The 57671-nt window shown below is 36.3% G+C and carries 39 protein-coding genes and 1 tRNA gene (2 of these 40 running past the window's edge); 14 read left to right on the top strand and 26 right to left on the bottom strand.

The genetic code is table 11. The annotated features are described in order from the left end of the window. On the bottom strand, positions 1-61 hold the 5' portion of the coding sequence (locus tag ACQ65V_RS06815) for an MFS transporter (RefSeq protein WP_155088694.1). 1298 nt of this gene lie to the left of the window's left edge; the window shows 61 of its 1359 coding nt (coding positions 1-61); the start codon lies at positions 59-61; its stop codon lies beyond the left edge, outside the window. A gap of 152 nt (positions 62-213) precedes the next feature. Further along, positions 214-2844: a TonB-dependent receptor domain-containing protein gene (locus ACQ65V_RS06810; protein WP_430467351.1), complete on the bottom strand. Its 2631-nt coding sequence runs from the start codon at positions 2842-2844 to the stop codon at positions 214-216. Between the two features lie 168 nt (positions 2845-3012). On the opposite strand from ACQ65V_RS06810, the gene ACQ65V_RS06805 reads away from it, so the two are divergent. Beyond that, the gene (locus ACQ65V_RS06805; protein ID WP_155088696.1) at positions 3013-4053 is read left to right on the top strand and encodes a LacI family DNA-binding transcriptional regulator; all 1041 of its coding nucleotides are present in this window, start codon (positions 3013-3015) and stop codon (positions 4051-4053) included. Here the strand turns inward: ACQ65V_RS06805 and queG are convergent. From queG to ACQ65V_RS06750, 11 genes are all read right to left on the bottom strand, one after another. Continuing rightward, positions 4034-4954, bottom strand: a complete 921-nt coding sequence (gene queG, locus ACQ65V_RS06800; protein WP_155088698.1) for a tRNA epoxyqueuosine(34) reductase QueG — start codon at positions 4952-4954, stop codon at positions 4034-4036. The two genes, ACQ65V_RS06805 and queG, sit on opposite strands and share 20 nt — an antisense overlap. A 35-nt stretch (positions 4955-4989) precedes the next feature. Beyond that, complete coding sequence (locus ACQ65V_RS06795) at positions 4990-6330, bottom strand: cytochrome-c peroxidase (RefSeq protein ID WP_430467350.1); 1341 nt, start codon at positions 6328-6330, stop codon at positions 4990-4992. Positions 6331-6462: 132 nt separating this feature from the next. After that, positions 6463-7485: a Holliday junction branch migration DNA helicase RuvB gene (gene ruvB / locus ACQ65V_RS06790; RefSeq protein ID WP_155088701.1), complete on the bottom strand. Its 1023-nt coding sequence runs from the start codon at positions 7483-7485 to the stop codon at positions 6463-6465. Between the two features lie 135 nt (positions 7486-7620). After that, positions 7621-9414, bottom strand: coding sequence for a cytochrome c oxidase subunit I (locus ACQ65V_RS06785; RefSeq protein WP_430467349.1), 1794 nt, complete (start codon positions 9412-9414; stop codon positions 7621-7623). Positions 9415-9450: 36 nt separating this feature from the next. Further along, on the bottom strand, positions 9451-10515 hold the full coding sequence (locus ACQ65V_RS06780; RefSeq protein WP_430467348.1) for a cytochrome c oxidase subunit II: 1065 nt from the start codon (positions 10513-10515) through the stop codon (positions 9451-9453). Positions 10516-10541: 26 nt separating this feature from the next. After that, positions 10542-11927 (bottom strand): quinol:cytochrome C oxidoreductase, encoded by a 1386-nt coding sequence (locus tag ACQ65V_RS06775; protein WP_430467347.1) that lies wholly within the window; start codon positions 11925-11927, stop codon positions 10542-10544. A gap of 21 nt (positions 11928-11948) precedes the next feature. Next, entirely contained in the window at positions 11949-12557 is a 609-nt protein-coding gene (locus ACQ65V_RS06770; protein ID WP_155088707.1) for a c-type cytochrome, read from the bottom strand. Between the two features lies 1 nt (position 12558). Then, a complete protein-coding gene (locus ACQ65V_RS06765) occupies positions 12559-13095 on the bottom strand; it encodes a DUF3341 domain-containing protein (RefSeq protein WP_155088709.1) in 537 nt (178 codons plus the stop codon). Positions 13096-13103: 8 nt separating this feature from the next. Continuing rightward, positions 13104-14837 (bottom strand): NrfD/PsrC family molybdoenzyme membrane anchor subunit, encoded by a 1734-nt coding sequence (nrfD, locus tag ACQ65V_RS06760; protein ID WP_155088711.1) that lies wholly within the window; start codon positions 14835-14837, stop codon positions 13104-13106. Between the two features lie 27 nt (positions 14838-14864). Then, positions 14865-17990 (bottom strand): TAT-variant-translocated molybdopterin oxidoreductase, encoded by a 3126-nt coding sequence (locus tag ACQ65V_RS06755; protein WP_430467346.1) that lies wholly within the window; start codon positions 17988-17990, stop codon positions 14865-14867. An 86-nt stretch (positions 17991-18076) separates the two neighbouring features. After that, positions 18077-19363: a c-type cytochrome gene (locus tag ACQ65V_RS06750; RefSeq protein WP_430467345.1), complete on the bottom strand. Its 1287-nt coding sequence runs from the start codon at positions 19361-19363 to the stop codon at positions 18077-18079. 209 nt (positions 19364-19572) lie between these two features. On the opposite strand from ACQ65V_RS06750, the gene ACQ65V_RS06745 reads away from it, so the two are divergent. Continuing rightward, positions 19573-19956: an SPOR domain-containing protein gene (locus tag ACQ65V_RS06745; RefSeq protein WP_155088714.1), complete on the top strand. Its 384-nt coding sequence runs from the start codon at positions 19573-19575 to the stop codon at positions 19954-19956. A gap of 70 nt (positions 19957-20026) precedes the next feature. Here ACQ65V_RS06745 and infB read toward each other — a convergent pair whose 3' ends face one another. The 3 genes from infB to rimP all read right to left on the bottom strand — a co-directional run bounded on the left by infB (position 20027) and on the right by rimP (position 24487). Then, positions 20027-22708 (bottom strand): translation initiation factor IF-2, encoded by a 2682-nt coding sequence (infB, locus tag ACQ65V_RS06740; protein ID WP_430467344.1) that lies wholly within the window; start codon positions 22706-22708, stop codon positions 20027-20029. 69 nt (positions 22709-22777) lie between these two features. Next, positions 22778-24010: a transcription termination factor NusA gene (nusA, locus tag ACQ65V_RS06735; RefSeq protein WP_155088716.1), complete on the bottom strand. Its 1233-nt coding sequence runs from the start codon at positions 24008-24010 to the stop codon at positions 22778-22780. Positions 24011-24022: 12 nt separating this feature from the next. Beyond that, positions 24023-24487 carry a ribosome assembly cofactor RimP gene (rimP, locus tag ACQ65V_RS06730; protein WP_430467343.1) on the bottom strand — a complete coding sequence of 155 codons (465 nt, stop codon included), beginning with the start codon at positions 24485-24487 and terminating at the stop codon, positions 24023-24025. Positions 24488-24641: 154 nt separating this feature from the next. On the opposite strand from rimP, the gene ACQ65V_RS06725 reads away from it, so the two are divergent. Beyond that, positions 24642-25466 carry a universal stress protein gene (locus ACQ65V_RS06725; protein ID WP_155088720.1) on the top strand — a complete coding sequence of 275 codons (825 nt, stop codon included), beginning with the start codon at positions 24642-24644 and terminating at the stop codon, positions 25464-25466. Positions 25467-25638: 172 nt separating this feature from the next. Here the strand turns inward: ACQ65V_RS06725 and ACQ65V_RS06720 are convergent. Continuing rightward, a tRNA-Gln gene (locus ACQ65V_RS06720) sits at positions 25639-25711 on the bottom strand. A 153-nt stretch (positions 25712-25864) separates the two neighbouring features. Here ACQ65V_RS06720 and ACQ65V_RS06715 point away from each other — a divergent pair. Next, a complete protein-coding gene (locus ACQ65V_RS06715) occupies positions 25865-29257 on the top strand; it encodes a protein O-mannosyl-transferase family (protein ID WP_430467342.1) in 3393 nt (1130 codons plus the stop codon). 5 nt (positions 29258-29262) lie between these two features. Then, positions 29263-29928: a polysaccharide deacetylase family protein gene (locus tag ACQ65V_RS06710; protein WP_430467341.1), complete on the top strand. Its 666-nt coding sequence runs from the start codon at positions 29263-29265 to the stop codon at positions 29926-29928. Here ACQ65V_RS06710 and ACQ65V_RS06705 read toward each other — a convergent pair. The 6 genes from ACQ65V_RS06705 to ACQ65V_RS06680 all read right to left on the bottom strand — a co-directional run bounded on the left by ACQ65V_RS06705 (position 29909) and on the right by ACQ65V_RS06680 (position 37275). Further along, positions 29909-30205: a thioredoxin family protein gene (locus ACQ65V_RS06705; RefSeq protein WP_155088725.1), complete on the bottom strand. Its 297-nt coding sequence runs from the start codon at positions 30203-30205 to the stop codon at positions 29909-29911. The genes ACQ65V_RS06710 and ACQ65V_RS06705 overlap by 20 nt on opposite strands. Positions 30206-30311: 106 nt before the next feature. After that, positions 30312-31529: a metallophosphoesterase gene (locus ACQ65V_RS06700; RefSeq protein ID WP_430467340.1), complete on the bottom strand. Its 1218-nt coding sequence runs from the start codon at positions 31527-31529 to the stop codon at positions 30312-30314. A 107-nt stretch (positions 31530-31636) separates the two neighbouring features. Continuing rightward, positions 31637-34108: a beta-mannosidase gene (locus tag ACQ65V_RS06695; protein ID WP_430467339.1), complete on the bottom strand. Its 2472-nt coding sequence runs from the start codon at positions 34106-34108 to the stop codon at positions 31637-31639. Next, a complete protein-coding gene (locus ACQ65V_RS06690; protein WP_430467338.1) occupies positions 34098-34787 on the bottom strand; it encodes a copper homeostasis protein CutC in 690 nt (229 codons plus the stop codon). The genes ACQ65V_RS06695 and ACQ65V_RS06690 overlap by 11 nt, the downstream gene beginning before the upstream one ends. Positions 34788-34819: 32 nt before the next feature. Further along, on the bottom strand, positions 34820-34981 hold the full coding sequence (locus ACQ65V_RS06685) for a hypothetical protein (RefSeq protein ID WP_430467337.1): 162 nt from the start codon (positions 34979-34981) through the stop codon (positions 34820-34822). Continuing rightward, positions 34978-37275, bottom strand: coding sequence for a beta-N-acetylhexosaminidase (locus tag ACQ65V_RS06680; RefSeq protein WP_430467336.1), 2298 nt, complete (start codon positions 37273-37275; stop codon positions 34978-34980). Before ACQ65V_RS06680 ends, ACQ65V_RS06685 begins: the two co-directional genes overlap by 4 nt. 35 nt (positions 37276-37310) lie before the next feature. Here ACQ65V_RS06680 and ACQ65V_RS06675 point away from each other — a divergent pair, with 35 nt between their 5' ends. The 4 genes from ACQ65V_RS06675 to ACQ65V_RS06660 are packed head-to-tail and all read left to right on the top strand — an operon-like array spanning position 37311 to position 43360. Then, positions 37311-40244 (top strand): GH92 family glycosyl hydrolase, encoded by a 2934-nt coding sequence (locus ACQ65V_RS06675; RefSeq protein WP_430467335.1) that lies wholly within the window; start codon positions 37311-37313, stop codon positions 40242-40244. Positions 40245-40246: 2 nt separating this feature from the next. Then, positions 40247-40612 carry a VOC family protein gene (locus ACQ65V_RS06670; protein WP_155088733.1) on the top strand — a complete coding sequence of 122 codons (366 nt, stop codon included), beginning with the start codon at positions 40247-40249 and terminating at the stop codon, positions 40610-40612. Between the two features lie 13 nt (positions 40613-40625). Then, on the top strand, positions 40626-42299 hold the full coding sequence (locus ACQ65V_RS06665) for an MFS transporter (protein WP_430467334.1): 1674 nt from the start codon (positions 40626-40628) through the stop codon (positions 42297-42299). A 56-nt stretch (positions 42300-42355) separates the two neighbouring features. Further along, positions 42356-43360: a N(4)-(beta-N-acetylglucosaminyl)-L-asparaginase gene (locus tag ACQ65V_RS06660; protein ID WP_430467333.1), complete on the top strand. Its 1005-nt coding sequence runs from the start codon at positions 42356-42358 to the stop codon at positions 43358-43360. Here ACQ65V_RS06660 and ACQ65V_RS06655 read toward each other — a convergent pair. After that, positions 43357-44769, bottom strand: a complete 1413-nt coding sequence (locus ACQ65V_RS06655) for an aldehyde dehydrogenase family protein (RefSeq protein WP_430467332.1) — start codon at positions 44767-44769, stop codon at positions 43357-43359. The genes ACQ65V_RS06660 and ACQ65V_RS06655 overlap by 4 nt on opposite strands. A gap of 269 nt (positions 44770-45038) precedes the next feature. Between ACQ65V_RS06655 and ACQ65V_RS06650 the strand changes: the two genes are divergently transcribed. After that, a complete protein-coding gene (locus ACQ65V_RS06650; RefSeq protein WP_430467331.1) occupies positions 45039-45299 on the top strand; it encodes a hypothetical protein in 261 nt (86 codons plus the stop codon). Positions 45300-45358: 59 nt separating this feature from the next. Here the strand turns inward: ACQ65V_RS06650 and cphA are convergent, their stop codons facing one another. Next, positions 45359-48001, bottom strand: coding sequence for a cyanophycin synthetase (cphA, locus tag ACQ65V_RS06645; protein WP_430467330.1), 2643 nt, complete (start codon positions 47999-48001; stop codon positions 45359-45361). 103 nt (positions 48002-48104) lie between these two features. Between cphA and ACQ65V_RS06640 the strand changes: the two genes are divergently transcribed. Next, entirely contained in the window at positions 48105-48965 is an 861-nt protein-coding gene (locus tag ACQ65V_RS06640; protein ID WP_412561779.1) for a cyanophycinase, read from the top strand. Between the two features lie 36 nt (positions 48966-49001). Here the strand turns inward: ACQ65V_RS06640 and ACQ65V_RS06635 are convergent, their stop codons facing one another. After that, the gene (locus ACQ65V_RS06635; protein WP_430467329.1) at positions 49002-49937 is read right to left on the bottom strand and encodes an isoaspartyl peptidase/L-asparaginase family protein; all 936 of its coding nucleotides are present in this window, start codon (positions 49935-49937) and stop codon (positions 49002-49004) included. Between the two features lie 155 nt (positions 49938-50092). On the opposite strand from ACQ65V_RS06635, the gene ACQ65V_RS06630 reads away from it, so the two are divergent. From ACQ65V_RS06630 to ACQ65V_RS06620, 3 genes are all read left to right on the top strand, one after another. Further along, positions 50093-54079, top strand: coding sequence for an ATP-binding protein (locus ACQ65V_RS06630; RefSeq protein ID WP_430467328.1), 3987 nt, complete (start codon positions 50093-50095; stop codon positions 54077-54079). Between the two features lie 156 nt (positions 54080-54235). Beyond that, positions 54236-54433: a hypothetical protein gene (locus ACQ65V_RS06625; RefSeq protein ID WP_430467327.1), complete on the top strand. Its 198-nt coding sequence runs from the start codon at positions 54236-54238 to the stop codon at positions 54431-54433. 27 nt (positions 54434-54460) lie between these two features. After that, positions 54461-57671 carry the 5' portion of a hypothetical protein gene (locus ACQ65V_RS06620; protein WP_430467326.1) on the top strand. 260 nt of this gene lie beyond the right edge of the window, so the window shows 3211 of its 3471 coding nt (coding positions 1-3211); the start codon lies at positions 54461-54463; the stop codon falls past the right edge of the window.

The raw sequence follows: 57671 nt of genomic DNA, 5'->3' as shown, positions 1-57671 counted from the left end.
AGAATCCTACGTTCATATTAAATATCTGCCAGAAACTTAGTGTTGGTTTTAACCTTCCCATAATTTTAGATTTACTTAAAAATACTATTTAAAACCTCTGTTTATAATCAATAGTTAAAAAAAGAGCCAATGATAAAATAATATTAACACTGACTCTTTCACCAATCAATCAAACTTAGAAGTTAATTACTTAGACTACTCAAGTAATTTTTATTAAAAACTATAGCTCAATCCTAGTGAGATAGACCTTCCTGGTACTGGTCTAACTCTTAGGAAATTTGTCTGTCCTTCTACAATACTTCCTTCTTCGGATTCTGTTATACCTAACGTATCGAATATATTGTTTGCAGAAAGATTTGCTTTTAGGTTTTCCGTTATACCTACATTGATAAAACTGTTTATGATAACAAAACCTGGTAATACCAACTCATTATTGTCTTGTGCAAATGCTTTGCTCTGACCAATAAAGCTAAGGCCAACTGAGTTTTGTTTTTCATTTCCAAAGTTATAAGTTGGAATAAAGTTGTAGATAAAGTCTGGTTGTCTACGAGGAGTGTTGCCATCATTATCTCCTGAAGTAATTTCTGCATCAGTAAAGGTTAATCCACCTCTAAAACCAAAATCATTGACTCTATAAGTTCCCTCTATTTCTAGACCAAACGATTTATAATCATTTTCTATAACGCTGTTGGTAGTTGCTTCAAAACCGCCTTCTTCAGTCGTATTTGCGAAGAACAATGTTGCATATAATGATCCGTTCTCAAAGCCTCTTTTGTAACCAAATTCAGCTTGATTTATAAAATCCAACGCGTTAATGGCATCACTATCCGTGAAATCTAAACCAGTAAATAAAATACGGTCTGCTTTGGCTGAACCACCTCTACTGTATCTTGCAAAAACAGCTTGGTTATCTTGAAGTTTATAATTAAGACCTATTGAGTAAGACACGTAATCGTAATCATAATTTACCGTAGTTGGGTTTGCCAAATCAATAGACTGTACTGTTTCTTCTGGCTGGGAAATTTCACCATCGTTATTGATATCAAAAACAGAAGTTACTGGACCTGAAAATGTTCCGTCAACTCTACCCTTATCAAAACGGATACTCGCATCAATATTTAATTTTTCTGAAGCCTCAATACCAACCGCCAAATATGGTGCAGAAGTATTATAACGCGTGTCATAATTTCTTTGACAGCAGTTCCCGAAAAATGCTGCTCCGTAGCCCACAAGTCCATTTACCGATAGTGGTTCACCGTTAGTATCCAATGCATCAATAAGCCTTGCTTCATCTCCAACACCTTCAAGCAAATAAGAATTCCATAACCAAGACATAGATACATTTTGCATCGCTTTAAAAAATCCTGCGGTAATATTGAAATTATCAAACTTCTTTGTTAAACGAATATCATTCATAAAGTTATTGAAGTTGTTCAATTTTGTGTCAAACAGAACCACTGGTGTAATAATTGAACTACCATTAACAGCACCATCACCATTTGCAAAAGCAAGAGCATCGTAACCTCTATCGGTAGCAAAATCACTCGCCAAAAAGTCTGAGGCAGTCTGTACACTCGCTGGGAAAGGTGAATTAAAACCACCACTGTTAGACGAGAATCTACCGTTATTTGTAACCTTGTAATCATTACCTAAATCAAAAGATAACTCCATACCAATAGATGTTGAAATTGGATTCATCCCATCAGAAATATCAGAGCTTCTTAATTGTCCATCTTCTCCCAAACCAACACTTTGCTGTAAATATGGTGTGTGTAATGTTTGGTTGTTGGCATCAAAATTTGGAATGTTTTCAAAATTAGGATCATCATTAGTGCCTGTTACCTGAATTGGGTTTGGCAAATAAGCAATAGCTCTATCATTAAGATATTTTCCGTAAAGTCTTACATAACCGTTTTCAAATTCCTTTGTTAAATTCAGTTTGAATTGCCCACCATTATTAGCGGTATATCCAGCATCTCTTATGCCTTCACCAACCCTGTAAAATCCACCCATGTGGAAATAAAGTCCTTCACCTATTGGCGAACCATAATCAAAATCAGTTCTAAAAGAATTGTAATCCAAACCAAAAGATGTTGCTAAAGATCCACCTTCAACTTTTCCTGTTTTGCTAATTAAGTTAATTATAGCACCAGGAGAATTAGACGATAATGTTGAAGCAGAACCACCTCTTATGGCCTCAATTCTACCAATGTTATTATCAAATCTTGTAAAAATATCTGCTGTAGCAAACGCTATATCACCAAACAATAATACTGGCAATCCATCTTCTTGAAGCTGTACATACTTAGAACCTCCAGAAGATACAGGTACACCACGTACCGCTATATTTGAGTTACCTTCACCACCAGAAGACTCAGAACGAATACCTGGTATTGTTCTAAATATTTCTGCTGTTGTTCTTGGTGCAGATTGCTGTATGGTCTTTGGTCTCATTGTAGTTACAGATACACTAGACTCAATTCTAGATCTCGGGTTGGTCACACCAGTAACGATAACCTGATCTAAGGATTCTGCATCTTCAGCCATTGTCACATCTACTACAACATCGGCACCATCAATGGTAACCGATTTTTTGAATGTTGTAAAACCCAAATACGAAGCGGTTAAGGTATAAGTACCATTTTCTACATTTGTTATGGTATAGTTTCCATCTATATCAGAAACAGCACCATTTGTAGTTCCGTCTAAAATTATGTTTACACCTGGTAGTGGCATGCCTTCAGAATCTTGCACAGTACCCGAAATATTGGATTGCGCAGAAACTAAAAATGATACCATGGTAAAAACAAGCAGTAAACTCAATTTGTTTTTAATCGATTTCATCTCTTTTAGTTGTTTAATTATTAGTTAAGTGATTTAATTTTTATCAAATCTACATTTATACATAAAAAATATTGAGAATTTGCAATCGAAAACGATTTCGATTTTCCGAAAACGTTTTCGATTGTGTAACTTTGTGATAAATAGACTTTAAGTTAATATCATTGTTTTATGAAACCAGTAACCCTAAAACAAATAGCAGAAACCCTAGGTATAAGTATTACAACTGCATCCAAGGCATTGAAAGATTATCCAGACGTTAGTAAAAAGACAAAACGTTTGGTAAAAGAGCTGGCTGAAACCCTTAACTACAAACCCAACGCTTTTGCCGTGACTTTGAGAACTAAAGAATCTAAAACGATTGGTTTAATTGTTCCTGAAGTTGTGCATCATTTTTTTTCGAGCGTAATTAAAGGCATTATCGCTCAAGCTGAAAAAAAAGGATATCTAGTAATTATACTCCAATCAAATGAATCTTATGAACTTGAAAAGAAACAAATAGATTTATTATTGAGTAAAAGGGTTGATGGAGTCCTTATATCACTTGCCAACGGAACAGGAGACTTTAAGCATCTTAATGATTTAATGGTTCAAGATGTTCCATTAGTTATGTTTGATAAGATTGCAAAAATTGTTAATTGCTCTAAGGTTATTATTAACGATAGAAAAGCAGCTTATACAGCAACCCAACATTTAATTGATAATGGTTGCAAACGTATTGCACATTTTAGAGGCCCTTTGCTACCACAAAATTCTATAGACCGGTTTCTTGGATATAAGCAAGCTTTAGTAGATAATAATGTTCCATATGATCCTTCACTGGTATATATTTTAGATGATATGAGCTTTGACGAGGGAAAATATTTTGCAGAAAAATTATTAAAAGACCATAAGGATGTTGATGGTATTTTTATAAATACGGACTTAGTTGCAATAGGTGCCATTACCAAGTTTAATGAGATGGGTATTAAAATACCTGATGATATCTCTATAGTAGGCTTTAGTAATTGGTTTATGTCTTCCGTTATCAACCCAAGATTAACCACAATTGACCAGCCAGGTTATAAAATGGGTAAAACGGCATTTAAACTCTTATATAAAGAGATTAAAAAGAAAAAAGAAAACTTACCGCCAAACTTTAAAACCGTTGAGCTACAAACAGAATTAATAATTAGAGAGTCAACAAAACAAGCTAGTCTTTCAAAAACTTAATATTACGTTTTAGTCCCGAAAACTTAGTGCGTTTAACAGCAGATTTTTTAAATACCTTTCTAAACGCGTCTTCCGTAATCTCTTCCCAATCTTTTTTGGTCATGGATAGTAATTCTGGGTGAGGGTTAAATAACGGTTCGTTATGTGACTTACTAAATCGATTCCAAGGGCAAACATCTTGGCAGATATCGCAACCAAACATCCAATCGTTAAATTGCCCCTTAAATTCTGTTGGTATATTATCTTTTAACTCAATGGTGAAGTAAGAAATACATTTACTTCCATCTACAACATAAGGTTCTGTTATGGCTTCCGTTGGGCAAGCATCTATACAAGCCGTGCAAGTGCCGCAATGGTCTGTTACTGGTGTGTCGTAATCCAGTTCTAAATCAATAATCAATTCGGCAATAAAGTAAAACGAACCCACTTGTTGCGTCAATAAATTAGAATGTTTTCCAACCCAACCCAAACCCGATTTTGCTGCCCAAGCTTTATCCAATACTGGTGCTGAATCCACAAAAGCTCTTCCATGAACTTCTCCAATTTCCTCTTGAATAAACTGTAAAAGGGATTTTAATTTGTCTTTAATGACGAAGTGATAATCTGTACCGTAAGCGTATTTGGATAGCTTGTACGAATCTTCATTCTGAAATTCTGAAGGGTAATAATTCAACAATAAAGACACCACACTTTTTGAACCTTCCACAAGCAATGTTGGATCTAAACGCTTATCAAAATGGTTTTCCATATAGTGCATTTCGCCATGCATGTTCTTGTTGAGCCATGCTTCTAGCCTTGGTGCTTCTTCTTCCAGAAATTCAGCTTTGCTAATGCCACAAGACAAAAAGCCAAGGCGTTTCGCTTCGGCTTTTATGAGTTGTGTATGTTTTGTTGTATTCAATTGTAGTTTAAAAGAACTAAACTACAATAATGTTTTTAATTACACCCTAAATCTGAAGATGACATATAATCTGCGTTAGGAAAACAATTTCCTGATGGTAAGGATTCCGGAACGTAGCGCATTAGGTTATCATCATACAGCGAGTTTTCTATGAACAATGTTAACTGATCAATTTCGGTTTCAGTTAGGTTTAATGGTTCAAAAAACGGAGATAATTTATTTGCAGGCACCTCAGTATTCTCAGCAATGGCTTCATTCTTGTATTCGATTATTTCTTTAACTGAACTAAAACTTCCGCCATGCCCAAAAAATTGCAATCCTTTTAAGTTATATAATTGAGGTGTTTTAAACTTATAATCATCATCTGGGTTTCCTGTAAAACCACCACGTCCTTTTTTTGTTGCATCATCAACTACGGTCATTACCTCAGGACCTTCCAAATCCTTCATTCCTAATGCATGAAAATCCATACCGTTAAAACCAGGTCCTGAATGACAGGTATAACATTGTCCCTTATTAAAAAAGACTTTAGCACCTTCAATTTCTTCATTATTCATCGCATTAGTATCTCCTTTTAACCATTTTTGAAATGGTGATTGGTTGGGCAATAAAACACGCTCATAAGCTGCAATTGCTAAACCAGCTGTGATTTTTGTATAACGTTCTTCAACAGCTATTTCTGGAAAAGCATTATCAAAAAGTTCCTTATAGGATGAGTTTATAATTTCTTCCGAATCAATAACTAATCTATGGACATCTAAACCTGCAATGGCTTGAGTTTCTATCCCTTCAAAACCTAAATTATTAACTTCTTTTGGTGTACCAACAATCCACGATGATTGAGTACCTTCATTTGAACCCACACCACCAAACTGTCCATTCCATAACATGACATCCTGAAAAGCTACGTTTAAAACACTGGGTGATCTTATAGGTTGTATATCCAGGTCTGCTTCAGCATAATTTTGATTTTTGATTCTACTTTCTCCATAAATCCCAAATCCCAATCCGCCTTCACCAATGCCTTGTCTTATACCACTTTGAAACCCTGCATCAACATGATGACAGCTCGCACAAGAATAAGTGTACATACCTTCATCCATATTCGCATTTGTGGCAATCATTGTTTCGTGATACAATAATTTACCCAACTCCACCTTGGCTTCTGTAATAGGGTTATTGATGTCGTTAGGAATAGCGTTATAATCTGTTTCCAAAGGTTGAATTAATACTGAAGTCGAACCATAAAGATCTATAATGCGGTTTTCTAGTTCTAGTCCGTTTGAAACATTTTCATAATCATCTTTATCTGAAAAGCAAGATGTAAGCGATAGGCAAGTAAATACAACTATCGCATTAAGTTGTAGATTTTTCATGATTTGAATGGTTATTTACAATCAAATATAAAATCAGCTATATTGATTTTTTATTCAAATAGATTAAATCACAAAAAATTAGTTGAAGTAATGTAAGGTGCTAAAATTTTCGATAAAAGGACAATTTCACAATTAAAACAAACCACCTTGAGAAGGTCCTTTGATTTTTCCTAAATGATGATATGCCAGTTCTGTAACTTCACGTCCTCTTGGAGTTCGCATAATGAACCCTTGTTGAATTAAAAAGGGTTCGTAAACCTCTTCAATAGTTTCAGAACTTTCACTTACGGCAGTAGCTAAAGTAGTAATACCTACTGGACCACCTTTAAACTTTTCTATTATGGTAGAAAGAATTTTATTATCCATTTCGTCAAGGCCATGGGCATCAACGTTCAATGCTTCCAAGGCAAACTTGGCGATTTTTATATCAATGTTTCCATCACCTTTTATCTGGGCAAAATCTCTTACACGTCTCAAAAGGGCATTAGCGATTCGTGGTGTTCCTCTACTACGACCTGCAATTTCAATAGCAGCTTCCATGGTTATTGGTACATTTAGAATGGATGAGCTTCGCTGTACAATAGTAGTCAATAAATCTGTTTTATAATATTGTAAGCGACTGCTAATGCCAAAGCGTGCTCGCATCGGAGCAGTTAACAAACCTGATCTGGTCGTGGCACCAACCAAAGTAAAGGGGTTCAAATTGATTTGAACAGTTCTGGCATTTGGGCCAGACTCAATCATAATATCAATTTTGTAATCTTCCATTGCCGAGTATAAATACTCTTCAACAATTGGACTTAGTCTATGGATTTCATCAATAAAAAGAACATCTCTGTCTTCGAGATTTGTTAATAGTCCTGCTAAGTCTCCTGGTTTATCCAATACGGGTCCTGAGGTAACTTTTATACCAACATCCAATTCGTTAGCTAAGATATGAGCTAAGGTGGTTTTGCCCAATCCTGGAGGCCCATGAAAGAGTGTATGATCTAATGCCTCTTCTCTAAGGTTAGCCGCTTGAACAAAAACCAGCAAATTTTCTAATACCTGATCCTGACCTGTGAAGTCTTCAAAAGTTAAAGGTCTTAACTTTCTTTCGACATCTAGCTCTTCTGGGCTGAAATTATCGTTGGATGGGTTTAGGTTTTCGTTCATAGCATTTCCCGTGAAAACGGGAATCTTATCTAGTTATTTCACAATAATCAAATATAAAGAAAAAGACCTTTGGAATATTATATCAATCCAAAGGTCTTTTCAATTTCTTATGAGATTCCCGTTTTCACGGGAATTTTAATGCTGTAATTCCTCTTCACCATCATATAATGGCACATTCTGAGGCACAAAATCGTCTTCGTGCCCTGGTTTACTATAATCGTAAGGCCATCTATAAACGTGAGGAATAGCTCCTTCCCAGTTACCGTGAATATGCTTTATAGGCGCTGTCCACTCTAAAGTCGTAGATCTCCATGGATTCTGTACCGTTTTCTTTCCATAGAAAATTGAATAGAAGAAATTCCATAAATACACCAATTGGAAAATACCACCAACAATAGCAAACATTGTAATTATAACGTTAGCATTAGCCGTATCATCAAACAACGGGAAATTAGAGTTTGTATAATAACGTCTTGGTAAACCTGCCATACCTATAAAGTGCATTGGGAAAAATACACCATAAGCACAAATTGCTGTTACCCAGAAATGCAAGTATCCTAAATTTTTATTCAGCATACGACCAAACATCTTAGGGAACCAATGATAAATACCAGCAAACATTCCGTACAGTGCTGAGATACCCATTACTAAGTGGAAGTGAGCAACAACGAAGTACGTATCGTGTACGTTAATATCTAAGGCACTATCACCTAAAATGATACCTGTTAATCCACCTGTAATAAATGTAGAAACGAAACCAATTGAAAATAGCATTGCAGGATTCAATTGTAGGTTTCCTTTCCATATCGTAGTTATCCAGTTAAAGGCTTTTACTGCTGACGGAATCGCAATCAATAATGTTGTAAATGTAAATACAGACCCTAAGAACGGATTCATACCCGAGATGAACATATGGTGACCCCAAACTATTGTAGATAAAAATCCAATCGCTAAAATGGACATAATCATCGCACGATAACCAAATATCGGTTTACGAGAATTGGATGCCATAATTTCTGATACCAGACCCATTGCAGGAAGTATAACAATATATACTTCTGGATGTCCTAAGAACCAGAATAGATGCTCAAATAATACTGGCGAACCACCTTGATAATGTAAAACTTCACCTTGAATGAATATATCTGAAAGGAAGAAAGATGTTCCAAAACTTCTATCCATAATCAACAATAATGCTGCGGATAAAAGAACAGGGAACGAAACTACACCTAATATCGCTGTTACAAAAAATGTCCATATAGTTAATGGCATTCTTGTAAACGACATTCCTTTGGTACGTAAGTTAATTATTGTAACAATATAATTCAATGAACCTAGTAATGATGATGCTATGAAAATAGCCATGGACACCAACCACAAGGTCATACCCATACCAGAGCCTCCTTGTGCCAATGGCAATGCAGATAAAGGTGGATAAATGGTCCAACCTGCTGCTGCTGGTCCTGCTTCTACAAACAGTGAAATCACCATGATAACACTTGAAAGGAAAAATAACCAATAAGACACCATGTTTAAAAATCCTGATGCCATATCTCGTGCACCAAGCTGTAATGGAATTAATAGGTTACTAAATGTACCACTTAAACCCGCTGTTAATACAAAGAATACCATAATGGTACCATGTATAGTTACCAATGCTAAATAAATATCTGCATCCATAACGCCTTCTGGAGCCCATTTTCCTAATAAGGCTTCAAATAATACATTTGGCTTTTCTGGCCAAGCAATTTGCATACGGAACATTATGGACATTAAAACACCAATAACTCCCATAATCGTACCTGTAATAAGGTACTGCTTAGCAATCATTTTATGATCTTGACTAAATATGTATTTAGTTACAAAAGTTTCTTTGTGATGATGTACGTCGTGATCGTCGTGACCGTGTGTATCTACTGTTGCTGACATAATCTCTTTATCTATTGCTTAAAATGATTTCTAATTTTAGTTTAATGATTTGGCAAAGGTCGTTTGTTCTGCCATCCAAGCATCATATTCTTCCTGTGTCTCTACAATGATTTTCATCTGCATATTGTAGTGCGACTTTCCACAGATCTTGTTACATAGTAGGAGGTAATCAAACTCGTAAGGCTCTAATGCTTCCTCGCCATTTGCAGTTAACTCTTTACTCTTTTCTGTTCTAATCTGATTAATATTTTGAACCTTTTCAATGATATCTTGATTTTGGCGCATTTCCTCAGTTGTTACGGTTGGTGTAAATCCAAATTGAGTCACCATACCTGGTACACAGTTCATCTGTGCTCTAAAGTGAGGCATATATGCCGAGTGTAACACATCCTGAGAGCGCATTTTAAATAAAACTGGTCGACCAACTGGTAAGTGCAATTCAGTTACAATAACGTCATCCTGCGCGTTTGGATCATCTTCAGCGACACCCAATATATTGGCCTTATCCAAGTCAATCAATCTCACATTGGCTTTTCCTAATACATTATCTTCACCACCATATCTTGCTTTCCAGTTAAATTGTTGCGCATATAATTCTACCACAAGTGTATCTTCCTCTTCTTCGACATTCATAATATCATTCCATGTGAATAATCCATAAATGATTAAACCTGCCAAAACTATTGTAGGGATAATTGTCCAGATAAATTCCAAGGTATTGTTATCCGCATAGAACACAGCTTTCTTACCTTTCTCACCTCTATATTTAAAAGCGAAATAGTGTAATATGAATTGCGTTATGGTCTGAACAATAAAAATAATTACCATAGAGATGATCATAAGATTATCTAACCCAGGACCATGCTCTGATGCAGAGTTAGACACTAATGGTAAATCGCCTAAATACCAGAAGCTTAAAATAGTTATAATATAGATGAATGCTAAAAAGCCCATCATTAAATAACCATTTAATTTATTGTCTTTGTCTGTGGCTACAGGTGAACTTTGCGAATCCACTTGAGCCAAATCAAAAATCTTTACCAGTTGCCAAATGGCAACGGCTACAAAGAGTACAATTATTATCGTTAATAAAGCAGTCATTATCGTTTCTGTTCTTTTTTAATAAATTAATAATGGAAATGTTCACTTTCCTTCATAAATGGGTTTCGCTTAGCTAGCAACGGTGCTTTTCCTAAAGCCGTAAAGACAATGAATAAGAAAAGACCACCAAACAATAGTATCGAACCTATTTCTGGAATTCCTATAGACCATCTAGGACCTACAGTTGCTGGCATAATCATATTGAATACATCAATATAATGTCCACAAAGGATTACAATACCAGTCATTATCACAAACCAATTGATACGCTTGTAATCACTATTCATTAATAGTAACAATGGGAATATGAAATTCAGTGCCAACATACCAAAGAATGGTAATTTGTAATCTTCAATACGTGTTACGAAATACGTTACCTCTTCTGGTATATCTGCATACCATATCAGCATAAACTGAGAGAACCATAAATACGTCCAGAAAATACTAATAGCAAACATAAATTTAGCTAAATCGTGTATGTGGCTGTCATTTACAAACTCTAGTAAATTTTTAGACTTTAAGTATATCGTTATCATTGCGATAACAGTAATACCACTCACAAACATACTTGCAAACACATACCAGCCAAATAAGGTACTGAACCAGTGAGGGTCAACACTCATAATCCAATCCCAGGACATCATTGATTCTGTATAGATATAGAATACCAAAAATGCAGCTGAAATTCTAAAATTCTTTTTAAAGTTTCTATTATCATCAGCTGTATCTTGCGCCAATGAGAATTTTCTAGAGAAATATCTGTATAAAGACCAACCCCCTAAAAAGATTAAACCTCTGATAAAGAATCCTGTTTTATTTAACCATCCTGATTTACCTGCAACTAATTTGTCATAATTCTCATGACCTACTTCAGTTACACCTTCTTTTAACCATACAAATAAGTGACTATCTGCAACAAAAGCGATTGCTAATACTAGTAATCCACCTGGTAAAACATAAGATGTAATACCTTCCATAACTCTAAATAATACAGGTGACCAACCGGCTTGTGCCGCATATTGAATGGCATAAAACGCAAGTACACCTAAAGCAATCATAAAGAAAAAGAATGCTGCAACATATAAAGCTGAGTAAGGTCTATTATGAATTTGGTGTAAAGCGTGTTCTTCATGCTTTGTCATTCCTCCATGTGCCTCATCACCATGACTATCATCAACATGAGACGCAGATTCTCCGTGCTCTTCACCGTGAGCTTCTTCAGCATGCTCATCGCCGTGGCCTTCAGTAGCATGTGCATCACCATGTCCATGATGTTCTGCCGCTATAACTTCAGAAATATTGTCTTCAGTAACACTATTTGCATCCATAAAGCCATATACAACACCTAATAGTCCTAAAACTACCATGATGATTGCACCCATTCTTAATCGATTTGAAATTTTATATTCCATTATATAATCTTTATCTAAATCTTATTTTTCTAAATCCGCTTTTAGCTTTTCAACATAAGCAACCACCTGCCAACGTTCGTTCTCATTCAATTGGTTTGCATAAGAACCCATAGTATTTCTACCGTAATAAATAACGTGGTAAATACTACCTGTTGTAATGGCTCTACCTGGGTCGTCATAACTAGGTACACCCAATATTTTTTCACGCTGTACTAATTTTCCCTGACCATCACCTTTAGTACCATGACAAATTGCACAATATATAGCATAAAGTGGACCACCAACGGCATAATCAACTCTAGGTACATTAGGATCGACCTTTATAGAATCAGCCATCTCCAAAGGAATAGGATCAGCTAATGGGTTTGTTAAGGTATCTTTTGCCAATTCATAACCTTCATTAGTATTTTCAATTTCGTAAGGCATAAAATCACCTCTTGGAATTGTTCCTTCTGCTGGTAATTGGGCTTCAACACCATTTGCAAAAGCGTCAGATTCTTGATAGGTTTCATACCCAACTGGTTCATACATGTTAGGCATATACTGATAGTTTGGTCTTGAATTCTTTTGACAAGACACAAAACTTATCAACATTACTAATACTACGATATATTTTAACGATGTCTTCATATTAATGTGCATCTTCTTTATCAACTAAATTTATTTCAACAGCTCCAGTGTCTTGCAATAATGAAGTTAATTCACTTTCATTATCATGTACTGCTATTTCCATTAAGAAATGATCATCTGTTGTTCTTGGGTCTGGGTTTTCAGCTTTTTTAAATGGCCACATTCTACTTCTAAGATAAAATGTAATTACCATTAAGTGAGCAGCAAAAAATACCGTAAGCTCAAACATAATTGGAACAAAAGCTGGCATGTTTTCTAAATAACTAAAACTTGGTTTACCACCAATGTCTTGTGGCCAATCTTCAATCATTATAAAATTCATCATCACAATAGCAACCGTTAGACCAACACAACCATACATAAATGCGGTTATGGCAATACGTGTAGGAGCTAATCCCATTGCCTTGTCTAGTCCGTGGACTGGAAAAGGTGTGTATATCTCTTCAATGTGATGTTTCTCTGCCTTCACCTTTTTAACGGCTGACATTAATACATCATCATCTGTATAAATAGCATGAATTACTTTCGAAGCTTCCATAGACTATATTAGTTATTTAATAATTTTTTTGCTTGTCCTGCCCAATCATCTCGCTCAGCTCTTCCTGGGAAAGAACCTGTAATTGAGTCTAACAAGTCATATTCTCTTTTCGTCATTTTGCTTACCTGCGCGTAAGTATAAATACCAATATTATTAAGCGTTTGTTCCATTTTTGGTCCGATGCCGCTAATTACTTTAAGGTCATCTGGTGTTTGAAGCTCTGCATCAAATCGTCCAACTCCTTCTAATAGGCTACCCAACTTTTCAACATCATCTTGCTGTGGTTTTGAACCTGTCGTTTCTTCAGGAAGTTTAAAATTAGAGGTTCTGGCATCAGCACCTGTACCTACTAAACTGTCTCCGCTTTCTCTGATACGCTTGTAACGCTCACCCGAAGATTTTAAAATAGTCTTAACCTCCGCTTGTGCAATTACAGGGAATGTACGCGAGTACAATAAGAACAATACAAAGAAGAATCCAATGGTTCCGATAAAGATACCTATATCTACAAATGTTGGTGAGAACATTGTCCAAGATGATGGTAAGTAATCTCTATGTAATGATGTTACGATAATTACAAAGCGCTCAAACCACATTCCGATATTTACAACAATTGAAATAAAGAATGAGAACATAATACTTGTTCTGAGTTTCTTAAACCACATAAATTGTGGAGAGAATACATTACAAGTCATCATCGCCCAATATGCCCACCAGTAAGGTCCTGTTGCTCTGTTCAGGAACGCATATTGCTCGTATTCTACACCAGAATACCATGCAATAAACAACTCAGTAATATATGCCACACCTACTATAGAACCTGTAATCATAATTACGATGTTCATTAATTCGATGTGTTGTACCGTTATATAATCTTCAAGATTACACACTTTTCTCATAATAATAAGAAGTGTGTTTACCATGGCAAAACCTGAGAAAATCGCACCTGCAACAAAGTAAGGTGGGAAAATCGTGGTATGCCAACCAGGTATAACAGAAGTGGCGAAGTCAAACGATACAATAGTGTGTACAGAAAGTACTAAAGGTGTTGCTAAACCAGCAAGTACCAAAGACACTTCCTCAAAACGTTGCCAGTCTTTTGCTCTACCAGACCAACCGAAACTTAATAATGAATATATTTTCTTTTGGAATGGTCTAACAGCTCTATCTCTAATCATGGCGAAATCTGGTAATAAACCTGTCCACCAGAATACTAATGAAACCGATAAATATGTTGAAATCGCGAATACATCCCAAAGTAATGGTGAGTTAAAGTTTACCCATAAAGACCCAAATTGGTTTGGAATTGGTAATACCCAGTATGCCAACCATGGACGACCCATGTGAATAATTGGGAATAAACCTGCTTGTACTACCGAGAATATTGTCATTGCCTCAGCAGAACGGTTAATTGCCATTCTCCATTTTTGACGGAAAAGTAAGAGTACTGCAGAAATTAGTGTTCCTGCGTGACCAATACCAACCCACCAAACGAAGTTAGTAATATCCCAAGCCCAGTTTACGGTTTTGTTAAGACCCCAAACTCCAATACCTGTAGATATGGTATAAATGATACAACCTATTCCCCAAAGGAATGCGACCAAAGCAATGCTAAAAACAATCCACCATGCTTTATTGGCTTTGCCTTCAACCGGTCTTGCTACATCTACAGTAACATCGTGATACGATTTTTCTCCCGTAACTAAAGGTCTTCTAATAGGTGCTTCGTAATGAGACGCCATAATTATATACGTGTTTCTTTAATTTATTTATGCTTTAGCTGTATTTCTTACTTTAGTTTGGTACACCACATTTGGCTTAGTACCTACATGTTCTAGTAAGTGATACGCTCTTTTATCATCTTTTAATTCGGCAACTTTGCTGTCCTTGTTGTTAATATCGCCAAATACAATCGCTCCGTTTCCACATGCTGCTGAACAAGCTGTTTGGAATTCTCCATCTTTAACAGGACGTCCTTCACGCTTCGCATCTAGAATAGTTTTTTGTGTTTTTTGAATACACATTGAACATTTCTCCATAACACCACGAGAACGTACTACCACATCTGGGTTTAACACCATACGTCCTAAATCGTCATTCATGTAATAATCAAACTCCTCATTCTTACTATATAAGAACCAGTTGAAACGACGTACTTTATAAGGACAGTTGTTAGCACAATATCTTGTACCTACACAACGGTTATATGCCATATGGTTTTGACCTTGGCGACCATGGGATGTCGCAGCAACAGGACAAACTGTTTCACAGGGTGCATGGTTACAGTGTTGACACATTACTGGCTGGAATGCTACTTGTGGGTTGGCTGCAGGACTTTCCATCTCACCAAACTCACTTAGAGAACTCCCTAAACCAGAAATATTTTCTTTCTTTTCGTTATCACTTTCAAATGAATCTTCAGAAGAGTAATATCTATCAATACGCAACCAGTGCATATCTCTACTACGTCTCATTTCAGTTTTACCTACTACAGGAACGTTATTTTCTGAATGGCATGCTATAACACATGCACCACAGCCTGTACAGGCATTTAAGTCTATAGATAGGTTAAAATGATGTCCGACTGAACGATCAAAAGATTCCCATAAATCTACATCTGGGTTTGTAACCTTTACTTCCTCATGGTTTAATGAAACTACTGGTGTTTTGTTCCATCCATGATAATGATCCTCTGGTCCATAAGTATTAAAAATCTCTAAACTTGTTTCCTTAATGATGTCGCCACGACCCATTAAGGTATTGTGTAATTGCACACAAGCAAATTCATGCTCACCTGCTGCTTTGCTAATCGTTACATCTTGAACATTATTAAAGTTCTGATATAACTTATAAGCATTAACACCTGTTTGCATTTCTTCCTTTAGGCCGGCTTTTCTACCATATCCAAAAGATAAACCTACAGATCCCTTCGCTTGACCAGGCTGAACAATTACCGGAACATTTTCTAACGTTACTCCATTTACCGTAACATTGGCATAGCTTCCGTTAAGTCCTCCATTGGCAACATTCCAATTCTTTAATTCTAATCTATCTGCATCAGCTTGAGAAATTGTTAAGTAGTTATCCCAAGTTGTTCTAGTTATTGGATCTGGAAACTCTTGTAGCCAAGGGTTATTGGCTTGTTGCCCATCACCCATACCTACTTTGGTATAGAATGACAACTCCATACCATTGGATTTTGCAGAATTAGCCAAAGCTCTTGCTGCAGTTCCTCCTGTTAAAACAGTCGCTTCTTCAGCATCTTCAGTTGTTGTTTCTACCGTTTCCGCTTCTACTAAATCAGACGAAGCACTAGTAACAAAAACACCATCCTGTACAGCTTTGTTAAAAGAACTTCCTCCTAAGATATTGCTTGTCCAGTATGATTTAATAAAATCTCTATATGTTGAATCGTTTCCGTTCCAAGCTAACAATACCTCTTGAAATTGTTTTGTATCAAACAATGGGCGAATTGTTGGCTGCATCATTGAATAATGACCAGACTTTAACTCAAAGTCTCCCCAAGATTCTAAATTGTGTGGTGTCGCCGCAATATAATCACAATTGGAAGCCGTTTCGTCTTGCTTCATCGAGAAAGCAATAGATAAATCTACTTTATCCAATCCTGCTTTGAAATCTATCGTACTTGGCAAACTGTACATTGGGTTAACACCATTCATAATAAGTGCACCAACTCTACCAGCTTTCATATCAGCAACCAATTGCATTACTGCTTTGTCGCTTCCTTGTCTTGTTTTTATAGTTGTATCAGGATCAAAAGCCTTACTACCTAATTCCTCATTGATCTCTAGTACTGTAGTTTGAGCATTCACATCTTGAATACCTGAAACCACAACACCATTACTACCTGCCGCTATCAATTCTTTGGCAGCAGCTTTTACTGCGCTGTCTAACCCTTCTGGCAAAGAACCAGGTAGAGCTACACCAGTAACATAACTGTAAAGTTTAGCTAAAGCCAATTTTTGTTCACTTGGCGTTAAAGGAATACGTTTATCTGCGTTTGCACCAGATAAAGACATATTAGATTCAAACTGAATGTGACGAGACATTTTACCATGATCTGGAATACGATTCTTTGCATAACCAGATTCAAATCCTCCACCTTGCCAATCTCCTAAGAAATCAGCTCCGATTGAAACAATGGTTTTGGCTTTTGAAAAATCATAATTAGCCATTCCTCTTGTTCCGTACTTAGCTTCGTAAGCATCTAAAGTTGCAGATTCTGATACAGCGTCATAAGCAACGTGCTTTACGTTACCATATTTTGCCGAAAAGTCTGCAATTAATTTATGTGTTGATGGACTAGGCATGGTTGCCGTTAAGAAAACGATTTGCTTTCCGTCACTTAATCCATTTAATTTTGAAGTTGTTTCAGACATAAAGGTATCCCAAGAAATCTTGGCATCACCTTTCATAGGTGATTTCACCCTTAGGTTGTCATACAAACCTAAAACTGATGCATGCACTCTCGCATTAGCTATACCATTGGTTGCTGCATCTGTATTGTTTTCAATCTTTATTGGTCGTCCTTCTCTTGTCTTCACTAAAACACTAGCAAAATCAAAACCATTAGCTATGGTTGTAGCATAGTAATTAGCAACACCTGGAATAATTTCCGTAGGTTGTACAACATAAGGAATTGACTTAATCACTGGACCTTCACAAGCTGCCAATGAAGCGGCCGCCGTACTAAATCCAACATATTTTAAGAAATCACGACGCGATGTTGACGAAGACTCTAAAGCCTCTTTATCGCCTAAAAACTCATCTGTTGGAATTTCTTCCACAAATTCATTTTGTTTTAGCGTCTCAACAATAGAGCTATTTTCATTTAGCTCTTCAACACTTTTCCAGTATTTCTTGTTTGATGACATAGTGTTAATTTATGATTTTTGATTTACGATTTACGATTTTTCTTGTGTTAACATTCGTAATTCGTCAATCGTAATTCTTTAATTTTTTAATAGTGGCACTTACCACATTCTAATCCACCCATTTGTGCCGCAGTCAGTTGATCGACACCATACTTTTTAGACAATTCTTCATGAATTTTAGTATAGTAGCCGTTATCCTGTACTTTAACATTGGTTTCTCTATGACAATTGATACACCAACCCATCGTTAATGGTGCATGTTGGTACATTATCTCCATTTCCTCAACAGGACCATGACACGTCTGGCATTCAATACCTGCCACCGAAACATGTTGCGAGTGATTGAAATATGCAAAGTCTGGTAAATTGTGAATTCTAATCCATTTTACAGGTTTAGAATCTCCTGTGTAAGCTGTTCCGTCCCATCCTACCGCATCATAAAGTCTTTGGATCTCAGCGTTGTAATCTACACCATACTCTCTTCCTTCTGCTAAAGTTTCTGGTGCCACTTCTGAAATAGACTTGTGACAGTTCATACAAATATTCAATGATGGGATTCCTGAATGCTTACTTACTCTCGCTGAGGAATGACAATATTTACAATCTATAGCGTTGTCACCAGCATGAATCCTATGTGAATAGTGAATTGGCTGAACTGGCTCATAACCTTGATCTATACCTACCTGCATAAAATAACCATATACAAAATATCCACTCGCCAATAAAAGGAAAATAACTGTAACCAACACCAAGAATTGGTTTTGAACAAAAGCTTTCCAAAGCGGTAATCCTTTTTCCTTAGTTGCTACCTCAATACCTTTAGCATCTGCAAAACGATTTAATGTACGCTTAACCAAAACTAACGCCACAGCTAATAAACCAAACAATATCGCTAGAGCACCTAAGATTAAGTTATTTGATGCTCCCCTATCATCAGGAATTGTTTCACCACCGCCGCCATTCAATACAACAGGTTCTGGTTTTGGTTGTGCTGTATAAGCTAAAATATCAGTAATGTCTTGGTCACTCAATTGCGGGAACGCTGTCATCGCCGTATTATTCCATTCAGCGAATATCTTAGTCGCATACGGATCACCAGATTTAATCATGGCAGCACTATTACGTATCCATGCATTTATCCATTCTCTATCCAAGCCTTGTTCTTCTGCCAATCTAGCTTCTACGTTTCTTAACGCAGGACCAGTCATTGGTTTATCTAGTTTATGACAAGATGCACAGTTAGCATTAAAGAGTGATTTTCCATTCGCTGGATCACCTTCTTGAGCTATTAATGAGGTTGAAAACGTGAGTAATAAAATAAAACCTAAATGAAGAATCTTAGAGGTTAAATTACGGTAGATCACCTGTTTCATATTATGAGTTGAATTATCTTCTAAACTTTGGTACGATTTTTTCATTTAAATGCGAAAAAACATGTTTGTAAAAACTCATGCAAAAGTAAGATATAAAGTCGATTTTAGAAATCTTAGAGAAGTGTTAATATCTAATTTATACCAATTCTAAATAAGATTTTTTAAGCATTTGCGTTGAATAATATACCTTTGTATTTAAATAAAAAACCATGGCAATAAAAACCAAATATTTTAGCGTAGTAATTTTACTTGCAATGTTCTCATTTACAATGAGTGCTCAACAAGGCGAAGTCAATGTAGACCAGGATAGTGATATTGATAAGCTATTGGAATACAAAAAAGATATAAAAACAACAAAGGTATATAGAATACAGGTTTATCAAAGTGTAGATCCGGATAAAGCGCAACGTGAAAAAAGTAATTTCTCTAATGCTTATGGAGAATGGCCCGCTGAAGTCGTTTGGAACACACCAAACTATAAAGTATGGGTTGGTAATTTTGCCACAAGATTGGAAGCCGATAGAGCTTTAGTGAAAATCAAGAAAAAGTATATGAATGCAATTATCTTTCAGCCAAAGTTGGATAAAAAGTAGTTTCCTAAATAGTAATAATAAAACAAAAAAGCCGACTATAAGTCGGCTTTTTTATGTTTAAAAGTTTTTATTATTTCAACTTCTTTTTAACCTCAACTTCTTGGAATGCCTCAATAACATCCCCTTCTTGAATGTCGTTATAACCTTTGAGTTGCATACCACAGTCGTAACCTTTAGATACTTCCTTAACATCATCTTTAAATCGCTTTAAAGATGTAAGCTCACCTGTGTGGATTACAACACCATCTCTGATTAAACGGATTCCAGAATTTCTAAAGATTTTTCCGCTTAGAACCATACATCCTGCAATAGTACCAACCTTAGAAATTTTAAACGTTTCTCTAATTTCGGCAGTACCTGTAACTTCCTCTTTAACTTCTGGAGATAACATACCTTCCATAGCGTCTTTAAGGTCGTTGATAGCTGCATAGATAATAGAATACGTTCTGATATCAATTTCTTCCTTATCGGCTATTGATCTCGCATTTCCTACAGGACGCACATTAAATCCGACTATAATAGCATCAGAAGCTGTTGCTAATAATACATCACTTTCTGTAATGGCTCCAACACCTTTATGTATAATATTTACCTGTATCTCTTCGGTAGATAATTTTTGGAACGAATCTGTTAACGCTTCAACAGAACCATCTACGTCACCTTTAAGAATGATGTTCAATTCTTGGAAATCACCAAGCGCAATACGTCTTCCGATTTCGTCTAATGTAATATGACGTTGCGTTCTTACCGATTGCTCACGTTGTAATTGTGTTCGTTTAGCAGCAATTTGTTTCGCTTCACGCTCATCTTCAAATACATTAAATTTATCACCTGCTTGTGGCGCACCATCCAATCCTAAGATTGATACTGGTGTAGATGGCCCAGCCTCCTCTACATCATTTCCGCGTTCATCGTGCATGGCTTTTACTTTACCACTATTTTTTCCGGCTAAAACATAGTTACCAACTTTTAAAGTACCTGCCTGTACCAAAATGGTAGAAACATAACCTCTACCTTTATCTAAGTAAGCTTCCACAACTGTACCTTGAGCAGGTTTATTAGGATTGGCTTTTAATTCTAATAATTCAGCTTCAAGAAGTACTTTTTCTAGTAACTCCTTAACACCTGTACCAAATTTGGCAGATATATCATGGGATTGGATTTTTCCACCCCAATCTTCCACCAATAAATTCATGCTTGCTAAACCTTCTTTTACTTTTTCAGGATTAGCATCTGGCTTGTCTATTTTATTAATTGCAAATACAATAGGAACTCCAGCCGCTTGAGCGTGTGAAATTGCCTCTTTGGTTTGTGGCATTATGGCATCATCTGCCGCCACCACAATAATAGCAATATCTGTAACCTGAGCACCACGAGCACGCATTGCCGTAAAGGCTTCGTGACCTGGTGTATCTAAAAATGCTATTTTTTGTCCGCTATCTAGCTGAACACCATAAGCACCTATATGCTGTGTAATTCCACCTGATTCGCCTGCAATTACATTTTCTTCACGTATATAATCCAATAGCGATGTTTTACCATGATCTACGTGACCCATTACCGTAACTATTGGAGCACGAGGTTCTAAATCTTTTGGATCATCATCAACCGTTTCTATGGACTCTTCGATATCTGCAGTAACAAACTCTACATCATAACCAAATTCTTCGGCTACGATCGATAATGTTTCTGCGTCCAATCTTTGGTTCATAGTCACCATCATACCAAGCGACATACATGCTGAAATCACTTCAGTAACACCAACATTCATCATTGTGGCAACTTCACTTACGGTAACAAATTCAGTTACTTTAAGCGTTTTACTCTCTGCTGCTGCAATTTCTTGATCGATCTCAGTCTGCTGACGGTGTTGATCTCTCTTTTCTCTACGGTATTTTGCTCCTTTTCCTTTACTGGATTTTCCTTGAAGTTTTTCAAGCGTTTCTCTTACTTGCTTTTGTACTTCCTCTTCACTTGGTTCTTCTTTAACCACTTTCGGTCTAGAACCTCTTCCTTTTCCTCCTCTTCTGTTGTCAAAATTTGGTCTTCCTCCACCATCGTTTCCTCCTTTACTGATTCTACGTCTCTTACGCTTGTTACCGTCTTTAGATGCAGCAGGCTTTTCTTCTTTCTTCTTTTTTGGTTTGTTAAACTGAGAAAGGTCTATTTTTTTTCCGGTAGATGTTGGTCCAGAAAGTTTTTTGTATTGTGTCTTTAGCGTTTCTTCTGCAGGTTCACCAGATTCATCTTCATTTTCTAGCTTTTCTTTCTTGGTTTTAACCTTCTTTTCTTCCTTTTTAGGCTCCTTAGTTTCTTTCTTAGGTTTTTCTTTTTTAGCAGCCGGCTTTTCCTTTGGCTTTTTTTCTTCTTCCTTCTTCTCTTCTTTTGCCTTCGCCTCAGGTTTTTTCTCTAAATCAATTTTACCGATTTGCTTTGGTCCACTTAAATCGGCCTTAGCTTTTACTACAGTTTCCTTTGCGGCTTCTTCCTTTTCTTTTTCTTCAATTTCGCGTTCACGCTGTTCGCGAAGCTTCTCCTTTTCCTTGAGTTTAGCTTCACTAACTTCTTGGGCTTTTTCACGCTTTGTTGCATCTGTCTGAAATTCATCAGAAAGCGTGTCATAAACCTCTTGCGAAATTTTTGTATTAGGACTTTTCTCAATCTCGATACCTTTAGATTCTAAAAAATCCACAGCACGATCTAATGAGATGTTCAGTTCCCTTAATACTTTATTAATTCTAATTTGAGCCATAAATTGCTGTAATATACTTAAATCTGTTTTATATCAATCTAACTTCCTTGTTTTAAAGTTAAACTGCTATTAGTCTTCAAATTCTTCTTTAAGAATTCTAATGACATCTAATATTGTTTCTTCCTCTAAATCAGTACGTTTCACTAAATCAACAACGTCTTGCTCTAGAATACTTTTTGCGGTGTCTAAACCAGCTTTGCTGAACTCACTGATAATCCATCCTTCGATTTCATCTGAGAATTCTTTTAATTCTACATCTTCTTCTGCCCCTTCTCTAAATACATCAATTTCGTAACCTGTTAATTGACCTGCTAAACGAATGTTATGACCACCTCTACCAATGGCTTTAGAAACTTCTTCTGGTTTCAATAACACCTCTGCTCGCATGTTTTCTTCATCTAATTTTAGAGACGTTACACGCGCAGGACTCAATGCTCTCGTTACAAACAACTGAATGTTATTGGTATAGTTGATAACATCAATGTTTTCATTACCCAATTCGCGAACGATACCATGAATTCGAGATCCTTTCATACCTACACAAGCTCCAACAGGATCGATTCTATCATCATAAGAATCTACAGCCACTTTTGCTTTTTCACCAGGAATACGAACTACTTTTTTAACCGTAATTAAACCATCAAATACTTCTGGGATTTCTTGCTCAAATAACTTCTCTAAAAACAATGGAGATGTTCTGGACATTATAATTGCGGGCTTACTTCCTTTTAACTCTACACTTTCAATAATTCCTCTTACATTTTCTCCTTTTCTAAAGAAATCTGAAGGTATTTGTCTATCCTTTGGAAGGATGATTTCATTACCATCATCATCTAAAAGGATGATAGCTCTGTGACGAATATGATGCACTTCAGCCGTATAAATCTCTCCTTCTAATTCCTTAAAGTGCTTATATATGTTTGTATTATCATGCTCGTGAATCTTAGAAATAAGATTTTGTCTTAATGCTAAAATTGAACGTCTACCTAAATCAATTAGTTTCACTTCTTCAGCCACATCTTCACCAACTTCAAAATCTGGTTCAATTTTTTGTGCTTCGGACAATTCAATTTCTTGGTTTGGTTCTTCAACCTCGCCATCTGCCACTACAATACGATTTCTCCATATTTCTAAATCCCCTTTATCTGGATTTATAATAATGTCAAAATTATCATCATCACCATACTTCTTCTTCAATGCATTACGCAACACATCCTCTAGAATCGCCATCAGCGTAACTCTGTCTATTAACTTATCATCCTTAAACTCTGAAAATGATTCAATTAATGCTACATTCTCCATAATTGATATGAATTAAAATTTTATTTTAACTTTTGCTTCTTTAATATCGCTAAAGGCAACATTAGCTTCTTTTGTTACAGTTACCTTTCCTTTACCTACGGGCTTTGGTTCTCTAGTTTTCCACTTTAAAACCACGCCTTTGTCGTCAGCTTCGGTCAACTGACCTTCTATATTTTCACCATCATTGGTCTTAACTTCTAAGTTACGCCCAATATGCTTTTTATACTGTCTCGGCAAAACCAAAGGTGTCGCTGCACCAGATGATAAAACCTCTAAAGAGAAATCGTGCTCTTCTCTATCTAAATTATGCTCTATGGCACGGCTAATGAACATACAATCCTCAACCAGTACTCCTTTATCTCCATCTATTACGACTTTAATCGCGTTGTCAGTAGACACATTAAAATCTATTAAGAACAGATCTTGTCTTTCCTTTAAGGCATTTTGCAATAAGTCTTCAACTGTACTCTTAAACATTTTTAAATATAAAAAGAGAGGACTTTTCGTCCTCTCGCGTATTTATTTCCGTAAATAACGATGCAAATATACAATATTTATATTGATTTTTCAAAGCATCGCTAAGTGGAATTATTTTTGTAAATTTAAGATACCAACATAAACCAAAAACATAATGAACAGAATACTAGTCCCTACCGATTTTTCTGAGCAAGCTGAAAACGCATTAAAAGTTGCAGCAATGCTAGCCCGAAGATACAACGCTGACATTTACCTATTGCACATGATGGAAATACCCATGCAGCATATAGATCCTGGAGCTGTTAGAAGCGATATTCCAGAGGCCCTATTCTTTATGAAATTAGCCCACAAACAATTTGAAGAATTAATGGAAAGTGATTTTCTGGAGGGCATTACCGTTCATGAAACCGTTAAAGCAGATATTTCTTTTAATGAAATTAAAGAAGCCTGTAAAGAATTTGATATAGACTTAATTGTTATGGGTTCTCATGGAGCGTCTGGGCTTAAGGAAATGTTTATTGGCTCTAATGCCGAGAAAGTGGTGCGTTCTTCTGATGTGCCAGTGCTTGTGATTAAAAACCACCATGCGAGTTTTAGCATTCGAAATTTTGTGTTTGCATCTGATTTTAAAAACGATAACAAAAAAACCTACGAGCAGGCCGTTAAGTTTGCAGAATTGTTTGGAGCTAAAATCCATTTACTTTTAGTAAATACCGCGAATAATTTTATTACAACATACGAGTCTAGGACAAGGATAAATGACTTTATTTCAGGTCAAACTTTTGAAAATTACACCATTAACGTACATAACGATACCAGTGTAGAACAAGGTATTTTGAATTTCTCAGCAGAAATTGATGCAGATCTTATTGGCATCAGTACACATGGACGCCAAGGTATAGCGCACTTCTTTAACAGCAGTATAAGCGAGGATTTAGTTAACCATGCCAAGCGACCAGTTATTACTTTTAAAATATAGTCCTCTAAATAAATTCACTTAAACAAAAAATCCTAATCGATTGCGATTAGGATTTTTATTTGTTGGCCTACTAGGGCTTACTTCGACTGCGCTCAGCACAGGCTTCTCGCCCCATTATAATTTCCTGTTAAGAAAAAATCCCAAACAAATTAATGTTCGGGATTAAATATCGTTGGCCTACTAGGGCTCGAACCTAGACTCTTCTGGACCAAAACCAGACGTGTTGCCAGTTACACCATAGGCCAATCTCTTAAATTGAGGGTGCAAATTTAAAACAAAGTTTGTCTTGGGCAAAAAAAAAGAAGAAAAATAATTGAAATTACTTAACGTTAACTTAAAAACGTAGGCATTACTATAATAATTAGTAAATTCGCCAGCATCAATAAGCAAGGTTTTCAATGACAGATTTTAACTTTAAAAAGTGGAATACCATCTTAGCATGGTTTGTATTTGCAGTCGCATTTGTAGTATACGCCTTAACCATAGAACCAACAGTAAGTTTTTGGGACGCAGGTGAGTATATTTTAACCTCATCTAAATTACAAGTTGGTCACCCACCAGGAGCACCATTGTTTCAGATGATGGGAGCGTTTTTCTCAATGTTTGCTTTAGAGCCTTCGCAAATTGGTATGATAATGAATATGATGAGTGCCACAGCAAGTGCCTTTACTATTCTATTTATGTTCTGGACCATTAGTTTGCTGCTCGTTAAGCTTGTTAAATATGATAAAGATTCTAGCTCAAGCAAAGCAATGGCTATCTTAGGAAGTGCACTGGTTGGTAGTTTGGCCTTTACATTTACGGATTCTTTTTGGTTTAACGCGGTTGAAACTGAAGTTTACGCCATGGCAACCTTAATTATGGCTGTAATGTTTTATCTCGCTTTACGCTGGGAACAAGACATGCATAAGCCAAGAGGTAATCGTTGGCTTATTTTAATTGCTTTTGTTATTGGCTTGTCATTTGGTGTTCACTTTATGGGTTTATTGACCATTCCGGCAATTGGGCTTATCTACTATTTTAAGAATTACAAGACCATAACGGTTAAGAATTTTATTATTGCAAACGTAGCTTCTGCGGCAATTTTGCTTTTTATATTCAAATTGTTATTGCCCTCAACCTTACAGTTATTTGGAAATCTAGAAGTATTCTTTGTGAATTCAATAGGGTTACCGTTTAATTCTGGTACCATCATCACAGGCTTATTGGTAATTGCCCTGTTTTACTTTGGCTTGAATTATACACGAAAAAAAGGCATGATACATGCCAATACCTTGGTGCTTTGTCTCATGTTTATTTTCATTGGTTTTTCATCATGGATGATGTTACCGATTAGAGCTAACGCCAACGTAATTATTAACGAAAACGACCCTTCGGATGCTAGGGAGCTTTTAGCATACTATAACCTAGAACAGTATCCTGAAACCCATTTATTTTATGGCCCTCAGTTTACAGAAATCTACTCTGGTGCCGATGAAGATGAACCATTTGTGGATGACAAAAAGAATTATGAGCGCGACGAAAAACTCGGTAAATATGTGATTATAAACGATTGGGAAGGCAGTAAACAGAATTACAACCATGAGCATGCTTCAATATTACCAAGAATGTGGAGTAGCGAACATGCTGAAAACTACATGATGTTTACAGGTCTGATTGACTTTAAAGTCGACCCGAATTTACAAACACGAGCTTATAACGAAGCACTCAGTTATGGACTCTCAGAGGAGGAGGCAGGGCAATATTCTGTTCAAGAAAAAAGACGTTTTGACCAAGTGGTTAATGATTTTAGAATGCGAATCGCAAAAGGTGAAGTTGACTATGAAGACTACGATCAGTTTTTAAGACGTTATGGACAGCAATATTTAATTATTGAAAAACCGTCCTTTTTTGACAACATAGCTTATATGTTTCAGTATCAATTCGGATATATGTACTGGCGTTATTTTATGTGGAATTTCACAGGACGACAAAACGATATTCAAGGAAAATATGACGACTTTAATGGTAATTGGATCTCAGGAATAAAATTCATAGACGAAATACACTTAGGAGTATCACAAGATAATTTACCGACTGAAGTTTTAGAAAATAAAGCCAGAAACACTTATTATTTCTTACCACTTATACTCGGTCTTATTGGATTTTTCTTTTTAATGTACACAGATGCCAAACGTTTTTGGGTGCTACTGGTGTTTTTCCTGTTAACTGGTATTGCGATTCAGTTCTATACCAACGTAAGACCTTTTGAGCCTCGTGAGCGTGACTATTCTGTAGTCGGTTCGTTTTATGTATTTGCTATTTGGATTGGCTTTGGAGTCTATGCAATCTATGATTTATTAAAGTCTAGTATTAAGTCAAAATTATTGGCTCCTGCAATTACTGTACTCTGCATTATTATAGTTCCTGGCGTTTTAGCAGCTAATAACTGGGATGATCATGACCGTTCAGGAAAATACACAGCCAATGCCATGGCACGTAAATACCTAGAATCTTGTGCTCCAAATGCCATACTCTTTACTATAGGTGATAACGATTCGTTCCCATTATGGTATCTCCAAGAAATTGAAGGTGTGAGGACGGATGTTAGAGTGGTGAATACGAGTTTATTTCAAACGGATTGGTACATCGACCAAATGAAACGCCAAGCTTATGAGAGTGACCCTATCCCTTCACAATTAACGCATAATCAATATAGAGGTGGAACCAGAGATGTTATCATAAGACGAGAAATCACAAATGACACTCTACCAATTAAAGATTTTATGGACTTTGTGTCTAGTGAAAAACCTACAACAAAATTTAAGTATGTGGTTGAAAGACAAGGTGAAGACCCTAGACAATATCCTAGCCACTTGTTAAACACAAATTACTTCCCAACTAGGCATATTAGTATTCCTGTTAACAAAGAACAAGTACTTAAAAATGGCATTGTAAAACCGAAAGATGCAGATAAAATTGAAGACACTCTGTATGCTGAAATTGAAGGCAGTTATATCTACAAAAATAGATTGTTGATGCTAGATATTCTTGCCAACAACAACTGGGAACGACCAATCTACTTTACTGGTGGAGCTTTTGGAGCAGATGATTATATATGGTTAAAAGATTATTTGCAGCTAGATGGTATGTGCTATAAACTCGTACCAATAAAAACACCTGTAGATAGAGCTAACCCTTATGATATGGGACGTGTAGACCCAGATTTAATGTATGACATGGTGAAACAATGGAATTGGGGCGGAAGTGGAGAAGAGATTTATCACGATATAGAAACAAGACGTAATGGAATTACCTACAGAGGCAATTTAGCGCGTTTAATGGAAGCACTTATCAATGAAGATAAATTAGATAAAGCTGAAGAAATTGCCGATCTGGCCATGGAAAAAATGCCTGTGGATAAATTTGGTTTCCATTCGCTTTTAGAGCCATACATCAGTGCTTATTACGAAATTGGTAATGTTGAAAAAGGACGAGCACTTTATAAAGATGTGGCTAAAATCTATCAGGAAAACATTATGTATTTCAGTGGTTTGGATGAAGATGACCAAATACGATTAATAGATGATGTATATCTAGATATTCAGCGATACAGAGCTTTAGTGGATATATTGGTAATCTATAACGATAAGGATTTTGCTTTAGAAGAAACCAAAACCTTCAATAGTTATTTGAGTTTACTGGATAAATTTATGGGATCACCTGAAGAAGAACCCGAGCCTAGAGAAGATATAGATATCAATAGTATTCTAAACGATTCTATACCTGATTCTTTAGCACCCGAAGAATAAAAACGATGCAAATCATTCCAGCTAAGACACCAGAGTTTGTTAAAACATTATTTCCAAATTTTGTCTGGAATATTAATACCGAAAACAAAGAACTCTATCTCACGTTTGATGATGGCCCTACTCCAGAAATCACCAATTGGGTACTCAATGTTTTAGATGAATATAGTGCTAAAGCAACTTTCTTTTGTATTGGTACTAATATTGAAAAACATCCCGAAATTTTTCAAAATATAATATCCAAAGGTCACACGGTTGGCAACCACACTTATAATCACCTTAAGGGTTGGAAGCATAAAACCAAAGATTATGTTGAAGATGTTGAGAAAACTCAGTTTTTGTTAAATTCTAAATTCGGTAATCGGCAATCAGCAATCAGCAATCTTTTTAGACCTCCCTATGGTAAGTTTAAAAACAAACAAAGCAAAAAATTACTGGAGTTAGGATATCGGGTTATACTTTGGGATGTACTTTCTTATGATTGGGATAAATCTGTAAGTGAGGATACCTGTTTCAAAAATGTAACATCAGCAGCAACGGAAGGGAGCATCATCGTTTTTCACGATAGTATTAAGGCATCACGAAATCTAAAATATACCTTGCCTAAAGTTTTGGAATACTACAGTAAAAAAGGTTATGAGTTTAAAGCTTTGTCTAAGCATATTCTTGAATAATACCTATCAAAGTATCTGCATCTTTTTCACCACTATGACGCCATTTCATTTCACCGTCCTTATAGATAATCAATGTTGGTAAACCTTTAACACGAAGTGCTTCTGCTAACTCTTTGTTTTTATCTACATCAATTTTAATGACTTTCGCTTTATCGCCTAGAGCGGCTGCAACATCTCTAAGTACCGGATGCATAGCAACAGATTGATCGTTCGATTCTGTGTAGAAGTCTAATAGTACCGGAATATCGACATCTATTAATTCCCCAAATTTTGACATAAGTTATTATTTTAGTCAAACGTGTATCACAAACCTACATAAATTTTTAATAGTAAATCTCAGTAAGTTTATTATCAACAACATAAAAATAAGCAATTGTTGTCAATTACGCTTCTTTTTTACCCTTTTTAAGCTCTATCACGGTTATTTCTGGCCAGATACCTACTCTACCAGGAAAAGCTAGATAACCAAACCCTCTGTTAACATACAAATATTTCCCAGCTACCTTATACAAACCAGCCCATTTTGGATAACGGTATTTTACCGGACTCCACTTAATGCCTAATGCAGGTAATTCTATACCAAACTGCATTCCATGTGTGTGACCTGCAAGCGTTAATTGAATGTCTTTTTCAAAATTAATGACATTGGTTTCGTCTATAACAATGTCGTGATTATTGATGTCATCCGTATTTAATTCCATTTTTTTGTAATCAAAGTGCGAAGGATCATGACTCATCAGAATATTAAACTCGTTTTCTCCAATAGTTTTAGTCGCTTCCTTTAGGCTTCCACGTTTTGGGAAATGACGAGAAGCTCCCCAATTTTCTACGCCCAGAATATTAATGTGCTGTCCATTTTTTTCAATTCGTCGGCTTTCGTTCAATAGCAAATCAAAACCTATGCGCTTATGCACCTCTTCCATCTTCATTTGATTATGTCGGTTGAGCTCAATATCTCCGCCATAAGCATAATACCCATAATCGTGATTTCCCAGTACTGAAAATTTACCGTCTTTAGCTTCAAATTTATCAAAGACAGACAACCAACCTGTCATTTCCTCGGCTTTGCTATTCACTATATCACCAGTAAATAGTACGAGATCACTGTTTTGTCGATTGACCAAATCAATCCCTTCTGCTATCTCACTTTTACTTTCTAAACTACCTGAATGAATGTCACTGATTTGAGTAATGGTATAGCCATCGAAAGCGTCTGGAAGATCCTCAAAAAACAGTTGGTGTTTGATCACTTGAAAGTTGTATTTACCTCTTGTAATCCCATGAAGAAAAGACGCAAAAGGAATTGCAGCAACACCGAGTGCCAACTTAGATACAAACTCCCTTCTTCCTTTAAAATGAACTTCATTACCAGAAAGTTTTTGAATGCCATAGGAAACACCTCTCACCAAATCTTCACCAAGCATAAACAGCAACATAAAAGCTTTGGGCAGAAAAAGCATAATCAAAAACGCCACCGCATAACCATGTCCATGCGTAAAGCTCTCGCCTCGAACAAAATTATAATAGTAATAGGTAAAATTGCCGACTACCAATATAGATAGCACCCAATAAATCAGATAAATCCAAGAACTTTTTGTCAAAGTTCGGACGACCTGAAAGGCATAAAAATCGAGTAGAAAAATAAGGATAAAAAGTAATATCCAACGTAGCATAACTGTACCGTAAATTTAAGGGGTTAAAATACAAACTATCTTATTAAGTTATTAATGCATTTAATATTGAAATTGACTGATTCATTTTCTTGTGTAGAAAATTCAATAGTTTTTGGTTGATTAGGCAACAAATCGAAAAAATTATCTGAGAAATGGCCATTGGTCTTAGTGTAGAGAAATACATCTTTTTGAAGCGTTTTACTTGAAAGTTCAATATTAAAACCATCATCAGTTTTTGTGATTTTCTTTAGAATTTCTCCCTCTTTTAGTTTTAAATCCTTTGGTTTTGAGAAGTAGTGCAGCCATTTTTTTTCGTCTTTAGATATTACTAGTACAGCACTACTTCTGTCAAAGTCTAAATCATTTAAGTTCAAAGCAAAAATAAGTTTACTCTCATTTGAATTTAAAATATCAGTAACTGTATCATTCCAAATAATGTTGCCTTCAAAATCAATAATTTTAAATTCTAAATTTAAGGGTACGTTACTTAATGTATCATTAGCTGCAAATGTTCTTAATATATGTTTCTCTATAGTAGAAGAAATCAAAACATTCTCAAAACTTCGTTTAGCTTTATAATGTAAAGCTTTCCAATTCCCTAAAAAATCTATACTGCTCCAAGAGATTGCTGGCCAACAATCGTTGAGCTGCCAATATAATGTTCCCATGTTATAAGGCTTTGCTCTACGTTGCGCTTCAATGCCTTTTGTAATGCCGTAGGCTTGCAACAGCTGACTCATATACACATAATCCTCTGGGTTTTCAGGCACAGGAAAATCGCGTTGCATGTACTCTTCAATAATCTGAAATCCTCTAGAATGTTTTTGATGATTTTTGAAACTATCAGAATTAATTTCAATTGAATCACTTTGATTAATATATCGTATCGTTTCATAACTTGGAAACGACTGAAACCCAAACTCGCTCATAAAACGAGGAACGTTTTCATCGAGATGTTCAAAGGGGTAGCCATCATGCCAAATCCACCAATCGTGTGCATCGCCTTCGGTTTTGTATTTAGGATTGCCTCGGCCGTATTTTGGTGAACTTTCCCAATAATCCGTATCGGTTAATTGCGAAACCGTATTTGGTAGAATAGAATCAAAGACCTTTAAATAATTGTTCCAAATCTCTTCTTTTTCAGCTTCACTTCTATTGGCTTGCCAGCCCCAACGATGCCAACCTTCTGAGTTTTCGTTATTGCCACACCATAACGCAATTGACGCGTGATTTCTTAGTCTTTTGACATTGTCACTCGCTTCTTGTTGTACATTCTCCAAAAAATTATCATCGCCAGGATACATGGCACAAGCAAACATAAAATCTTGCCAAACGAGGATACCCTTTTCGTCACATAAGTCATAAAACACATCATTTTCATAAATGCCTCCTCCCCAAACTCTGAGCATATTCATATTGGCATCCACGACATCATTCAACAATTTCTCATAATCGTCGTCCTTGACTTTATTTTGAAAACTGTGTTGCGGAATGTAATTGGCACCTTTGGCATATACTGGCACATCATTAACTTTGAAATAAAAGGATTCACCGATGCTGTCTTTTTCAGTTATTAGTTCAATAGTTCTTAAACCCTTTTTTACCGATATGCTATCTAGAATTTTTTTATCGTCTTTAACGATAACTTTTATATTATATAAATAAGGTTCACCTAGATTGTGTGGCCACCATAGTCTTGGATTTTTAATTTCAAAATTGAAAAATAATCCGAAATTTTTAGTCATTTCTAAGTCGTGTGTACCTATTAAGTCACCATTCAGATAGTAATCTGCAAAGAGATTCTCTTGATCAAAACCCTCATAATCCATATGACTCTCTAGTCGAGCAATTGAATCATTCAACACATTTTGAATAACCTCAATATTTCGAATTCTAAAATCATTCCAAGCCACCATTTTAATAGGTCGCCAAATTCCACTCGTATTCAGTTTCGGTCCCCAATCCCAACCGTATTGGAATTGTGCCTTTCGGGTAAAAATGCGATTGCCTTCGGGTAACTCATAGGGCAGCTTTTCTTTCTCAACTTCTTCGAATTTTGAAGTGTTTTCAAACAGAATTCGAAGTTCATTTTGTTCATTTAAGAATTGCTTGACATCAACTTTCCATTCTCGAAAAGCATTGTTCGCTTTTAGGATTAGGCTGTCATTTAAATATACTGAAGCATAGGTGTCAAGACCTTCAAAATTGAGTTCAATTTTTTCCTTTTCAAGTGTTTCCTCTTCGATAGAAAATATGGTTTTGTATTCCCAATCGGCTTCGGAAACCCACTGCACTTTTTCTTCGTTATTGCCAATGAATGGGTCTTCAATAAGGTCGTGGTCTAATAAATCTGAAAACACATTTCCAAGAACGGTTGCAGAATGCCATACCGAATCTGTTGTTTTTTTGAATTGCCAATTGTTATTAAGCTCAATTGTTACTGGCACATCGTGTTTTGGTTGACAGCCAAAGCAAATTAGAATCAATAAAATAAAGCTATATCGCATCTAAAATGGCTTTAATTTTTTGAGGGTCTGAAACGGTTAAGTGTGCAGAAAACATAGAATTTCCTCGTTCTATAATCGTTGAAGCTGACGCATGAAATTCCTTTAAACCAGCTTGTTTAAATTTAAGTGCATTTTGAGAATTAACGCCACCTCCTGCTAAAATTGTGATTCTTCCGTTTGCGATGTCGTTGAGTTCCTTTAGCAATTCCAGCCCTTCCTCAGCAGTTTTTTGTTGACCAGAAGTCAGCACACGATGTACTCCTAGTTCTATAAGACGCTCTAGGGCTACTTTCGGATTTTTAACCTCATCAAAGGCACGATGAAACGTAAACTCCAATGGTTTAGACAGTTCTACCAATTCTTTTGTTCTTTCAATATCAATGTTTTTATCGTCTTTTAAAACACCCGACACCATTCCTGCGCAACCTAATTCCTTGCATACCTCAATATCATGTTTCATGATTTCAAATTCATCTTTTGAATACATAAAGTTTCCTCCTCTAGGCCGAATCAACACAAATACCGGAATGTTAAAATGTTCTATGACTTGTTTTAATAATCCATAAGATGGTGTGATTCCTCCAACACTCAATTCCTGACATAGTTCTATGCGATGCGCTCCTGCTTTTTGAGCATTTTTTGCCGATTGGTATGAGTTGGCGCAGATTTCTAGTTTCATGTTTTTACTGTCATTCCTGCGAAGGCAGGAATCTAATTATTATAAATTTCAAAGTGGATTCCTGCCTTCGCAGGAATGACAATCGTCTCGTCACTTCGAGTGATTCCGATTTTTATCGGAATTGTATCGAGAAGCAATTCTAAATGTTCTCGATACACCACGGTTTTGGTGTGGCATTCGAACTGACGTATCAATTCACAATTATCTCATCAATAAACGTCCATGCTTTATTACCAGCACCTTGTTTTCCTTCTGGGATTGTACCGTAATTTGGAATTTTAAAATAAATGTATCGACTAATTACATCAGCTTTAATTTTTATTGGTATAATTTTTTTATCCAAAATAGGGATTTCAGCTTTAGAGTCTAAACCATGATTTTGAAATCCAAATTCAAATTCTTTTGGCGCATAAATCCATTGACCATTGCCATTATAAAATCGTGTTTCAATAGAATTGACTTCCATTTCTTTGCCCAAATCAATCGTAATCTCTATATCCTCTCCCCAAAATCCTAACCACTCTTTATCTCCATAACGCGAATCACTTCCGCTAATACCATTAATCAGACCTTCTGCACCACTACCAGAATACGCTTTATGCGGTTCTTTATCAATGGTGATTTTTGCTCCCACAGCTTTATGAAAATTAATGTTTTGACTGAATGTTTTTCCGAGTTGTTTTTTCTCTTTAAAAACGGCTGCCTTAATGATAGTGCTTTCTGTAATTGGAATTTTGGATTCGTAGTCCATGGATTTTAAATCGGGCTCACTGCCATCCAAAGTATAATGAATGGTTTTTCCTTCTGTAAACGTTTCTAACTCATAAAAGGTATTGGTTGCTGAGCTTGTCGAAGTACCTTCAATCTCATACAAATGATTAGCATAATTAATATCCAAAGCGTCCAATCGCTTGTGAAACGTCTCTAATCGTGATACAAAATCCACGTAGTTTTTATTTTCGGGTTTTGACCAAACGACCTCGCTCATGGCAAGTATTCTTGGGAAAGCCATATACTCCACCTGGTCTTCGGTTGGCATATATTCTGTCCAAACATTGCCTTGCGCACCTAACACATATTTTGATTCTTCTTCTGTTAATTCTTCCGGAATGGGATTAAATCCATACACTTTTTCCAATGGTAAAAAACCACCAATGGCCAAAGGTTCGTCTTCATTCTCAGATTGGTAATAATCGAAATAACAATGTGATGTTGGTGTCATGACGACATTGTGCCCAGCTTTTGCTGCTTCTACCGCTCCACTCGTACCTCTCCATGACATTACTGTAGCATTTGGTGCAAGACCACCTTCCAAAATTTCATCCCAACCGATGATTTGTCGGCCTTTGGAATTCAAATATGTTTCCATTTTAGTAATGAAATAACTTTGTAATTCGTGTTCGTCTTTTAGGCCTTCTGTTTTAATTAACGCTTGACAATGTTCACAATTTTTCCAACGTGTTTTTGGCGCTTCGTCACCACCAATATGAATGTATGTACTCGGAAACAATTCTAAAACTTCATCCAAAACGTCTTCCAGAAAAGTGAACGTCTTTTCATTCGGACAATAAATGTCCTCAAAAACGCCCCATTTTGTGGCAACTTCAATTTGCTCACCTGTACAGCCTAACTCAGGATAAGCTGCAATGGCTGCTTGTGCATGGCCTGGCATTTCAATTTCTGGGATTACCGTTACAAAACGTTTTTTAGCATAAGCGACAATATCCTTAATTTCGTCTTGGGTGTAAAATCCGCCGTATTTTTTTCCGTCAAATTGATGTGGTTGATCGCTATAATGACCAATCAGCGTTTCATCTCTGTAAGCAGCAACTCGCTGTAATTTTGGATATTTTTTAATCTCAATTCGCCAGCCTTGGTCGTCTGTTAGGTGCCAGTGAAAGGTGTTCATTTTTAACATAGCCAAGGCATCGATATATTTTTTAATAAATTCAACTGAGAACATATGCCGAGACACATCCAGGTGCATGCCTCTATATTGAAATTGTGGATAATCCCTTATTATAGTTGCTGAAATAGCGATCCCCTTTTGTCCTGCGGACATCTTCCCAAAAGGGGAAAGTTTGCCAGTTTCTAAACCAACTGGAAGCAACTGTCTTAAACTTTGTACTGCATAAAATGCGCCCTGAGCAGTGGCAGCATTAATTTCTATATGTATTGGATTGACTTCAATCGTGTAACCTTCAGGATTTGAAATGGTGGAATCCTTTACAAAATTAATTCTGTTTTCGACTCCCTTTGCTCTTTTCAATCCTGGTTTTAGAAATTCTGTTAGAAAATTTCCAGCAACACTAAATTCATCTTCAAAATGGATAGTTGTTTCAGAAGACAACACAAACTGACCATCTCTAAATTCTTGATTTACAGGTGCAGGAATTAGCAATGCCTTGGCTGTTTCAACTTCATTTTCAACACAACCAAAAATGAAGACTGATAAAAGTAAAACGAAGGCAATTTTCTTGAAATGCATTTTAGTATATTAGTTGCATTAAAATTAGCAATCTTTTGAAGAATCCTAAACTTATTTCGGCTTTCGTTGCCATCGCTCTCTTTTTTAGTTGCGAAAAAACAATAGAAACTCCATCAGCCGAAAAAGACCAACCGCTCATAAATTACGTCAACACATTCATCGGAACTGGAGGTCACGGACACACATATCCTGGAGCAACGCTGCCTTTTGGTATGATGCAACTAAGTCCAGATACTCGTTTGGAAGGTTGGGATGGTTGCTCTGGCTACCATTACACAGACGAATATATTTACGGTTTTTCGCATACACATCTTAGCGGAACAGGTATTAGCGATTATGGTGATGTGCTTTTAATGCCAACAAACGAAACCAATTTTAACAATGGTACAGATGGTAAAAAAGGGTATCGTGCGCACTTTAGTCATGATAATGAATTTGCAGAACCAGGTTACTATAAAGTGCATTTAGACTCAACAAATATTGATGTAGAATTAACAGTATCGTTGCGCAGCGGAATACATAAATACCAATTTCCTTCTGCTGAAAATCAATTTGTGATTCTAGATTTGATGCATCGCGATAAGGTCTTGGATGCAAAAATTAAAAAGATCTCAAATACTGAAATAGTGGGTTACAGACACTCCGAAGCTTGGGCAAAAGACCAACGCTTATTCTTTGCTATAAAAACATCGCATCCGTTTGATGACCTATTACAATCACCTCCAAAAACCGGAATGCCTGGCGCAAGACGATCGTCACTAAAATTTAAGAATCTCGACAATGAACCTGTTTATATTAAAGTTGGTATTTCTGCTGTTGATATTGAAGGTGCTCGTAAAAATTTAGAAGCAGAAATCGGAAACAAAGATTTTGAAACCGTTAAAAAGGAAGCCCAAGACTATTGGGAAACCCAACTTGAAAAAATTGTAATCGAGTCGAATGATTTAGACAAGAAAACCAATTTTTACACAGCACTCTATCACACCATGCTCGCACCAAATCGTTATCAAGATGTGGATGGTCGTTACAGAGGCATGGACCTAGAAATTCATAATGCCGATTTTGACTACTACACGGTCTTTTCACTTTGGGACACTTACAGAGCTGCACATCCACTTTACACCATAATTGAACAAGAAAGAACCAACCATTTTATCAATACATTTTTAGCGAAATATGATGAAGGTGGCATTATGCCAATGTGGGATTTGGCCGGCAATTATACCGATTGTATGATTGGCTATCATGCTGTGCCTGTGGTCGCAGATGCATATTTAAAAAGCATCAGAGATTATGATGTTGAAAAAGCTTTTGAGGCGATGAAACATTCGGCGACACGCGATAAATTTGGGTTAGAAGCCTATAAAACATATGGTTTTATACCTGTAGATGAAGAAAGTGAATCCGTTTCCAAAACTTTGGAATATGCCTATGACGATTGGACCATTGCGCAAATGGCAAAAGACATGGGCAAAACTGAAGATTATAAAACCTACATTCAACGTGCGCAGTATTACAAAAATGTGTTTGACCCAGAAACTAAATTTATGCGAGGTCGTTTTAGGAATACATGGTTTGCCCCTTTTGACCCTTATGAGGTGAACTTTAATTATACCGAAGCTAATTCGTGGCAATACAGTTTTTATGTGCCTCAAGATGTTTCAGGATTTATAAATCTTTTGGGTGGCAAAGATGAATTGGAAGCACAATTAGACGAATTGTTTTCGGCAAAGACAGAAACTTCGGGTAGAGACCAGTCCGATATCACAGGTTTAATTGGGCAATATGCACATGGAAACGAGCCTAGTCATCATATGGCTTACCTCTACAATTTTGTAAATAAACCTCACAAAACACAAGAAAGAGTCCATCAGATTTTAACTGAATTATATAAAAATGATCCTGATGGAGTTTCTGGAAATGAAGATTGCGGGCAAATGAGTGCATGGTATGTGTTGAGTTCAATGGGATTTTATTCGGTAACACCTGGTAGTAACGAATACATCATTGGCACGCCTCTTTTTGACAAAGCCACGATTAACCTTGAAAACGAGAAGCAATTCAACATTACTGCTAAAAATGTGAGCGATATCAACAAATACGTTGAATATGTGTATTTGAATGGAAAAAATCTAGACCGAACCTACATTATGCATGAGGAAATAATGAATGGTGGTACATTGGAATTTAAAATGACGGACAATCCAGCAGTATGGGGAAGCCGAGAAGGCCAAGAGCCAAAAACGGAAATTACCGAACATCTCATCTTACCATCGCCATATATTGAAAAAGGGGACATTACATTTCGAGGTGAAACTGAAGTGGTTTTAAATACTTCAGAACAAGATGCAAAAATCTACTACGCTGTAAATGATGAGGAGTTCAAAATTTATAAAGAACCATTTAAAATTTCAGAAGAGGCAAAAGTAAAGTTGTATTCAGAAAAAGGCGATTTAAAAAGTCCGGTCTTAACAACACCCTTTTACAAAATTGACCCAAACCTCAGCATTACTTTAGAAAGTGAGTTTGCCAATCAATATTCCGCTGGAGGCAATGATGCACTGATTGATGGCATTAGAAGTACGAAAAATTATAGAACAGGTAGTTGGCAAGGTTATCATGATACCGATCTGGTGGCGACTGTAGATTTAGGTTCTCAAAAAGAAATTTCTACTGTTAGTGTTAACTTTCTACAAGACCAAGGCGCATGGATATTTTATCCTACTGAAGTACAATGTCTGGTTTCAAAAGATGGTAAAAATTATACCGCTCTAACAACTCAAAAAATTGATGCCTCAAAACAAAATTGTGAACTTGAAATTAAAACTGTAGAATTTAAAATTCCAAAGACAGAATATAAATACGTAAAAATCATTGCTAAGAAATTAGGCGAGCTACCCGAATGGCATTTGGGTTACCCGATGGATGGTCGTAGCTGGATTTTTGTGGATGAAATTTCGATTAGATAATTATGGCATTTAACGCATTAGTTCCCACATTAGAAGTTGAAAATATGGATGAGACCATAGCGTTTTATGAGTCTTATTTGGATTTTAAATGTGTAAGTCGTGAAGAAAACCACTGGGCATTTATAAAAAAAGATGATGTTGAAATTATGTTATCCTCTCGTTTTAACAAAGATGAATTTCCGAAGACAGTCTTTACAGGTGGGTTGTATATTTACGTCGATGATATTGATGTGATTTGGCAAATTCTAAAGGATAAAGTGGATATTAGCTATCCTTTAGAAAATTTTGAATACGGCATGCGAGAATTCGCCATTTATGATAATAATGGATATCGCATACAATTCGGTCAAGAACTAGAAACTAACTAATAATTAAGAAATAATGAGCAATCAAAACAACAAATCTGCATTAGCAACCTTAGTGACGGTGTTTTTTTTCTGGGGATTTATTGCAGCCTCTAATGGAGTATTTATTCCGTTTTGTAAAACCTATTTTAATATAGACCAGTTTCAGTCGCAACTAGTGGATTTCGCATTTTACGGTGCATACTACATAGGCGCTTTACTGCTATTCATTATGTCTGGTTCCATTAAAAAAGACATTATGAATAATTGGGGCTATAAAAATGGGATTATCTATGGTTTATTACTTTCAGCAATTGGAGCCTTTGTCATGTATCCTGCAACTGCTGGTGCTGAGCAAGGCCAAACAAATGTGTTTTATTTAGTACTAATAGCCTATTTTATTGTGGCATTGGGTTTCTCTTTACAACAAACTGCAGCCAATCCCTTCGCCATTGCGTTAGGTGATCCTAAAACAGGTTCGCATCGTTTAAATTTGGCTGGAGGCATCAACTCATTCGGAACAACCATTGGACCTATTGTAGTGAGCTTGGTGATATTTGGTTCCGCATCTTGGAGTACAGATGAATTAGCAACTATGATTTCCAATAACGAAATTTCATTGGTAACCGTACAAAGCCTTTATTTAGGTGTAGGTGCGTTGTTTTTGGTTGCAGCAGCCCTATTTTACTTTTCAAAAAAGTTGCCTGCTCTAAAATCGGAAACAGTATTTGAACCAGCCAATAAAGCACGAAATTTATTAATCATATTAACTCTCATCATTGTAGGTTGCTTTGGTTACATCTTTAGCACCTACGCAGAAGGTACTGCAGCAACCGAGAGCGTAGAGGAGACAAGATTGATTGTTTTGTTTGTTGCACTCTTTGCTGTTATAGCCGCAGTTTTTATAGCCAATAGTAGTGCCAAGAAAAACGCCACGGGTTGGGGAGCGATGAAATATCCGCAATTGGTCCTGGGCATGCTAGCGATTTTTATGTACGTTGGTGTAGAAGTGACCATAGGCAGTAATTTGGGCGAACTCTTAAAACAAGATGTTGATGGAACAGGCTCAAACTTATTGGGCTTGCCTGTATTGAACGATTCGCAACTTGGTATTTATATTTCTATGTATTGGGGCGGATTGATGATTGGCCGTTGGGTTGGCGCCATAACGGTTTTTAATCCAAGTAAAGGTTTGAAAAAAGTATTGCTGATTTTGGTACCTTATGTAGCATTTGGAGTTATTCTTGCCGTGAATTACATTGCTGGCAATGAATTCTCAAGTAAAGAAATTCTATTTTTTGCTATCTGTATTGCAGTACAGATTGCCGGTTTCTTTATCGCTAAGGACAATCCCGTGCAAACACTTAAAGTATTCAGTTTATTAGGTGTTATTGCTATGCTAATTGGCTTATTCTCATCTGGAAACGTAGCATTATTCGCCTTTTTATCTGGAGGTTTATTCTGTTCAATTATGTGGCCTTGTATCTTTACCTTGAGTATTGCAGGTCTCGGAAAATATACGTCTCAAGGTTCGGCGTTTTTAATTATGATGATTCTCGGTGGAGCTATCATTCCGCCTGTACAAGGAAAATTGGCTGATGTGTTTACGATTCAATCATCGTATTGGATTGCTGTAGGCTGTTTTGTTTATTTGTTGTTTTACGCGTTTAGGACGAAAACCGTTTTGGACAAGCAAGGTGTGGAATATTAAATTCGATTAACTTCAGGGTTAAAATTTTAAAGATCCTGAAATAAATTCAGGATGAAATGAAACGAAGAAAATTTATAAAAAATACGGCATTATCCGGAGCAGGATTAGCAGTTGGATCAACTCTAGTAGGTTGTATTGATAACGAATCCAAAGAGATTAAATCTATTACAGCTTCAAACATAAAAGCAAGTTTACCATTAGTTATTGCCACTTGGGATGTTAAAGAGGCTACAGCCAAAGCCATGGAAGTCTTGCAAGCAGGTGGCAATGCGCTCGATGCTGTTGAGCAAGGTTGTAGAATTGAGGAAGCCAACGAAAAAGGACAATCGGTTGGCAAAGGTGGTTTACCTGACAGAGATGGAAATGTTACTCTAGATGCTTGCATTATGGATAAACACGGTAACTGTGGCTCAGTGGTCTATCTTCAAAATATAACACATGTAGTTTCCGTAGCCAGAAAGGTTATGGAAGATACACCTCATGTGATGCTGGCTGGTGAAGGCGCCAAACAATTTGCACTTTCATATGGCTTTAAGGAAGAAAATTTGTTGACAGAAGCTTCAAAAGAAGCTTGGGAAAAATGGAAGGTTGAAGCCAAATACAAACCTATTATCAATATTGAAAACCATGATACTATTGGTATGCTTGCCATTGATAAAAATGGAGATATTTCTGGCGCATGTACCACCAGTGGCTTAGCTTACAAAATGGGAGGCCGTGTTGGTGACTCACCTATCATTGGTTCTGGTTTATTTGTAGATAACGAAATTGGTGCTTGTGTGGCAACAGGTTTAGGCGAAGAAGTGGTTAAAACAGTTGGCAGCTTTTTAGTGGTAGAACTGATGCGCCAAGGCAAATCTCCACAAGAAGCCTGTGAGGAAGCCATTGGTAGAATCGTCAATAAACCTAATAGTAATTATAAAGACTTTCAGGTTGGGTATATTGCAGTTAACAAGCGAGGAGAAACTGGTCATTATTCCATTCATCAGTATTTTAGCATGACTAAATTTCAGGATGGTGTTAATGAGCAAATTCAGTCCGATTTTTACAATAAAGTTTAAAACCACTTTACAGTTAGCCTAGCTATTTTTTCTTTCAAACTAGTATAAGGTGGAAAAAGTAAAGTCACTGGTCCAGACGCATAACGTTTTAACACAGCACGTTCATTAGAAAAAGCTTTAAAACTATAAAATCCATGAGCTTTACCAATACCGCTACTATTACTACCTCCAAATGGCAAATGATGATTAGAAAATTGAATTCCATTAGCATTAATGCATGTTGTTCCTGCTCTGGTATTATCAATAATATAGTTTGTAAAAGATTTTGACTTAGAGTATACGTATAGCGCTAGTGGTTTATCCTTATCTTTAAGATAATCAATAATCTCTTCTTTATTATCATAGGTTTTAATTGGTAAAATTGGTCCAAAAATCTCTTCGCTCATTAAAAGAGACTCCTGTTTTAAATTTGATATTACAGCCGGACCAATAAATAGGTCTTCTTCATTATTCTCACCTCCTATAATAAATTCAGCTCCGTGAGTTTTAGCTTCATCAAGATAAGACTTAAGCCTATTGAAATTTTTACTACTAATGATTCTGCCGTAACTATTAGATTTTGAAGTATCGAAACCGTAAAATTCATTTAGATATTGCTTATAATGGGTTATAAAGGAATTTAAAATCTTCTCTTGTACAAATACATAGTCTGGTGCGATACAGGTTTGTCCGCAGTTAAAGTGTTTTAACCAAGCTACCGTTTTTGCTGCTAATTTTATATCAACATTTTTATCTATTATAACAGGTGATTTCCCTCCAAGTTCAAGAGTTACAGAAGTTAAATGCTTTGCGGCAGCTTTCATTACTATTTTTCCAACAGGTATTGAACCTGTAAAAAAGATATGATTAAAGGGAAGTTTTAATAAATTTTGAGCTGTCTCAACATCTCCTTGTACTAATACAACCTCATCTTCATTAAATAAGTCCTTTACTATAGTTGCCATTAGCTCAGAACAATGCGATGAAATTTCAGAAGGCTTTATAATTACAGTATTTCCAGCAGAAATTGCCGCCACAAGAGGTGAAAAGGTTAGATTTATAGGGTAATTCCAAGGAGACATAATAAGGCAAACACCCTTGGGTTCGTACTTAACCCAAGACTTTGTACCTAATAGTACAATATCTGTTTTCACCTTTTGTTTCTTTAACCAACGATGCAGATTAGACTTAGCATGTTTGATTTCTTTTATGATAAGATAGACAGCTACTAAGTCTGATTCTACAATAGGTCTTTTTAAATCTTTATATAAAGCCTTTTTGATTTGTTCTCTATAGGTTACCTCAATAGCATGTTGCAAAGCATTGAGTTTCCTTTTTCTCTCTTTAATAGTGCTTTGTGCTATTTTGTATTGATTGTTCTTTTGCGCTGAGAACAATTCAAAATATGGATTGTCTTTGTAATCTTTCATTTTCGTTGTTTACCGTCAAAGTGATTTGCAATTGTGCATTTCATCGATATATTGTGTATGGCACTGTATTTCATCTAAAACATAAGGTTTTTTATCCTAAAGATCAACAGTTTTAAAGGGCTCTAAGCTCACTTTATGCATTTCGTCGATGTTTTTGACTAACAAATGTCAGTTATCTAATTATCGCCTTGTTTCGTCCAAAAATTTCGCCCATAATAAATATCTAACGTTTCTTTGAACCGAAGTTAAAACAAAACAATTTAACACTCATGAAAAAAAGTTTATTCATATTATTATTCTTAACATTATCTCTAGCAGGATATGCTCAGCAAGATGTTGTTAGCAATATGGATACTGAACTTGTTGAGACTGTTAAAGCTGAAAAGCCTGAAGCTAAGAAAACTACTCTTTCAGCTAAGATTAAGGCTAAAGTGATTAGAATTAATCACAAAAAAAGTAACGAGATCATAAGTATTAAAGCTTACAGAAAAAGTCTTCAAATTAAAGTTAAGACTGTTAAGCTTTGCTAATTAATATGCTATTAACTAACGAAAAAGCCGAAACTTTTGTTTCGGCTTTTTTAATTGTATTAATCCACTAAATGCAGTTCGCCTTTCGTTTCTTTCTCTTTCAGTTCTTTAACCAGATCTAATGCATCTGGTATTACATCACTACATAATATAATCAAAGATCCTTTTACGGCATTTTTAACCGCATACTTTATGGCCTCACTTTCAGAAGGGATAATGGTTGTTTTTTTGTTAGGGTCTTTCATCTTTATACCATCATTCAACATCTTAATCAACTCTTCTTCTGTTTTACCTCGCAAACGTTTATCCTGACGAATGATGATTTCATCAAACATTTCAGCAGCTATAGATCCCATTTCATTATTGTCTTCAACACGTCTGTCTCCAATTCCCGCTATGATCCCAACTTTAACCGTTGCATCAAGTTCATCTATAAACTTTTGCAGTGCTCGCATTCCTGCTGCATTATGTGCATAATCCAAGAGAATACTAAAGTCATTGAACTTAAATAAATTCAATCGTCCGGGAGTTTGTGAAGCAGATGGTATAAAAGTTTCCAGTCCTGCTTTCATATCTTCAATACTGATACCCTGAACATGTGCTGCTAAAATACCAGCTAACACATTCTGAATCATAAATTTTGCCTTCCCGCCATAAGTTAACGGAATATTTTCCGCTCTCATGATGCGCATTTTCCACTCTCCTCTACAAATAGTTACATAACCGTTTTCATAAACTGCAGTAATACCATTAAGGCGTTGTAGCGCTTTTATTCTTGGGTTATTTTCATCCATTGAGAATAATGCTACATTACACTCAACACTTCGCCTCATATCGTACACCAAATCGTCGTCAGCATTTAAAATGGCATAACCATCTGGTAAAACGGTTTCAGGAATGACCCCTTTAACTTTGGCTAATTGCTCAATGGTATGAATCCCTTTTAGTCCTAAATGATCTGCAGCAACGTTTGTTACAATACCAACATCACACTTTTTAAAACCAAGACCAGCTCTTAACAGTCCACCTCTAGCACATTCCAACACCGCAAAGTTGACCGTTGGATCCTTTAAAACAAATTCTGCACTAGCAGGACCAGTACAATCACCTGTCATTAAAAGTCTATTCTGAATATATACACCATCACTCGTGGTATAACCTACACGATAGCCTTTCATTTTAGCTATATGAGCAATTAATCGCGATGTAGTGGTTTTACCATTAGTGCCTGTAATTGCTATTATTGGGATACGACCAGTATCGCCTTGCGTTGGAAATAGTTTATCTATAACAGGAGCAGCCACATTACGAGGTAAACCTGTTGTTGGTGCCAAATGCATTCTAAATCCTGGGCCAGCATTCACCTCCAACACTGCACCACCAGTTTCTGATAATGGTTTGGTAATATCGGTGGTCATAATATCAATACCACAAATATCTAAATCAATGATTTTTGAGATTCGCTCTGCCATACTCACATTCGCAGGATGGATAATATCAGTAATATCTTCAGCAGTACCTCCAGTACTTAAATTGGCCGTATCTTTTAGAATCAGTCGTTCACCATCTGCTAAAACAGAATCTAAGGTATAGCCTGCATCCTTAATAATAGTTTTGGTAAGGTCGTTAACCGTGATTTGAGTCAACACATTCTCATGTCCATAACCACGTCGTGGATCTCTATTGACTTCATCGATTAATTCTTGTACAGTTGATTTTCCATTTCCAACCACATGAGCTGGAGTACGGATAGCACCTGCAACCAATTTATTATTTATAACAAGTAATCTATAATCGTCTCCAGTGATAAATTTCTCTACTATAATGGCTCCGCTACGCGAACTTTCTTTTGCTTGTCTAAACGCTTCGAGCGCATCATCGTAATTATTAATATTAACCGTAATACCACGACCATGATTACCATCAATGGGCTTTATAACCAAAGGGTAACCCACATAACGACATGCTTCCTCTAAACTGCGTTCGCGACGGATAATGTCTCCTTTAGGTACTTCGACCTCAGCTTGCTCCAATAGATATTTCGTATCCTCTTTATCACACGCCAATTCCACACCGATACTACTCGTTTCACTGGTAACCGTTGCCTGAATTCGCTTTTGATTGGCTCCATAACCCAATTGGCAAAGCGAATATTTATTAAGTCTAATCCATGGAATACCTCTAGATTCAGCTTCCTCAACTATAGAGCCCGTACTTGGTCCAAGACGCTCTTTTTCCCTTAGCTCACGCATGTGCTGAATATCGTCCTCCATATCATAATCCTCACCTTTAATCAAGGCTTCACAGATATCCACAGAAACTTTTGCGGCATAACGACCGACGCTTTCTTCAATATAGGAAAATACGACATTATAAACGCCTTTTTCGCCATAATCTCTTGTACGACCAAAGCCTGTATCCATACCTGCAAGGGTCTGAATTTCGAGAGCGATATGTTCAATGATATGGCCCATCCACGTGCCTTCTTTTACACGCTGAAAAAAACCACCTGGCTCACCAACCGAACAACGATGGGAGTGCATGCTTGGAAACATTTCCGTAAGTCGCTCATAAAAACCAGGCACCTTGTTAGATGGATAATCTTCCATAGCGCCCAAGTCCAGAACCATTACAATTAGCTTATGTCGTCTTACGGACCAATAGTTTGGTCCTCGCATGGCATTAATACTTCTTATCTCCATTTATAGTTGGTTTTGTTAGTTTTTAAGAGTGAAAGATTATAAATATAAGACATTCCAATAGAAAATTTGACTTATTTTTGCTCAATATTTTTAGATAAAAACTATGCAGAAGAATAAGGGGACATTAATACCTATAGGCGGAAATGAAGATAAAGGTATTGAAGATGACGAAATGTACACTTTAGACTTTATTGATGAAGGAATCTTGTCCCATGTGGTGAGAGAAGCTGGTGGAATTGATGCTAATATTGTCGTTATTCCTACAGCGTCTAGTATTCCTGTTGAAGTTGGTGAAAATTACCTAACAGCCTTTTCTACCCTAGGTTGCAAAAATATAGACGTATTGGATATTAGATCTAAAGAAGATTCTGAAACCGAAAACGCTATTGCTCTCATAAAAAATGCTGACTGTGTTATGTTTTCTGGAGGTGACCAGTCTAAAATAGCTAATAAAATTGGTGGCTCAACTATTCATAAAATTCTATTGGATCGTTACAAAAACGAAAAAGGTTTTGTAATTGCTGGTACAAGTGCTGGTGCAATGGCAATGGCTAAAGAAATGGTAGCTGGAGGAAGTGCTGCGGAGTCTTTTGTTAAAGGTGCTGTTAAAATGTACAAGGGTTTGGGCTTAATTCCAGAACTCATTATAGATACACATTTTATAAGAAGAGGACGATTTGGTCGTATTTCTGAAGCTGTGGCACAATTCCCAAAACTTATTGGATTAGGTTTAGCAGAAGATACAGGTTTGATAATTAAGAATAATCGTTTTGAAGTTATCGGCTCTGGAATGGTGATTGTTTTTGACGGTAGAAAAATAAAACACAACAACCATAGCGTCTTGCAAGAAGGAACTCCAATGTCACTTACAAATATGAAAACCCATATTTTATCCAACGGTGACCGTTTCAATATTAAGAATCAAAAGATTGAAATATTACCGATTGAGGCTCCTTTTATTTAGCTTTAAAATCCTTATTTCCAAGATGTTTTACTTCCACTATTTATAGATTGAAATCTCTTCTTTTCCATCCGAAGATTTACAAGCTCTGTACATTCCCTCTGTATTAAAAGGCATAGCGATATTCCCTTTGGTATCTACCGCAATAAGACCACCATCACCATTAATTTCGAGGATACGTTTATTAATCACTTCTTCTGAAGCCTCTTCCAAACTCATGCCTTTATGTTCCATTAAGCACGAAACATCGTAAGCCACAACTCCTCTAATAAAAAACTCACCACTACCAGTACAACTTACCGCACAGGTTTTGTTATTGGCATAATTACCAACACCAATCATGGGCGAATCACCAACGCGTCCCCATTTTTTGTTGGTCATACCACCAGTTGAAGTTGCAGCAGCAATATTTCCATTTTGGTCACAGGCTACAGCACCAACGGTTCCGAATTTTCCGTCTTTCTTTACGCTATGGTCTAACTGAAACGTATCACTATCTTTAATACCTTGCCACTGCTTGTATCTTACTTCGTCGTAAAAGTATTCCGGTGATTCTATACCATAACCTTGCTCTTCAGCAAATTTCATGGCACCTTCACCCGCCAAAAACACATGGTAACTATTATCCATCACATCTCTTGCCAAGGATACTGGATTTTTAATTCCTGTTACCAATGATACTGCTCCAGCATTCAGGGTTTTACCGTCCATTATGGCAGCGTCCATTTCGTGCGTGCCTTCTGCCGTAAAAACAGAACCTTTGCCTGCATTGAATAATGGTGTATCTTCCAATAACTTTACAGCGACTTCAACAGCATCAGTAGCTGTACCTCCCTTTTCCAAAATTGCAAAACCTGCATCTCTGGCATTTTTTAGAGCATCTTTATATTTTGCCTCTAAGGCTTGAGTCATTAACCCTTTTACCAATGTCCCAGCTCCTCCATGGATGGCTATTGAGAATGTGTTGTCATTCATATAAAATAAATTATTGCCAAAAATAAGCCTTGAAAATTATATCCAAGTAGCTTTTAAAAAAATTCACAAGTGATGTAGCATATTTTGTAATTAATCGTAAGTATTTCCTTATGAATTTTAGAATTTGTATTTTAGTATGAGACTATTAATCTACAATGAACAAGAACACTTACGCTTATTTTAGATTAAGTAACACTAACCTTTCCCTACTCTTATGTTTAGTCAGCTTAATTTCTAGTGCTCAAAACTTAAATTTTTCTCATTTAGGTTTGGACGAAGGTTTACCACAAGAGACCATTCATTGTATAGATAAAGATAAAAACGGCTTTATATGGCTTGGTACTTCAGATGGTGCGGTACGTTATGATGGACATGATTTTTTTGTGCCTCAGCCAGATGCAAATTCAGGTCTTGATATTGCTGGTTATCGTATTGGAACCATACTAGCTAAGGACAACTTTGTGTATGTTGGCACAGGTCAAAATGGCTTAATTCGTTATGATATTTATAATGAGTCCATTGTTCAGGTCGGTGATACCAATACCAACTGTACAAGACTGATTGCATACAATGATTTTATTTTGGCAGCTTTTTATAATAATGGTGTAGCTATCATTGACCAATTTGGTACTTTTCATAGTAACAATTTTGAAAGGAATTTTCCTAAGAAAATCACTGGCATTGCGGTATATAAAGACATTATTTACGTTGGAACAGACGAAGGCATTATTCATGCTGCAACATTCAATACCAATAACGATTCTGGTTATGACCTCTTTTTTGAACCCATTGCCAATCTTAATACCCCAATCAACAATCTTAAAACGTTAAGCAATAATCTTTGGGTAACTACAGATTCTGGAATATTTAAATTTTCTGAAGAAAAAAATGAGTTTGAATCTATTGGAATTATTGAAAGTGGAAACACGGTCCTCCTCAACACCAATACCTTGGCCTATCACAACAATACATTTTATATTGGCACAACCTCTGATGGACTATTGTTAGCAAGCTATACTGATGGTAAACTTGATGTAAAACAACATTATATCGCTGATAAAAAATATGATGCTTCTACTATTAATTCAGATGGTATCAACGAGCTATTCATTTCAGATGGTTTGTTGTTTATAGGAAATATTAATTTGGATATTACAACTGTTGAAGCTCAAGATGTCTTTGCTCAGCCTACAGATAATTTCAATCTAGATAACCCTTCTGTTTTTGCAGTTTATGATACTGAGGATTATTTGTTTACAGGTTCTTCAAGTGGATTGGTTATTTCTAGTAATTCAGAACCTTCAAAATTCAATGTTCTAACAAATCATAATCGTGTTAGAGGCATTACAAAAGATGATAACAATAATATTTGGTTTGTGACTAATAAAGGGGTTTTTGTGATACAACTTACTGATTTTGATATTGAAAATCCAACAATTCTAAAAGCACCAATTAATCCCAATAATCCATCACAACTACCAGCCGAAAATATGCGGAGCATTTATAAAGATAACTCTGGCAGCATTTGGATTACGACTTTTAATGCTGGATTTTCAAAGTTTGTTGGTAATGTTTCCGAAGGTGATTTTAGATTTAAAAATTACAGCTCAGAAGATTTGGCTTCGGTTTTTACATTATCTATGGTTAAAGATGCTCAGAACAACTATTGGATGAGTACCCAAAAAGGCTTGAGTAAACTCAATTTTGAAAATGATGAATTAGTTGCAGTCAAAAATTATGATGAAACTTTGGGATTAGCGACAAGAGGTGTATTGAGTTCGTTTGTAGATTCTGAAAATACACTATGGGTAGCAAGTCGCAAAGGACTAAATAAATATAATGCTGAAACGGACAGTTTTAAGTCCTATGGAAAACGTGATGGCCTAAGCAACACTTTTGTTTACAATATTAACGAAGACAACTTAGGCAACTTGTGGCTATCAACAAATGGTGGCTTATTTAAATTCAATAAATCAACTGAAGAATTTACCAATTACAATCCAAAAGATGGTGTACAGAGTACCGAGTTTAATTTGGGCGCAACATTTAAAAACGACACTAACGGTCATTTATATTTTGGCGGCATCAATGGCTTAAATATTTTTGATCCAAAGCGCATCGATGAGCTTGATAAAGAAGGGCGTCTAAAATTTACCAGTCTTAAAATTAAGGATGACTATGTGCTGCCTAAAAACTCCGAAGTGCTTTCAACATCCATAAGCAACACTAGAGAAATCCATCTCAATTATGACGATTTTCCTGTTAATCTCGATTTTTCAGCACTGGATTACCGCCCAAATAGTAATATAAAATACGTCTATAAATTGCTGCCAGATGATACAGATTGGAATACACTAGATAGTAAAAACAATATTCAACTTCTCAACTTATCCTCTAAATCGTACACGCTTCAAATACAGGGAAAGTCTCGTAATGATTTATGGCAAAAACCACCTTTGGAATTAAAAATAAACGTCACTCCACCTTGGTATAAAAGTAATCTAGCCTATCTATCATATCTACTTTTATTTCTAGGGATCGTTTATGCCTTTTACAGAATGAGTCTTCAACGGCAAATCGCTGGACAAGAATCGAAGCGATTACAGGACTTGGATGATTTAAAATCCCGCTTCATTACCAACATAACGCATGAGTTCAGAACACCATTAACCATAATTCTGGGTTATTTGGGTAATTTAAAAGAACGTTTTTCTTCAAAAGATGAAGTTGGCACTTCTTTAGATACCATAGAGCAAAACAGTAATAATTTACTCGACTTGGTCAATCAAATGCTGGATTTGGCAAAGCTTGAGAAAGGACAACTCAACATTCATCTCATTCAAAATGATATAGCTGCTTTTTCATCTCATATAGTAGATAGCTTTAAAAGCATTGCTACTGATAAAGGTGTGAACTTAAAATTCTCAGCCAAACCCGATGAAATCATTATGGATTTTGATGCAGAAAAAATCCGTCAGATTTTGACTAATCTCATTTCAAATGCTATAAAATTTTCGCCTCAGGATTCTGATTTAAATATAAAGCTTCAAAGAATGAATTCTCCAGTGCTTCAAATTGAAGTAGCTGATCAAGGTTATGGTATCTCTAAAGAAGAGTTGCCTTTCATTTTCGATCGTTTTTATCAGGTTGAAAATGCAGAGCATAAGGTTTCTCAAGGCACTGGAATTGGTTTAGCCTTGACTAAAGAATTGGTAGAGTTATTTAATGGAACCATAAATGTCACTTCCGAAATCAATAAAGGAACAAGCTTTACAATTGAATTACCGATAACAAATACAGCAGCCTCAAAAAATATTGAACAAAAAGAGCATCAGATAACCATTGGTACAGTTGTGCCTCAAACAGATGATATTATTGTTGACGATGACGCCAATAGTGTATTGATTGTTGAAGATAATGTTGATATGGCGCGTTACATAGCTTCATGTCTTAAACCAGAATACAAGGTCATCTTTGCCAAAGATGGCAAGGAAGGGTTGGAACTGGCAACTTCTCAAATTCCAGATATCGTTGTTACGGACGTAATGATGCCAATTATGGATGGGTTTGAGTTGACCCAAAAACTGCAATCTGATAACAACACCAATCATATTCCTATTATTATGTTAACCTCTAAGGCGATGCAAGAAGATAGATTGGAAGGTATTACAAGTGGTGCAGATGCTTATTTAACAAAGCCGTTTCAAAAAAAAGAATTGCAATTACGTATGCAAAAGCTTATAGCTAAACGTAAACAATTGCAAGAGCGTTATGCTGTTAACACAATTGTTGAGCAAAAAGTAGAACGCGCTAAACCAAAAGACAAAAACCTTATCTTTTTAAATTCAGTAGTTGATGCTATTCACAAACACTTAGACGATTCTAATTTTGGAGCTACAGAACTTGCTAATTTTTTAGCGATGAGCGACTCACAACTCTACAGAAAGCTAAAAGCAATTTCAAATACCAGTACGGCCATTTTTATAAGAAAAGTACGTTTGGAAAAAGGTAAGAAATTACTTAAAACATCACATTTATCCATTTCTGAAATCGCATATAATGTTGGTTTTAACGATCCAAACTACTTTAGTAAGACCTTTAAAGAGGAATTTGGACAAAGCCCTTCTGGTTTTCGTAACTAAATGAAAATCAGTATTTTTTTCAATATCAGACATAATAGTCCTTGTCATTTTTCTTCATTTTGACAAAATACTCCTTGTTTTTGAAAAAATAATCAAGACCCTTTTTAGGGAGAAATTATAGGTTTGTTAAGCTATTAATCATAACCATTATTTCAGATGAAAACGTCAACACTTCTCGTCTCCCTTTTAATTATTAATTCAAGTTTTTTGGCAGGACATATTTCCATTCAATTGATGGGAAACCTTAATCCTTTTATACTGGGTGGAAGCGAACTTTTTCTTGGCTTAACTTATTACATCCATACGATTTTCAGAGATGTTAAAAACGCATTTGATGTAGACGTAAAACTATAATCTTACACCGATTTAATCCCTATTATCATGAAGACAATAAAACTAATATACCTGTTATTACTGATATCATTTTTCGGATATTCACAAGTCGGTGTGGGTAATACAGACCCAAAAGCAAGTTTAGATGTAACTGCATCTAACACTGCTACACCTGCAAACACTGATGGTATTCTTATACCAAGAATAGACACTTTCCCAACGACAAATCCAACAGCAGACCAAGATGGTATGATGGTATTTGTAACCGGTAACGGCACACCAGCTAAAGGCTTTTATTATTGGGATAATGGAAATGGTACTTGGGTAAATGTTTTAGGAGTAAGGAAAATCAATGATTTAGAAGATGCAAAAAGTGATAACGATGGTAGTGACGATGGCTCATCAATTTATATAGGCGAAGATGCTGGCTCCAATGACGATCAGTCCAATAATAATAACGTAGGGTTAGGAAAAGCCGTAATGTATAGTAATACCTCTGGTAATTACAATGTAGGCATTGGCTTTCAATCTTTGCTTTTTAATACTACTGGTGTTAATAATACAGCCGTTGGCACGCAATCACTATTAGATAATAATGGTGATTTTAATACTGCAGTTGGCACATATGCTATCAATAGCAATATTGGTGGAGATAGCAATACTGCAGTTGGTTGGTCAGCATTGAGTTCCATAGTGGATGGTAATGGTAATACAGCAATTGGCAACAATGCAGGTTTTGGAGTTAACGGAAATAGCAGTAATAACATTTTTATTGGTAATCATTCAGGATATAAAATGCCTGTAGGGAATAGATCAGGCTCAATATTCATTGGTTATTTTGCAGGAAGTGATGAAACTAATAATAATCGGCTGTATATAGAGAACTCCAATGCAGATGAAAACAATGCACTCATCTATGGTGAATTTGACAGTAATTTACTTAGAACTAATGGGGAGTTTCAAATTGGTAATCCTTCTACTACTGGTTATGCCTTACCAACTACTGACGGCGCCAACGGTCAGATTTTAGGAACTGATGGTGCAGGTCAAATTAATTTCATCAATCCTTCCTCAATATTTACAGACAATACAAATACATTAGACCAAGCTTACGACCAAAGTGTCCCTTCGCCAAACCAAGGAGCAACAATTGTTGCAGACAATGGCCCTGTTTCTATAACAGGAGGTGATGGTTTCAATGTACGGGGAGATTTCGGTGCTTCGGGCTCAGTAGTTTTAGCACCTCCTAATGATAAATCATTAATGTTTTTCAATCCATTTAACGCAGTGTTTAGAGCTGGTTTTAATGAAGGTACAGATTGGATTTATTCAAATCAAGGTAATTATTCCACCGCATTAGGTTATTCACCTCTGGCTACAGGCGAGCGTACATTTGCTACAGGAAGCTTAACTCAAGCCACAGGAGACCGTTCAACCGCAATGGGCAATGGCACAATTGCAGCGTCATTTGCTGAAACTACATTAGGCAATTTCAATACCAACTATACACCAGATAACACATCAGCTTTTGATTCTGATGACAGATTGTTTGTGGTTGGCAACGGCACATCAGATGCAGCAAGACACAATGCCTTAACGATTTATAAAAATGGTTTATTAAATATAAATGAAGCTTATAATTTACCAGCGACAGATGGCACCAATGGCCAAGTCTTAGCAACAGATGGAGCAGGACAAACCAATTTTGTAGATGCCAGTACTGTATTTATTGATAATGACACCCAAAATACCCTTGATCAAGCCTATAACGAAGGTGGGGCTGGTGCTGGAAAAGAGATTATTGCAAATAATGGTGCTGTAACAATTAATGGTACAGATGGTTTTTTTGTGACTGGGACTTATGGTTTCGGCAATACCATTGACGACGAAATTACGGGCACTGGTACACGTATGTTTTTTAATCCAAGAAAAGCAGCTTTTAGAGCTGGTTATGTTAGTGGCAATCAGTGGAATAATGCTAATGTGGGTGATAATTCTGCTGCTTTTGGTTACAATACCCAAGCTGAGGCATCTTATTCAACTGCATTTGGCGTTTACTCAACAGCTTCTGGCGCAGGTTCTACAGCTTTCGGCAATGAAACTTTGGCTAGTGGTAGTTACTCAACAGCTTTTGGGTATGATACTCAAGCTGTGGCAGCTTATTCAACTGCATTTGGCGTTAACTCAACAGCCTCTGGCTCAGGTTCTACAGCTTTCGGCGATGGAACTTTCGCTAGTGGTAGTTACTCAACAGCTTTTGGGCACAATACCAACGCATCGGGAGGCTATTCAACAACATTTGGTGAGTACACTAATGCATCAGGAGCCACTTCCACAGCATTTGGATATAATACAACGGCCTCTGGAGAAAATTCGAGTGTACTTGGTATACACACAATTTCACCTTCATATGGCGAGACTGTGATTGGACTCTATAACACTAACTATTCTGTTTCGTCGGCTACTAATTTTAATCCTAATGATAGAGTATTTTCTATCGGTAATGGTTCAAGTGTTGCTGCCCGAAGTAACGCGCTTACCATTTATAAAAACGGTACTATGAATATTAACGATGCTTATAATATGCCGTTAACAGATGGTACAAATGGCCAGGTGATGACCACTGATGGAGCCGGTAATGTCACGTTTCAAAATGCCACTGTTAATACAGACAACCAACAAATAGACAATTTGGCATTAACAGGTACCTCATTAAGTATTTCGTTACAAAATGATGGAGTTGCGCCAGTCATGGTAGATTTAACTTCTATAAATACAGACAACCAACAAATCGATAACTTAGCGCTATCTGGCACTAGCCTTGGTATTTCCTTACAAAATGATGGAGTTGCACCTGCGACAGTAGATTTATCGTCTATTAATACTGACAATCAACAAATAGACAATCTTGGTTTGGTAGGCACCATTTTAGGTATTTCACTTGAAGACGATGGTATAGCACCAGTAACGGTAGATTTATCTTCAATAGACACCGATAACCAAGAAGTAGACACCTTTTCTTTTAATAGCTCAAACAATATTCTAACTCTTGAAGTTGAAGATGATGGCCAAGCCGCTCACACAGTCGATTTGTCTAGTCTTAATCCAACAAAATCCTTAGCCAGAATTGTAATGGCAGCCGACCAAAATTTTACTATTTCTGGTTGGCAAAAAATAAATTTCAACAGTGTAGATTTTGATACCAATGGAGACTTTAATGTTACCACAGATACTTTTGTTGCCCCAGCAGACGGTTATT

This window comes from Winogradskyella ouciana (assembly GCF_965284585.1).
GTDB classification, from domain to species: Bacteria; Bacteroidota; Bacteroidia; order Flavobacteriales; family Flavobacteriaceae; genus Winogradskyella; species Winogradskyella ouciana.
The sequence above is the reverse complement of the archived record's forward strand: the minus strand, read 5'-3'. Positions and strand labels throughout refer to the sequence as shown.

What these genes read in the sequence shown, in the direction of transcription:
- ACQ65V_RS06810 (WP_430467351.1), bottom strand. Translation starts at nt 2,844, where the DNA reads ATGAAATCGATTAAAAACAAATTGAGTTTACTGCTTGTTTTTACCATG.
- ACQ65V_RS06805 (WP_155088696.1), top strand. Translation starts at nt 3,013, where the DNA reads ATGAAACCAGTAACCCTAAAACAAATAGCAGAAACCCTAGGTATAAGT.
- ACQ65V_RS06795 (WP_430467350.1), bottom strand. Translation starts at nt 6,330, where the DNA reads ATGAAAAATCTACAACTTAATGCGATAGTTGTATTTACTTGCCTATCG.
- ruvB (WP_155088701.1), bottom strand. Translation starts at nt 7,485, where the DNA reads ATGAACGAAAACCTAAACCCATCCAACGATAATTTCAGCCCAGAAGAG.
- ACQ65V_RS06785 (WP_430467349.1), bottom strand. Translation starts at nt 9,414, where the DNA reads ATGTCAGCAACAGTAGATACACACGGTCACGACGATCACGACGTACAT.
- ACQ65V_RS06780 (WP_430467348.1), bottom strand. Translation starts at nt 10,515, where the DNA reads ATGACTGCTTTATTAACGATAATAATTGTACTCTTTGTAGCCGTTGCC.
- ACQ65V_RS06775 (WP_430467347.1), bottom strand. Translation starts at nt 11,927, where the DNA reads ATGGAATATAAAATTTCAAATCGATTAAGAATGGGTGCAATCATCATG.
- ACQ65V_RS06770 (WP_155088707.1), bottom strand. Translation starts at nt 12,557, where the DNA reads ATGAAGACATCGTTAAAATATATCGTAGTATTAGTAATGTTGATAAGT.
- ACQ65V_RS06765 (WP_155088709.1), bottom strand. Translation starts at nt 13,095, where the DNA reads ATGGAAGCTTCGAAAGTAATTCATGCTATTTATACAGATGATGATGTA.
- nrfD (WP_155088711.1), bottom strand. Translation starts at nt 14,837, where the DNA reads ATGGCGTCTCATTACGAAGCACCTATTAGAAGACCTTTAGTTACGGGA.
- ACQ65V_RS06755 (WP_430467346.1), bottom strand. Translation starts at nt 17,990, where the DNA reads ATGTCATCAAACAAGAAATACTGGAAAAGTGTTGAAGAGCTAAATGAA.
- ACQ65V_RS06750 (WP_430467345.1), bottom strand. Translation starts at nt 19,363, where the DNA reads ATGAAACAGGTGATCTACCGTAATTTAACCTCTAAGATTCTTCATTTA.
- ACQ65V_RS06745 (WP_155088714.1), top strand. Translation starts at nt 19,573, where the DNA reads ATGGCAATAAAAACCAAATATTTTAGCGTAGTAATTTTACTTGCAATG.
- infB (WP_430467344.1), bottom strand. Translation starts at nt 22,708, where the DNA reads ATGGCTCAAATTAGAATTAATAAAGTATTAAGGGAACTGAACATCTCA.
- nusA (WP_155088716.1), bottom strand. Translation starts at nt 24,010, where the DNA reads ATGGAGAATGTAGCATTAATTGAATCATTTTCAGAGTTTAAGGATGAT.
- rimP (WP_430467343.1), bottom strand. Translation starts at nt 24,487, where the DNA reads ATGTTTAAGAGTACAGTTGAAGACTTATTGCAAAATGCCTTAAAGGAA.
- ACQ65V_RS06725 (WP_155088720.1), top strand. Translation starts at nt 24,642, where the DNA reads ATGAACAGAATACTAGTCCCTACCGATTTTTCTGAGCAAGCTGAAAAC.
- ACQ65V_RS06715 (WP_430467342.1), top strand. Translation starts at nt 25,865, where the DNA reads ATGACAGATTTTAACTTTAAAAAGTGGAATACCATCTTAGCATGGTTT.
- ACQ65V_RS06710 (WP_430467341.1), top strand. Translation starts at nt 29,263, where the DNA reads ATGCAAATCATTCCAGCTAAGACACCAGAGTTTGTTAAAACATTATTT.
- ACQ65V_RS06705 (WP_155088725.1), bottom strand. Translation starts at nt 30,205, where the DNA reads ATGTCAAAATTTGGGGAATTAATAGATGTCGATATTCCGGTACTATTA.
- ACQ65V_RS06695 (WP_430467339.1), bottom strand. Translation starts at nt 34,108, where the DNA reads ATGCGATATAGCTTTATTTTATTGATTCTAATTTGCTTTGGCTGTCAA.
- ACQ65V_RS06690 (WP_430467338.1), bottom strand. Translation starts at nt 34,787, where the DNA reads ATGAAACTAGAAATCTGCGCCAACTCATACCAATCGGCAAAAAATGCT.
- ACQ65V_RS06680 (WP_430467336.1), bottom strand. Translation starts at nt 37,275, where the DNA reads ATGCATTTCAAGAAAATTGCCTTCGTTTTACTTTTATCAGTCTTCATT.
- ACQ65V_RS06670 (WP_155088733.1), top strand. Translation starts at nt 40,247, where the DNA reads ATGGCATTTAACGCATTAGTTCCCACATTAGAAGTTGAAAATATGGAT.
- ACQ65V_RS06665 (WP_430467334.1), top strand. Translation starts at nt 40,626, where the DNA reads ATGAGCAATCAAAACAACAAATCTGCATTAGCAACCTTAGTGACGGTG.
- ACQ65V_RS06660 (WP_430467333.1), top strand. Translation starts at nt 42,356, where the DNA reads ATGAAACGAAGAAAATTTATAAAAAATACGGCATTATCCGGAGCAGGA.
- ACQ65V_RS06655 (WP_430467332.1), bottom strand. Translation starts at nt 44,769, where the DNA reads ATGAAAGATTACAAAGACAATCCATATTTTGAATTGTTCTCAGCGCAA.
- ACQ65V_RS06650 (WP_430467331.1), top strand. Translation starts at nt 45,039, where the DNA reads ATGAAAAAAAGTTTATTCATATTATTATTCTTAACATTATCTCTAGCA.
- cphA (WP_430467330.1), bottom strand. Translation starts at nt 48,001, where the DNA reads ATGGAGATAAGAAGTATTAATGCCATGCGAGGACCAAACTATTGGTCC.
- ACQ65V_RS06640 (WP_412561779.1), top strand. Translation starts at nt 48,105, where the DNA reads ATGCAGAAGAATAAGGGGACATTAATACCTATAGGCGGAAATGAAGAT.
- ACQ65V_RS06635 (WP_430467329.1), bottom strand. Translation starts at nt 49,937, where the DNA reads ATGAATGACAACACATTCTCAATAGCCATCCATGGAGGAGCTGGGACA.
- ACQ65V_RS06630 (WP_430467328.1), top strand. Translation starts at nt 50,093, where the DNA reads ATGAACAAGAACACTTACGCTTATTTTAGATTAAGTAACACTAACCTT.
- ACQ65V_RS06625 (WP_430467327.1), top strand. Translation starts at nt 54,236, where the DNA reads ATGAAAACGTCAACACTTCTCGTCTCCCTTTTAATTATTAATTCAAGT.